The 56,205-nt window shown below is 61.1% G+C and carries 55 protein-coding genes and 2 pseudogenes (1 of these 57 only partly in view); 28 read left to right on the forward strand and 29 right to left on the reverse strand.

What is annotated here, in order from left to right:
* Positions 1–91: 91 nt before the first annotated feature.
* The 6 genes and pseudogenes from QYE47_RS00005 to prlC all read right to left on the reverse strand — a co-directional run bounded on the left by QYE47_RS00005 (position 92) and on the right by prlC (position 8,417).
* A complete protein-coding gene (locus QYE47_RS00005; RefSeq protein WP_014589240.1) occupies positions 92–1,624 on the reverse strand; it encodes a SulP family inorganic anion transporter in 1,533 nt (510 codons plus the stop codon).
* A 192-nt stretch (positions 1,625–1,816) separates the two neighbouring features.
* Positions 1,817–2,536, reverse strand: coding sequence for a carbonic anhydrase (locus tag QYE47_RS00010; RefSeq protein ID WP_003253046.1), 720 nt, complete (start codon positions 2,534–2,536; stop codon positions 1,817–1,819).
* 303 nt (positions 2,537–2,839) lie between these two features.
* Positions 2,840–3,898 carry a PA0069 family radical SAM protein gene (locus QYE47_RS00015; RefSeq protein WP_019436841.1) on the reverse strand — a complete coding sequence of 353 codons (1,059 nt, stop codon included), beginning with the start codon at positions 3,896–3,898 and terminating at the stop codon, positions 2,840–2,842.
* 70 nt (positions 3,899–3,968) lie between these two features.
* A pseudogene (locus QYE47_RS00020) lies at positions 3,969–5,964 on the reverse strand (M3 family metallopeptidase).
* 123 nt (positions 5,965–6,087) lie between these two features.
* Positions 6,088–6,369: a YheV family putative zinc ribbon protein gene (locus tag QYE47_RS00030; RefSeq protein ID WP_010951500.1), complete on the reverse strand. Its 282-nt coding sequence runs from the start codon at positions 6,367–6,369 to the stop codon at positions 6,088–6,090.
* On the reverse strand, positions 6,366–8,417 hold the full coding sequence (gene prlC / locus QYE47_RS00035) for an oligopeptidase A (RefSeq protein WP_014589237.1): 2,052 nt from the start codon (positions 8,415–8,417) through the stop codon (positions 6,366–6,368). Before prlC ends, QYE47_RS00030 begins: the two co-directional genes overlap by 4 nt.
* A 102-nt stretch (positions 8,418–8,519) precedes the next feature.
* Here prlC and QYE47_RS00040 point away from each other — a divergent pair, with 102 nt between their 5' ends.
* Both QYE47_RS00040 and QYE47_RS00045 read left to right on the forward strand, forming a co-directional pair.
* Positions 8,520–9,068 carry a gamma carbonic anhydrase family protein gene (locus tag QYE47_RS00040; RefSeq protein ID WP_014589236.1) on the forward strand — a complete coding sequence of 183 codons (549 nt, stop codon included), beginning with the start codon at positions 8,520–8,522 and terminating at the stop codon, positions 9,066–9,068.
* Between the two features lie 121 nt (positions 9,069–9,189).
* A complete protein-coding gene (locus tag QYE47_RS00045) occupies positions 9,190–9,840 on the forward strand; it encodes an HAD family hydrolase (protein WP_014589235.1) in 651 nt (216 codons plus the stop codon).
* A gap of 109 nt (positions 9,841–9,949) precedes the next feature.
* Here QYE47_RS00045 and QYE47_RS00050 read toward each other — a convergent pair whose 3' ends face one another.
* The gene (locus tag QYE47_RS00050; protein WP_070383332.1) at positions 9,950–11,023 is read right to left on the reverse strand and encodes an aminopeptidase; all 1,074 of its coding nucleotides are present in this window, start codon (positions 11,021–11,023) and stop codon (positions 9,950–9,952) included.
* A gap of 85 nt (positions 11,024–11,108) precedes the next feature.
* Between QYE47_RS00050 and QYE47_RS00055 the strand changes: the two genes are divergently transcribed.
* Both QYE47_RS00055 and QYE47_RS00060 read left to right on the forward strand, forming a co-directional pair.
* Positions 11,109–11,522, forward strand: coding sequence for a hypothetical protein (locus tag QYE47_RS00055; RefSeq protein ID WP_014589233.1), 414 nt, complete (start codon positions 11,109–11,111; stop codon positions 11,520–11,522).
* Between the two features lie 55 nt (positions 11,523–11,577).
* A complete protein-coding gene (locus QYE47_RS00060) occupies positions 11,578–11,991 on the forward strand; it encodes a lipoprotein (protein WP_010951495.1) in 414 nt (137 codons plus the stop codon).
* 35 nt (positions 11,992–12,026) lie between these two features.
* Here QYE47_RS00060 and QYE47_RS00065 read toward each other — a convergent pair whose 3' ends face one another.
* Positions 12,027–12,260: a DUF1161 domain-containing protein gene (locus tag QYE47_RS00065; RefSeq protein ID WP_003253067.1), complete on the reverse strand. Its 234-nt coding sequence runs from the start codon at positions 12,258–12,260 to the stop codon at positions 12,027–12,029.
* A 75-nt stretch (positions 12,261–12,335) separates the two neighbouring features.
* A complete protein-coding gene (locus tag QYE47_RS00070; RefSeq protein ID WP_003253070.1) occupies positions 12,336–12,761 on the reverse strand; it encodes an OsmC family protein in 426 nt (141 codons plus the stop codon).
* Between the two features lie 152 nt (positions 12,762–12,913).
* On the opposite strand from QYE47_RS00070, the gene QYE47_RS00075 reads away from it, so the two are divergent.
* Positions 12,914–13,918 carry an LLM class flavin-dependent oxidoreductase gene (locus tag QYE47_RS00075; protein WP_014589232.1) on the forward strand — a complete coding sequence of 335 codons (1,005 nt, stop codon included), beginning with the start codon at positions 12,914–12,916 and terminating at the stop codon, positions 13,916–13,918.
* A gap of 72 nt (positions 13,919–13,990) precedes the next feature.
* On the opposite strand, the gene QYE47_RS00080 is transcribed toward QYE47_RS00075, so the two are convergent.
* Positions 13,991–14,212, reverse strand: coding sequence for a DUF1161 domain-containing protein (locus tag QYE47_RS00080; RefSeq protein ID WP_003253075.1), 222 nt, complete (start codon positions 14,210–14,212; stop codon positions 13,991–13,993).
* Between the two features lie 100 nt (positions 14,213–14,312).
* On the reverse strand, positions 14,313–14,528 hold the full coding sequence (locus QYE47_RS00085; protein WP_003253076.1) for a dodecin: 216 nt from the start codon (positions 14,526–14,528) through the stop codon (positions 14,313–14,315).
* Between the two features lie 150 nt (positions 14,529–14,678).
* Here QYE47_RS00085 and QYE47_RS00090 point away from each other — a divergent pair, with 150 nt between their 5' ends.
* Positions 14,679–15,002 (forward strand): YqjD family protein, encoded by a 324-nt coding sequence (locus QYE47_RS00090; protein ID WP_014589231.1) that lies wholly within the window; start codon positions 14,679–14,681, stop codon positions 15,000–15,002.
* Here QYE47_RS00090 and QYE47_RS00095 read toward each other — a convergent pair.
* Positions 14,999–15,895, reverse strand: coding sequence for a LysR family transcriptional regulator (locus QYE47_RS00095; RefSeq protein WP_014589230.1), 897 nt, complete (start codon positions 15,893–15,895; stop codon positions 14,999–15,001). The genes QYE47_RS00090 and QYE47_RS00095 overlap by 4 nt on opposite strands.
* Positions 15,896–16,005: 110 nt before the next feature.
* Between QYE47_RS00095 and trpB the strand changes: the two genes are divergently transcribed.
* Together trpB and trpA are read left to right on the forward strand one after the other, a co-directional pair.
* The gene (gene trpB / locus QYE47_RS00100; RefSeq protein WP_004575268.1) at positions 16,006–17,223 is read left to right on the forward strand and encodes a tryptophan synthase subunit beta; all 1,218 of its coding nucleotides are present in this window, start codon (positions 16,006–16,008) and stop codon (positions 17,221–17,223) included.
* Positions 17,220–18,029 (forward strand): tryptophan synthase subunit alpha, encoded by an 810-nt coding sequence (gene trpA, locus QYE47_RS00105; RefSeq protein ID WP_014589229.1) that lies wholly within the window; start codon positions 17,220–17,222, stop codon positions 18,027–18,029. The genes trpB and trpA overlap by 4 nt, the downstream gene beginning before the upstream one ends.
* Positions 18,030–18,146: 117 nt before the next feature.
* Here trpA and QYE47_RS00110 read toward each other — a convergent pair whose 3' ends face one another.
* Positions 18,147–18,479 (reverse strand): DOPA 4,5-dioxygenase family protein, encoded by a 333-nt coding sequence (locus QYE47_RS00110; protein WP_014589228.1) that lies wholly within the window; start codon positions 18,477–18,479, stop codon positions 18,147–18,149.
* Positions 18,480–18,531: 52 nt separating this feature from the next.
* Between QYE47_RS00110 and QYE47_RS00115 the strand changes: the two genes are divergently transcribed.
* The gene (locus QYE47_RS00115; protein ID WP_070383331.1) at positions 18,532–19,149 is read left to right on the forward strand and encodes an NAD(P)-dependent oxidoreductase; all 618 of its coding nucleotides are present in this window, start codon (positions 18,532–18,534) and stop codon (positions 19,147–19,149) included.
* Between the two features lie 111 nt (positions 19,150–19,260).
* On the opposite strand, the gene QYE47_RS00120 is transcribed toward QYE47_RS00115, so the two are convergent.
* Positions 19,261–20,160, reverse strand: a complete 900-nt coding sequence (locus tag QYE47_RS00120; RefSeq protein WP_070383330.1) for a LysR family transcriptional regulator — start codon at positions 20,158–20,160, stop codon at positions 19,261–19,263.
* Positions 20,161–20,268: 108 nt separating this feature from the next.
* Between QYE47_RS00120 and betC the strand changes: the two genes are divergently transcribed.
* From betC to QYE47_RS00135, 3 genes are all read left to right on the forward strand, one after another.
* The gene (gene betC / locus QYE47_RS00125; RefSeq protein ID WP_301158825.1) at positions 20,269–21,786 is read left to right on the forward strand and encodes a choline-sulfatase; all 1,518 of its coding nucleotides are present in this window, start codon (positions 20,269–20,271) and stop codon (positions 21,784–21,786) included.
* 14 nt (positions 21,787–21,800) lie between these two features.
* The gene (gene choX, locus QYE47_RS00130; protein WP_070383328.1) at positions 21,801–22,724 is read left to right on the forward strand and encodes a choline ABC transporter substrate-binding protein; all 924 of its coding nucleotides are present in this window, start codon (positions 21,801–21,803) and stop codon (positions 22,722–22,724) included.
* 144 nt (positions 22,725–22,868) lie between these two features.
* Entirely contained in the window at positions 22,869–24,434 is a 1,566-nt protein-coding gene (locus tag QYE47_RS00135; protein WP_070383327.1) for a SulP family inorganic anion transporter, read from the forward strand.
* Positions 24,435–24,472: 38 nt separating this feature from the next.
* Here QYE47_RS00135 and aroE read toward each other — a convergent pair whose 3' ends face one another.
* Both aroE and hemF read right to left on the reverse strand, forming a co-directional pair.
* A complete protein-coding gene (gene aroE, locus QYE47_RS00140) occupies positions 24,473–25,297 on the reverse strand; it encodes a shikimate dehydrogenase (RefSeq protein WP_070383326.1) in 825 nt (274 codons plus the stop codon).
* A 24-nt stretch (positions 25,298–25,321) separates the two neighbouring features.
* The gene (hemF, locus tag QYE47_RS00145) at positions 25,322–26,233 is read right to left on the reverse strand and encodes an oxygen-dependent coproporphyrinogen oxidase (RefSeq protein WP_014589221.1); all 912 of its coding nucleotides are present in this window, start codon (positions 26,231–26,233) and stop codon (positions 25,322–25,324) included.
* Positions 26,234–26,367: 134 nt separating this feature from the next.
* On the opposite strand from hemF, the gene QYE47_RS00150 reads away from it, so the two are divergent.
* Positions 26,368–27,345, forward strand: a complete 978-nt coding sequence (locus tag QYE47_RS00150; RefSeq protein WP_070383325.1) for an NADPH:quinone reductase — start codon at positions 26,368–26,370, stop codon at positions 27,343–27,345.
* A 127-nt stretch (positions 27,346–27,472) separates the two neighbouring features.
* On the opposite strand, the pseudogene QYE47_RS00155 reads toward QYE47_RS00150, so the two are convergent.
* From QYE47_RS00155 to dprA, 3 genes and pseudogenes are all read right to left on the reverse strand, one after another.
* Positions 27,473–27,790, reverse strand: a pseudogene (locus QYE47_RS00155) (hypothetical protein).
* A gap of 447 nt (positions 27,791–28,237) precedes the next feature.
* Positions 28,238–28,795: an L-threonylcarbamoyladenylate synthase gene (locus tag QYE47_RS00160; protein ID WP_014589218.1), complete on the reverse strand. Its 558-nt coding sequence runs from the start codon at positions 28,793–28,795 to the stop codon at positions 28,238–28,240.
* 42 nt (positions 28,796–28,837) lie between these two features.
* Positions 28,838–29,935, reverse strand: a complete 1,098-nt coding sequence (dprA, locus tag QYE47_RS00165; RefSeq protein ID WP_070383324.1) for a DNA-processing protein DprA — start codon at positions 29,933–29,935, stop codon at positions 28,838–28,840.
* Positions 29,936–30,141: 206 nt separating this feature from the next.
* On the opposite strand from dprA, the gene def reads away from it, so the two are divergent.
* Genes def through QYE47_RS00190 form a run of 5 tightly spaced genes read left to right on the forward strand, consistent with a single transcriptional unit; the run spans position 30,142 to position 34,671 of the window.
* Positions 30,142–30,648: a peptide deformylase gene (gene def, locus QYE47_RS00170; protein ID WP_003253111.1), complete on the forward strand. Its 507-nt coding sequence runs from the start codon at positions 30,142–30,144 to the stop codon at positions 30,646–30,648.
* 60 nt (positions 30,649–30,708) lie between these two features.
* A complete protein-coding gene (gene fmt, locus QYE47_RS00175) occupies positions 30,709–31,641 on the forward strand; it encodes a methionyl-tRNA formyltransferase (RefSeq protein WP_070383323.1) in 933 nt (310 codons plus the stop codon).
* Complete coding sequence (gene rsmB, locus QYE47_RS00180; protein WP_003253115.1) at positions 31,638–32,948, forward strand: 16S rRNA (cytosine(967)-C(5))-methyltransferase RsmB; 1,311 nt, start codon at positions 31,638–31,640, stop codon at positions 32,946–32,948. The genes fmt and rsmB overlap by 4 nt, the downstream gene beginning before the upstream one ends.
* A gap of 23 nt (positions 32,949–32,971) precedes the next feature.
* Positions 32,972–34,345, forward strand: a complete 1,374-nt coding sequence (trkA, locus tag QYE47_RS00185) for a Trk system potassium transporter TrkA (protein WP_003253117.1) — start codon at positions 32,972–32,974, stop codon at positions 34,343–34,345.
* Between the two features lie 11 nt (positions 34,346–34,356).
* Complete coding sequence (locus QYE47_RS00190) at positions 34,357–34,671, forward strand: tetratricopeptide repeat protein (RefSeq protein ID WP_014589214.1); 315 nt, start codon at positions 34,357–34,359, stop codon at positions 34,669–34,671.
* 98 nt (positions 34,672–34,769) lie between these two features.
* Here the strand turns inward: QYE47_RS00190 and QYE47_RS00195 are convergent, their stop codons facing one another.
* Both QYE47_RS00195 and QYE47_RS00200 read right to left on the reverse strand, forming a co-directional pair.
* Positions 34,770–35,657, reverse strand: a complete 888-nt coding sequence (locus QYE47_RS00195) for a lysophospholipid acyltransferase (RefSeq protein WP_003253121.1) — start codon at positions 35,655–35,657, stop codon at positions 34,770–34,772.
* 41 nt (positions 35,658–35,698) lie between these two features.
* Positions 35,699–36,250: a DNA-3-methyladenine glycosylase I gene (locus QYE47_RS00200; protein WP_019438059.1), complete on the reverse strand. Its 552-nt coding sequence runs from the start codon at positions 36,248–36,250 to the stop codon at positions 35,699–35,701.
* Between the two features lie 83 nt (positions 36,251–36,333).
* Here QYE47_RS00200 and glyQ point away from each other — a divergent pair, with 83 nt between their 5' ends.
* Genes glyQ through QYE47_RS00220 form a run of 4 tightly spaced genes read left to right on the forward strand, consistent with a single transcriptional unit; the run spans position 36,334 to position 40,695 of the window.
* Positions 36,334–37,281 (forward strand): glycine--tRNA ligase subunit alpha, encoded by a 948-nt coding sequence (gene glyQ / locus QYE47_RS00205; RefSeq protein WP_003253126.1) that lies wholly within the window; start codon positions 36,334–36,336, stop codon positions 37,279–37,281.
* Entirely contained in the window at positions 37,278–39,332 is a 2,055-nt protein-coding gene (glyS, locus tag QYE47_RS00210) for a glycine--tRNA ligase subunit beta (RefSeq protein WP_014589212.1), read from the forward strand. The genes glyQ and glyS overlap by 4 nt, the downstream gene beginning before the upstream one ends.
* A 3-nt stretch (positions 39,333–39,335) precedes the next feature.
* Entirely contained in the window at positions 39,336–39,863 is a 528-nt protein-coding gene (gmhB, locus tag QYE47_RS00215) for a D-glycero-beta-D-manno-heptose 1,7-bisphosphate 7-phosphatase (RefSeq protein ID WP_003253129.1), read from the forward strand.
* Between the two features lie 46 nt (positions 39,864–39,909).
* Positions 39,910–40,695, forward strand: a complete 786-nt coding sequence (locus tag QYE47_RS00220) for a 1-acyl-sn-glycerol-3-phosphate acyltransferase (RefSeq protein WP_019438060.1) — start codon at positions 39,910–39,912, stop codon at positions 40,693–40,695.
* Positions 40,696–40,869: 174 nt separating this feature from the next.
* Here QYE47_RS00220 and QYE47_RS00225 read toward each other — a convergent pair whose 3' ends face one another.
* Positions 40,870–42,489: an MFS transporter gene (locus tag QYE47_RS00225; protein WP_014589209.1), complete on the reverse strand. Its 1,620-nt coding sequence runs from the start codon at positions 42,487–42,489 to the stop codon at positions 40,870–40,872.
* A 97-nt stretch (positions 42,490–42,586) separates the two neighbouring features.
* Positions 42,587–44,233, reverse strand: coding sequence for a GMC family oxidoreductase (locus tag QYE47_RS00230; RefSeq protein ID WP_070383322.1), 1,647 nt, complete (start codon positions 44,231–44,233; stop codon positions 42,587–42,589).
* Positions 44,234–44,467: 234 nt separating this feature from the next.
* Here QYE47_RS00230 and QYE47_RS00235 point away from each other — a divergent pair, with 234 nt between their 5' ends.
* On the forward strand, positions 44,468–45,355 hold the full coding sequence (locus QYE47_RS00235) for a LysR family transcriptional regulator (protein ID WP_014589207.1): 888 nt from the start codon (positions 44,468–44,470) through the stop codon (positions 45,353–45,355).
* On the opposite strand, the gene QYE47_RS00240 is transcribed toward QYE47_RS00235, so the two are convergent.
* From QYE47_RS00240 to QYE47_RS00250, 3 genes are read right to left on the reverse strand one after another with little or no spacing between them, the layout of a single operon-like run.
* Positions 45,344–46,162 (reverse strand): sulfite exporter TauE/SafE family protein, encoded by an 819-nt coding sequence (locus QYE47_RS00240; RefSeq protein WP_014589206.1) that lies wholly within the window; start codon positions 46,160–46,162, stop codon positions 45,344–45,346. The genes QYE47_RS00235 and QYE47_RS00240 overlap by 12 nt on opposite strands.
* On the reverse strand, positions 46,159–47,427 hold the full coding sequence (locus QYE47_RS00245; protein ID WP_014589205.1) for an FAD/NAD(P)-binding oxidoreductase: 1,269 nt from the start codon (positions 47,425–47,427) through the stop codon (positions 46,159–46,161). Before QYE47_RS00245 ends, QYE47_RS00240 begins: the two co-directional genes overlap by 4 nt.
* A gap of 40 nt (positions 47,428–47,467) precedes the next feature.
* The gene (locus QYE47_RS00250) at positions 47,468–48,352 is read right to left on the reverse strand and encodes an MBL fold metallo-hydrolase (protein WP_019438063.1); all 885 of its coding nucleotides are present in this window, start codon (positions 48,350–48,352) and stop codon (positions 47,468–47,470) included.
* Positions 48,353–48,574: 222 nt separating this feature from the next.
* On the opposite strand from QYE47_RS00250, the gene QYE47_RS00255 reads away from it, so the two are divergent.
* From QYE47_RS00255 to QYE47_RS00275, 5 genes are all read left to right on the forward strand, one after another.
* Positions 48,575–49,867, forward strand: coding sequence for a sigma-54-dependent Fis family transcriptional regulator (locus QYE47_RS00255; protein ID WP_014589203.1), 1,293 nt, complete (start codon positions 48,575–48,577; stop codon positions 49,865–49,867).
* A gap of 130 nt (positions 49,868–49,997) precedes the next feature.
* Entirely contained in the window at positions 49,998–50,405 is a 408-nt protein-coding gene (locus QYE47_RS00260; RefSeq protein WP_019438064.1) for an RcnB family protein, read from the forward strand.
* 738 nt (positions 50,406–51,143) lie between these two features.
* Positions 51,144–51,545, forward strand: coding sequence for a hypothetical protein (locus QYE47_RS00265; RefSeq protein ID WP_012269857.1), 402 nt, complete (start codon positions 51,144–51,146; stop codon positions 51,543–51,545).
* Between the two features lie 81 nt (positions 51,546–51,626).
* The gene (locus QYE47_RS00270) at positions 51,627–53,024 is read left to right on the forward strand and encodes a hypothetical protein (RefSeq protein ID WP_223296393.1); all 1,398 of its coding nucleotides are present in this window, start codon (positions 51,627–51,629) and stop codon (positions 53,022–53,024) included.
* Between the two features lie 189 nt (positions 53,025–53,213).
* On the forward strand, positions 53,214–53,741 hold the full coding sequence (locus QYE47_RS00275; protein ID WP_012269855.1) for a hypothetical protein: 528 nt from the start codon (positions 53,214–53,216) through the stop codon (positions 53,739–53,741).
* Between the two features lie 101 nt (positions 53,742–53,842).
* On the opposite strand, the gene QYE47_RS00280 is transcribed toward QYE47_RS00275, so the two are convergent.
* The 3 genes from QYE47_RS00280 to QYE47_RS00290 all read right to left on the reverse strand — a co-directional run.
* The gene (locus QYE47_RS00280) at positions 53,843–54,166 is read right to left on the reverse strand and encodes a hypothetical protein (RefSeq protein WP_010951457.1); all 324 of its coding nucleotides are present in this window, start codon (positions 54,164–54,166) and stop codon (positions 53,843–53,845) included.
* Positions 54,167–54,283: 117 nt separating this feature from the next.
* Entirely contained in the window at positions 54,284–54,958 is a 675-nt protein-coding gene (locus tag QYE47_RS00285) for a heavy metal response regulator transcription factor (protein ID WP_003253420.1), read from the reverse strand.
* Between the two features lie 489 nt (positions 54,959–55,447).
* A protein-coding gene (locus QYE47_RS00290; RefSeq protein WP_003253422.1) for an OprD family porin crosses the window boundary here: on the reverse strand, positions 55,448–56,205 show its 3' portion. The gene runs 586 nt beyond the window's last position; 758 of the gene's 1,344 nt are visible here — the last part of the coding sequence; its start codon lies beyond the right edge, outside the window; it ends in the stop codon at positions 55,448–55,450.

Consider the following 56,205-nt stretch of genomic DNA (forward strand, 5'->3'; position numbering starts at 1 on the left):
GGTTCACCCGCGAAAGGGCCGGCCCAGCTGGCCAATCTCCACCCGCCGATCACCGTTGCCGCCACTACCGTATTCGCGGGTAAACCCGCTCCTACGCCCCAACCCCCGCTGTAGTCCGCAACCGCCCCTCGATCCGACGCTTCAGGCGCCGCTGCTCTATCAGCAACCGTGACCCATTGGCAGAATTGCTGCGGCTCCAGTCCTCCAGCAATTCAAGGCACGAGTGGTCGATATAACTCAGGTTCCCCAGCGGCACATGCAGCGTGGTGCCCGGCGGTACGGTATCCAGCACCTGGGTCAGCGCCGGCACCTTCAGGAAGGTCGCCGCGCCACTGAGGCGCAGTTCCATGTGCCCATCCTTGTCCAGGCTCACCAGGTTGATCTTCAACCGCGCCGCCTTGAACGCCAGCTTCAGCAAGGTCAGGGCAAAGCCCAGCAGCACACCGGTCAGCAGGTCGGTAAAGATGATCGCCAGCGCAGTCGCCGCATAGGTGAACATCGGCATGCGCCCATAACGGCCCAGCCCGCGAAACGCCTTGAAGTCGACCAGTTTGACCCCGGTAAACACCAGCACCCCCGCCAGGCTCGCCACCGGGATCTGCTGCAGCACGCTGCTCAGCGCCACCACGAAGGCCAGCAACCACAAGCCATGGAAGATTGCCGAGGCCCGGGTTTGCGCCCCCGCCTGGACGTTGGCCGAGCTGCGCACAATTACTCCGGTCATCGGCAGGGCACCCAGCACCCCGCACAGCATGTTGCCAATGCCCTGGGCCGACAGTTCGCGGTCGAAGTCCGAACGCTGGCCGCTGTGCATACGGTCTACTGCTGCAGCCGACAGCAAGGTTTCGGCGCTGGCAATGAACGCCAGGGCAAAGGCGGCGACCAGCAGGGCAGGGTCGGCCAGCTGCATCAGGTCCGCCGGACTAAGCCAGTCGATGGCCTCGGACAGGTCGGCCGGGACTTGCACGCGGTTCACCGGCAAGGCCAGCCACAGGCTGATGGCAGTCATGCTGGCCACGCCGAGTAATGCACCCGGCACGAAACGCAGCCGCTGCGGCCGCAAGCGCTCCCAGCCCCACATGATGGCGATGGTCCCCAGGCCCAGCGCACCGGCCATCCAGCCGGCGCCGGTGCTCTCCTGGGGCAGGGCAGCCGACAACGTTGCCGGGAACTCCAGCAGGTTCTGCAGGCCCGACGGTTGCGGCGCGGTGTCGAACATCACATGCACCTGCGAAAGCACGATCAACACGCCAATCCCGGCGAGCATGCCGTAAACCACCGCCGGCGCGGTCACGCGGAACCAGCAGCCCAGGCGCAGGCGACCGGCCAGCAACTGCAACAGGCCAGCCAGCAACAGGATTGGCCCGAGCATGGCCATGCCGTGCTGGCGTACCAGCTCGAACACCAGTACCGCCAGACCGGCAGCGGGGCCGCTGACCTGTAGCGGCGACCCAGCAAGGAAACCGACGACAATGCCGCCGATAATCCCAGTAATCAGGCCTTTTGCCGGCGGCATGCCAGAAGCGATCGCAATGCCCATGCACAACGGCAGGGCCACCAGGAAGACCACCACCGACGCCAGCAACTCACGCGGCAGGGCCGCTTTCAACTGTGTAATGTTCACCGTGTTTCTCCTTTCTCTAGTCGCACGGCCATTCCCCTGGCCGTGGGCACGTTTGCCCCTGACAATCGCGCAGGCGCGGGCCGCCAGCGAGCACGCCGGCAGGGCAGTCAGGGAATTCAAGGCAGCCGAATGCCGTGCCACACCCCTGCAGGGTGCAGCCGGCTATCAAGGTTCTAGCAGCGGACGGGTCGCTTAGTAGCGGCCTCTCGGAGTGGCGCAGGGAACGGGTTCACCCGCGGCCAAGGGCAGGAAGCTGTCGCTGGCGGCGTCGTAGGCTTCGATCTTGCTGGTCTCGATGTCGTACACCCAACCATGAATGAACAGCTCACCGGCCGCCAGGCGCGAGGCCACCGAAGGATGGGTGCGCAAGTGATGCAACTGGGCGATGACGTTCTCTTTGGTCAGCACTTGCATCGTCTCGTGTTCGCTGCCGCAGGAGCAGTTGTTCTCGACCACGGTGCGGGCCACTTCAGCGTGGCGCAACCAGGCGCCAACGGTAGGCATCTTGGTCAGCGACTGCGGATTGAGTACCGCACGCATGGCGCCACAGTCGGAGTGGCCACAGATGATGATGTGGTGAACTTTAAGCGCCATTACGGCGTACTCGATGGCGCTGGAAACACCGCCGTTCATCTGGCCATAAGGCGGTACCACGTTACCCACGTTACGGGTCACGAACAGGTCGCCTGGCGAGCTCTGGGTGATCAGCTCGGGAACGATGCGCGAATCGGCACAGGTGATGAACATGGCGCGTGGTGTTTGCGCGGTGGCGAGCTTCTTGAACAGCTCTTGCTGATCGGGGAAAACATCATGGTGAAAGCGCAGGAAGCCGTCGACGATGTGCTTGAGGGCAGCATCGGCGCTTTCCGCGGGGACCTGCGGTACGACCTTGGATGGGTCCTTGACGGGCATGATTCATCCTCTTGACGGTGTGTAGGTAAATCCATTTTACCGGTGAAAGATTCAGGCTATGCAGGGTTTTAGATGACACGCACGGGCCATAGATCACAGTCGGTGTGGACTTGTTACCTACGCTAGCGGGGAAAACTTAACTGAAACTTAATTCGAAGGCTCTAGAACGGGCGTTCCAGATGAAAAAGGCGGGAACTGGATAATAGCAAAAAAACATCAGCTGCCAATATGTATTAGCGCAATTATTGGTTGTTATTAGTTGTGTTGTGAGCAATGCGCAGCCCTTGGTGGGGCGGGTGCATGTCAGAACAGCGCCATCTGCCCACCCGGCGGGCAGAACGCCGAGCAATCCAGCGCCTGCGCATCTCGCCCTTCGAAGTCCAGCCGTTTCATTGCCCTGGCAAAGCGCTGCGCCAGCAACTCGGCAAACACCCCTTCACCACGCATGCGCACACCGAACCGGCTGTCATACAGCTCGCCACCACGGCTCTGGCGGATCAGGCTCAACACATGCGCTGCCCGCTGCGGGTAATGATCCTGCAACCACTGCTCAAACAACGGCGCCACCTCCAGCGGCAGCCGCAGCATCATGTACGCCGCACTTTGCGCACCGGCCTCCTTGGCAGCCTCCAACAGGCGTTCCAGCTCACTGTCGTTGATCATCGGAATCATCGGCGAACACAAAACACCCACCGGTACGCCCGCTTCACGCAATACCCGGATGGCCCTCAACCTCGCACCGGGTGAGGCCGCTCGGGGTTCGAGCACCCGTTTGAGGTCATCGTCCAGCGTGGTCAGGCTGATCATCACCCGTGCCAGGCGCTGGCGGGCCATCTCGGCCAGCAGGTCGAGGTCGCGCAGCACCAGCGAACCCTTGGTGACGATGGTCACCGGGTGACGAAAACGCAGTAACACTTCAAGCAAGCGCCGGGTCAGTAGCTGTTCCCGCTCGATAGGCTGGTACGGGTCAGTGTTGGAGCCCAGATTGATTGGCGCGCACACGTAGCCCGGTTTGCTCAACTGCTGTGCCAGCACCTCGGCGGCGTTGGTCTTGGCGATCAGCTTGGTCTCGAAATCCAGGCCAGGAGAAAGGTCCCAGTAGGCATGTGAGGGGCGGGCATAGCAGTAGATGCAACCATGCTCGCAGCCACGGTAAGGGTTGATGGAGCGATCGAAGGGCAGGTCGGGGGAGGTGTTGCGGCTAATCACCGACTTGGCTGTCTCGATCCGCACCTCGGTGCCCTGGGTTTGCGGCACTTCCTGGTACCAGCCATCATCTTCCGCCACCGAACGACCAGGGGCAAAGCGGTTGTGTGGGTTGTGCGCCGTGCCACGGCCCTTTTGCGGTGCTGGAGGAATCATGGCTCACCCGGATACTGTATTCATATACAGTATCGTGCATACCGGGATCTTACCAGCACCTCTGGTCTGACTACTTCAGGCCATGCCAGCGGAGATACGCTGCCTGGTTCGATTGCCGACCAAGGAACGCCTCGATGCCTTCGCGCAACGGACGCGATGCCCCTGGGGCGAACAGCGCTTCCTGCAGTGCCCGTCCCGTGGCCCGGTTCAACAGGCCCTCGGCCTCGAAGCGGGTGAACAGATCGAAGGCATGCACATCCGACCACAAGTAGGCGTAGTAACCAGCATCGTAGCCGTCCACAAGATGGTCGAAGGCGTGCGCCGGATGTTCGAAATCAGCGAGCGGCCAGTAGCCACAACGCTCGCGGGCATTACCCAACCGCTGTTCAAAGGACCTGCCATCGTTTGGAGTGGCATGCAGGTCCATGTCGAACAGCGCCAGGCTCAGATGACGCGCGATTTCCTCTACGCCCTGCTGCCGCAGCTGCTGCAGGCACTTATCGGCCTGCTTGCGGGTTAATTGGCTGCCATCGCGCGCGTGCGCCGAGATCGCCACCAGGTAGTCCGCATCCCAGACCCAACGCTCGAACAGCTTGCCGAACAACTCCACACCATCGGTGCCCAGCTCGGTCACGTTGGACATGACGTGGTTCGTCGTACGCACCAGCAAGTGGTGCAGGGCATGGCCGAATTCATGGAAAAGCTTGCGCAATGACAGGTGGTCGAGCAACGGCTGGAAACCGGGCGGCGCTTGCGGCACATCACTGAAAACTACCACCGAGGCTGCGTGGTAGATACCCTCTGCATCGACCCGGCGATTCCTTACGTAGGTGGTGAACACCGCGTCTGGCTGCTTGCCTGCGTGCTGCACGGCATCCAGATACAAAAAACCAATGAAAGCACTGTCCTGCCACACCTCGAACGGCTGCACGCTGTCATCCCAGGCAGCCAGCGCTTTGGGCTGCAGCACTACACCAAACAGCTTCTGCGCCAATTGCTGCAACGCACTGACAACGGTATTCAGCGGGAAGTAATCGCGCAGCGCTGCGGTAGGAAACTCACTGCGCGAAGCACGCTGCAGGTACTCGAAATCCCAGGGTTGGGGTTTCCCCAAGCCCTGCTCGGCAGCACGGCCCTCCACCTGCGAACGCCACTGCAACATGGCGGGTCGCACATGATCGGCCAGATCGTGGAGAAAGCCGCACACATGCGCTACCGAACCCGCACTCTTTACCTGCAAGCTCTGCTCCAGATGGCTGGGAAAACCGAGCAGCAGGGCCTTCTCCTCAAGCAATTGCGCCAGTCGCTGCAGATGCGAGCGGTTGTCCTGTTGCGGATCATGGCTGACGCCACGGGCGTGAAAAGCCCGGTACACACGCTCACGGAGCTGTCGGCTGTCAGCATGCTTGAGCACCTCACTAGTAGTCACCGTGTCACAGGCAATCAACCACCCCTGCTTACCTGCTTCTTTTGCTCGTGCAGCCAGTTCGTCGCGTACCCGCTGTGGGATGCCGCTCAGCTCGGCTTCATCGGTGATACTCAGGCCTGGCCGGTAGATGTTGCTGCGAAACGCCTTGCGTGCAGTGCCAATCTGCGCCTGAAGGTCTGCCAGACGCGCTTTGCCTGCGGTGTCGAGTAACGCCCCGCTAGCGACGAACTTGTCCAGGTGCCAACGCAAGGTGGCGCGCTTCCCGGCGTCCAGTTGCTTGCCGATGTCACTCTTGGCCAAGCGCTCATACAAATCATGCAGCCCACTGTTGGCGAATTTCTGTTCGAAGCGTGCCGTCGCTCTACCGTAGACATCGGTGATGGCGTTGGGCCCAGTCCATGTTCCGGCCGACCAGTGGTGAGGCGCCATACAGCACTGCCAGCAGCCGGCTATCCAGCCCATCTACGGCCAGCACCATGTCATCCCAGGTGGGCATGGCCCGCTGATCAATGATGATGCGTTCGACCCCTTTCTCGTGTGCCAGCAGCACGTGATCGAACGCCGCCTGCATGTTCTCAAGGGTGATTGAAGAGTAATCAACGGGGATATGGCTATTTTGCAGAAGTGGGTTGTCCATGGCGCGTCACCTTGCTCGTAGTAGGAGCAGGAGAGCTTGCAGGGCCAACGTGCGCCAGGTGGCCTGACTATCTAACACCTGTACAGGCCTGCCCGGGCATTGCACCCGGGCGGCACGACAGCTTTATTCAGCCGGTTTTTTCAGCTTCGGATTCGGGAAGAACTGCACGGTTTGCACCTTGGCCGGCGCGGCTTTCGGCGCCAGGTGGTTGACCCGGGTGCCCAGTTCCTTCGGCACCGACAAGCCCTGCTCGTTGAGGGTGTCGGTAAAGCCGCAAGCCACACACTCGCGGTGCGGTACGCCGTCTTCGTTCCACATCATCAGCTTGTCCGGCTCGCTGCACGCCGGGCACACGGCACCGGCAATGAAGCGCTTCTTGGTCTTGTTCACAGCTACCTCACTCATGCTGCAGCGTCCTCGGTGAGACCACTGTGGCGCAGCAATGCATCGATGGAAGGCTCACGGCCACGGAAGTCGACGAACAGCTCCATCGGCTCGCGCGAACCACCACGGGCCAGGATCGCCTCGCGGAAGGCGCGGCCGGTCTCGGCGTTCAGCACGCCTTCTTCCTCGAAGCGCGAGAAGGCGTCAGCCGACAGCACTTCGGCCCACTTGTAGCTGTAGTAGCCCGCCGCGTAACCGCCCGCGAAAATGTGCGCAAAGCTGTTGGGGAAGCGGTTGTAAGCCGGCGGGCGCATGACCGACACCTCGTCACGCACACCTTCGAGCACCTGCAATACGCTGCGGCCGTCGCCATGGCTCGCATGCAGCTCGAAATCGAACAGCGAGAACTCCAGCTGGCGCACCATCATCATGCCCGACTGGAAGTTTTTCGCGGCCAGCATCTTGTCCAGCAGGTCCTGGGGCAGGGCGGCGCCGGTTTCGTAGTGACCAGAAATCAATGCCAGGCCTTCCGGCTCCCAGCACCAGTTTTCCATGAACTGGCTTGGCAGCTCGACCGCATCCCAGGCCACGCCGTTGATGCCGGACACGCCGGCATGCTCGATGCGGGTCAGCATGTGGTGCAGGCCGTGACCGAACTCGTGGAACAGGGTGGTGACTTCATCATGGGTCAGCAATGCGGGCTTGCCGGGCGCGGCCGGGGTGAAGTTGCACACCAGGTTGGCCACCGGGCTCTGCAGCTGGCCGCCGGCAGTGCGGCGACGGTCACGGGCGCCGTCCATCCAGGCGCCACCACGCTTGTTGGCGCGGGCGTACAGGTCGAAGAAGAAACGGCCAACGTGCTGACCATTTTCCTTGATCTCGAACAGGCGTACGTCCGGGTGCCAGCTGTCGAAGCCCTTGAGCTCGGCGATTTCGATGCCGTACAGGCGCTGCACGATGCTGAACAGGCCGCCCAGCACCTTGTCGATCGGGAAGTAGGCGCGCAGGGCTTCCTGCGACACGCTGTAGCGCTGCTCGCGCAGCTTCTCGCCAAAGTAGCCGGCGTCCCAGCTGGCCAGCTCGGGGCAGCCTTGTTCGGCAGCGTAGGCCTTGAGCTGTTGCAGGTCCTGGGCGGCGAACGGCTTGGAACGCTTGGCCAGGTCACGCAGGAAGCTCAGCACCTGGTCGCTGGACTCGGCCATCTTGGTGGCCAGGCTCAGCTCTGCGTAGTTCTTGTAGCCCAGCAGTTCGGCCAGCTCCTGGCGCAGGTCGAGGATTTCGCGCATCACCGGGCCATTGTCGAACTGGCCGGCATTCGGGCCCTGGTCGGAGGCGCGGGTGCAGTAGGCGGCGTATAGCTCTTCGCGCAGGGCGCGGTCGCTGGCGTAGGTCATCACCGCGTAGTAGCTGGGGAACTCGAGGGTGATCAGCCAGCCGTCCAGGCCCTTGGCCTGGGCGGCAGCGGCCATCTGCGCCTTGGCCGAATCGGTCAGGCCGGCCAGCGCAGCTTCGTCGGTAACATGCTTGGTCCAGGCCTGGGTGGCGTCAAGCAGCTGATTGGAGAAACGGCTGCCCAGCTCGCTGAGCTTGCTCTGCACTTCGGCGTAACGCTGCTGCTTGTCCGCCGGAAGGTCGATACCCGACAGGCGGAAGTCACGCAGGGCGTGCTCGAGGATAGTCTTTTGCGCCACGTCGAAGCCGGCAGCCTCAGGGCTGTCGATCAGCGCCTGGTAGGCTTCGAACAGCGCGCGGTTCTGGCCCAGTTCGGTAGAGTAGGCACTCAGGGCTGGCAGGCAAGACTCGTAAGCCTCGCGCAGCTCGGCGCTGTTGCACACCGCATTGAGGTGGCTGACCGGGCTCCAGGCGGCGCCCAGGCGGTCGTTCAGTTCGTCCATGGCCAGCACCAGGCCGGCCCATGTAGGGTTCTTGCCCTGCTTTTCAAGGATCTCGGCAATGGCTTTACGGTTGTCGGCCAGGATCGCTTCGATCGCCGGCAACACGTGTTCGGCACGAATTTGCGAGAAGGGCGGCAGATCGTGGGATTGCAGAAGCGGGTTGTTCGCAGTCACGGTTTGGATACCTTGGCAGAAGAAACACTGCCCCATCTTAATTACAATCGACGCCGACCGCAGCAGGCAGCCTGCCTATCGGCACAGATGAGAGACGCTATCATGGCCATTCGCAGCTTCCAGCAACACACTCCGAAAGTTGGGCCCAGGGCCTTCGTCGACCGTTCGGCGGTGGTGCTGGGCGACGTGGAGATCGGTGAAGACAGTTCGGTCTGGCCGTTGACCGTGGTGCGCGGCGACATGCACCGCATCCGTATTGGCGCGCGCACCAGCGTGCAAGACGGCAGCGTGCTGCACATTACCCACGCCGGGCCTTTCAACACGGACGGTTTCCCGCTGATCATCGGCGACGAAGTGACCATCGGGCACAAGGTGATGCTGCATGGCTGCACCCTGGGCAACCGTATCCTGGTGGGTATGGGCAGCACCATCATGGATGGTGCCATCGTCGAGGACGAAGTAATCATTGGCGCCGGCAGCCTGGTGCCGCCGGGCAAACGCCTGGTCAGTGGCTACCTGTACATGGGCAGCCCGGTGAAACAGGCCCGGCTGCTGAACGACAAGGAGCGCGCATTTTTCTCCTACAGCGCCGGCAACTACGTGAAGCTCAAGGACCAGCACCTGGCCGAAGGCTACGATCAACCTGAATGACCGCATTCGCGGGCATGCACGCCCCCGCAGGTTGAGTGGCCCCTTCAAGGCCTGCGCTGTACCTGTGGGAGCGGGCATGCCCGCGAATAAGGCCACGCAGCACTCAAGTGGAACCCTGTACATGCACCAGCAAAACATCCTCTTCGACCTCGACGGCACCCTGACCGACCCACGCCTGGGCATCACTCGCTCGATCCAGTACGCCCTGGCCAAGCTGGGCATCGACGAACCGGACCTGGCCCGCCTCGAACACTTCATCGGCCCACCCCTGCTGCAGGCTTTCATGCAGTTCTACAGCTTCGACGAAGCCAAGGCCTGGGATGCGGTGAACTTCTACCGGGAGCGCTTCCGCGTGACCGGTCTATACGAGAACCTCGTGTTCGAAGGTGTGCCAGAGTTGCTTGAGGCCCTGAACGGTCAGGGCCGCACGCTGTACATTGCCACCTCAAAACCGTGGGAGTTCGCCCGCGAAATCGCCCGGCATTTCGCCTTCGATCATCACTTCAAGGTGATCTACGGCAGTGAACTGGACGGCACGCGCACCAACAAGGTCGAGCTGATTCGCCATTTGCTGGATGAAGAAGGGCTGGACCCGGCGCAAACCCTGATGATCGGGGACCGCAAGCATGACCTGATCGGCGCACGCAGCAACGGGCTGCAGGCTGTCGCGGTGGGATACGGGTTTGGCAGCCGGGAAGAGCTGATGGCAGAAGAACCCGCTTTCCACTTCGCCACGGTAGCCGATTTGCATCAGGCTTTTAGCAAGGCTTGAGCGCCAGCAGAGCTGCTTTGCAGCCGGCCCTCCCACCTCGAGCGGCGTGCGCAGGGCCTTTGTGGGAGCGGCCTTGTGTCGCGATGGGCCGCAAAGCGGCCCCAAAATCTCAAAGGCTAACCATCAGACGCTGCAGCGCCGCTTTCCTTTCTTCAATCGGCAACCGCCCCAAATGCGCGACCCGCTCGTAGAACCGAACCCAATCTCCCCCCACCTCACGAAACAGCGCCGCAAACGCCGGCACCCACTGGTCATATAGCCCGAACGGCAACAACTTGGCATTATTCATCGGCCCATACATCCAGGCGTCATAGCGCTTGTCACCACCCCACTGGCCATCACGCACCTGCCGGTATTCACGCCTCAAACGCTCAAACTCGGCCTGCTTGGCCCGACGCTTGTGTGCATCATCCAACGGCCCCGCATAAATCGCCTGCAATCGCTCACGGCTGGCCAACACCAGGCGGATAAATTGGTCGCGCTGCTTTCCCTGATCCCCGCCAACCGCCGCCAGCCCGCGCGCCGCACGCCATTGCCGCGTGCCTTCCTGCTCGACGAACGAGGCAAACGACTCATTGAACTCGGTATCGTCCTGCACATAGAAGCGCTGGTGGGCCAATTCATGAAAGATCAACGTAGCCAGGCGCTCATCGCCCCAGCCCACCATCGACGACAAAATCGGGTCATCGAACCAACCCAGGGTCGAATAAGCTTCCACGCCGCCCACGTACACATCCAGGCCATCCTGACGCATCAACGCCGCAGCGCCTCGCGCCGCGCCTTGCTGGTAGTAGCCGCGGTACGCCACGCACCCGGCAATCGGAAAGCAGTGCGTTACCGGTTGCAACGACAACTCGGGCGTGGCGAACACATTCCACACCACGTAGCGGCGGCCAAGGTCGGCGTATACCCGGTAGCTGCGGTTGTCTGGCAGTTTCAATTGCTGGCTGGCAAACGCCCGCGCCTGTTCGGCCTGTTGCAGGTGCGCGCGCAAGGGGGCAGGGGTAGCAGGGTCGGCCAATACCTGCTCTACAGGCTGCCGTGCCCGCAGCAACTGCCACTGGCCCTGGGCCAGCTGCCCGTAGTAGGCGACATTGCTGCAACCGTTCAGCAGGAGCGCCGCAACCAGCGGAACCAAACGGGTGAAAATGCGGTCGAGTGCCCCAAGGCCTGAGCGCTGCATAAGAAAAAGTCGAAGCATCCGGGACTGTCTGACTCGCTCAAGACCATTTCGCTCCAAGACTATCTCGCCAAGGGGGAGTTTCGCCATGCGCGCATTATTGGTCGCCGGATCACTGTTGTTGATCTCTGCCTGTTCAACATTGCCAGACCCAGACCCGAACCAGGCCTGGATCGACCTCACCCGCTACGACAATACGTCGCTGGACGCCGTGCAGGTAGATGAGCGTGACTGGGGTGACAGCCGCTATTTCGAGGTTCAACCCGGCAGCCACGAACTGACCGTGCGCTATCAGTTTCCGGTTAACCCCAGCAATATCGGCCCCGTCGAGGAGCCATTGTGGCGCGATTGCCAGGTCAAGCTGACCTTCAAGGACTTCAGCGCCGGGCAGCGTTATCAGCTGCAAGCCGGCAGCATTGGCTTTCGCCCTTGGATAAAACTCTACGACCACCAGCAAAAACTGCTGGGTCAAGGGCTGCCGGCGGGTTGTCAGCGCACCTGAACCGCACAAACGGCGCTATGCTTGTTACTTGTAAATCGCAAGTGGGAGTTTTGCCATGCGCCAGCCCATGATGCTGATCGCCCTCAGTACACTGGGGGCTTGCGCCAGCCCCTTGCCGCCCGTCGACCCCAAGCAGGCCTGGGTCGATCTATACACCATGACCCCCGGTCGGGTGATCATGGCCGACCGCCTCGACGGCAAGCGCCTGGACGATGGCCGTTACTTTCAGGTGACACCGGGCAAGCATGAACTGGTGGTGCGCTTCGATTATGAAATCTACTCGGGCGGCCTCATGTCACAACCCAGGGACCGAACCTGCTACCTGACCGTCCGCTTTGACAACTTCAAGGCCGGCGAGCGCTATCGCCTGGAAGCGCGGGCGCCGGTGATGGAGCCGCAGGTGCTGCTGTATGACGCCAACCGCAAGGTGGTGGTGAACGAGCCTAGCGAAGTGTTCTGCATCCCGTGAATGTGGGGCTGCTTCGCAGCCCCGGGCCCTGATGCTTATCGATCGTTCTTCTGATAAATGATCTTCTTCGTCCCGCCATCGCAGGTCCCGACGACCATGTTCTGGTCCTTGACCTCGCTGTTGGGCACGATCTCCAGCGTATAGGACGAAACCCCTTGGGCCTGGATCTTGGCCTCGATCTCGGTTTTCAGCTCTTCGCATGGCTTGACGGCCGCCAGCGCAGACGTGGCGACAAGGGAAGCCAACACAGCGATAGCTACGCGAATCATGGAACGGCTCCTGGAAAGGGCAGTGGCGCTGCCGACGTTCTTTAGACTACAGCAAACCACCACCGTTGCACCGTTTCAGCCCACCAACGCCGCATCCAGGCTGATCTTCGCATTCAAAACCTTGGACACCGGGCAGCCTTCCTTCGCTTTGTTGGCAATCTCCAGGAATTGAGCCTCGCTGGCCCCCGGTACCTTGGCCCTGAGCACCAGGTGCACAGCAGTAATGGCAAACCCGTCAGCTTGCTTGTCGAGCGTCACCTCTGCAGCCGTGTCGATCCGCTCTGCGGTAAGCCCCGCCTCGCCGAGCATCATGGATAGCGCCATCGAGAAGCAACCGGCATGGGCCGCGCCAATCAGCTCCTCCGGGTTGGTGCCGGGCGTGCCCTCGAAACGTGTGTTGAAGCCATAAGGGTTCTGCTTGAGTGCGCCGCTTTCGGTAGAAAGCAGACCTTTTCCATCCTTCAGGCCACCTTGCCAGATCGCCGATGCTGTCTTTTTCATGATGCCTCCTGGTCACTGGGTTGCTTACCTAGGGTTCAGAGGCCTGCCGCCTGCCGCAAGTTCAGCGCAATATGCTTGCAGGCATTGAATCCAACGAACGCGCCCATACAGAGTAAAAAAGGCCTCTGGCCAATCACTTTTGCGGAGGCTCCATGACGCAGCTGCGTGACCTGAAGATTTCCACCCTGGACCTGGTGCCCGTACGCGCCGACGCTGGCCCCGCGCAATCGCTGCGCAACTCGCTGGACCTGGCGCAACATGTCGAGCGCTTTGGCTATAACCGCTTCTGGGTGGCCGAGCACCACAACATGGACGGCATCGCCAGTTCGGCGACATCGGTGCTGATCGGCTACCTGGCCGGTGGCACCTCACGTATTCGCGTGGGCTCTGGCGGAGTGATGCTGCCCAACCATGCGCCACTGGTGATCGCCGAGCAGTTCGGCACCTTGGCCAGCCTGTATCCGGGGCGTATCGACCTTGGCCTGGGCCGTGCACCGGGTTCGGACCAGATGACGGCCTATGCCCTGCGACGCGACCGCGCTGGCGGCCCGGACGACTTCCCGGACGATGTCGAGGAGCTTTCGCGCTACCTCGGGCCACGCACTGATGATCAAAAAGTGATCGCCGTACCGGGGTACGACACCGACGTGCCGATGTGGTTGCTGGGATCCAGCCTGTTCAGTGCCCAGCTGGCTGGCATGCGCGGCATGCCCTACGCCTTCGCCTCGCATTTCGCGCCACGCTACATGCACGAAGCCATTCGCGTGTATCGCAACCATTTCAAGCCCTCGACCACGCTGGACAAGCCGTATGTGATGCTGGGCATTCCCATGGTGGTGGCGCAGACCGACGAGAAGGCCGAATACCTGGCCACCTCGGTCTACCAGCGCATCCTGGCGCTGATTCGTGGACAGAGCCTGATGCAGAAGCCACCCGTGGAAAGCATGGAGGGGCTGTGGTTGCCCCATGAGCGAGAGACGGTGGGCAGCTTCCTGGGGCTGGCCATGATCGGCAGCCCGCAGAAGGTAAAGGCCAAGGTAGAAGTGCTGCTGGAACAGACGGGTGCAGATGAGCTGATCTTTACCTGTGATCTGTATGAGCATGCGGACCGCATTCGGTCATATGAGCTGATGGCGCAGGCCCTCAAGACCGAGTGACCCTCGTCGCGGGCTCGCCCGCTCCCATAGGTTGACTGTGGAAGCGGGCAAGTCCGCGAAAGGGCAAACGCATCAGCCGCGGCGGTAAACAATCTCCTTGGTCCCGGCCTCACAGCTACCAATGACCTTGCCCGCCGGGTCGCCTTTCTTGACGATCTCCAGCTTGTAGCCAGTGACGCCCTTGGCATCCAGCTTGGCCGCAATTTCCGCCTTCAGCTCCTCGCACGGTTTGCCCGCTGCCAGCGCACCACCGGCCAGGGTCATCAGGCCCAGCGCCAGAATCAGTTTGTTCATCACTCGCGTTCCTTGTGCAGATGAAATCAGAAGGGGCCCCACCAAGGCGCCCCTTTTCTGAATACCTCATCACGCCGGGATCATACAACCCGACGTTGTTTCAGCTATTGGCGATACGAAAGCCGACCTTCAGCGTGACCTGGAAGTGCGCCGCTTTGTTGTCGCGGATATGGCCGCGGGTATCGACCACTTCGAACCATTCCAGGTGCTTGATGCTTTTACCGGCTTCGGCCAAAGCATTGTTGATCGCCTCTTCGATACTGGTGGGCGAAGACCCGACCAGTTCGATTTTCTTGTAGGTGTGATGATCGGTCATGAGTGCTCTCCATGGGTGACAGTGAGATTCAGCCTAGCAGCGCAGGCCTGGTTTACCTGCGAGCGGTCACTGTCTGCGAAAGTTCGATCGCACTTTCACGCAGCCCAAGGGTCGCAATCCTTACAGCCCATACTGCAAAGGAGAGTCAACATGCACCGCAACTCGCTGCGTAAAACGTCCCTGGAAAGCATGGAAGCGGAGATCGAGAGCCTTCTGAAAAGCTTGGAAAACCTCAAGCATGATGCGTCGGAAGAGTCCCAGAAGTCGGTGAAGGCAATCCGCAGCAACGCTGAAAGCGCACTGCGTCATTCGCGCAGCCTACTGAGCGATGCGTACGAGGAAGTGAAGCAGCGTACCCGCCAGACCGGCAAAGCCACCCGGGACTACGCTCAGGAACACCCATACACCACCGCCGGTGTGGCCATTGGTGCGCTGGGCCTGCTGGCGGCCTACCTGATATGCAAGCGAAACTAAGCGCTCTGCCGCGCAAGTTCCGCCCGTAACCACTGCGCCAACTGCTCGGCGCGCCCGTCTGCGGCGCGCCGTGGCACCCACAATGCCAGCGCCGCCTGGGTAGGTGAAAAGCCCCAAGGCGCACTCAAACGGCCCGCCCGCAGGTCATCGGCGACCAGCGGCTGCGGAGCTATCGCCACGCCCAATCCGGCCACGGCAGCCTCCAACAGGTAATACAAGTGCTCGAAGGCCTGGCCATAGTGAATGGCCGCCGGGTCCAGGCCCTGTTGCACCGCCCAGGTCGGCCAGGCTTGTGGGCGTGAAGTGGTGTGCAGCAAGGCTTCGCCCAGCAGTGCCTTGGCGGGCGCGCCCTGCAAGCGCTGGAAGCCTGCGAAATGCGGGCTGAGCACCGGCCCGATGCATTCCTCGGCCAGCACATGCACCTGCATGTCCGCTGGCCACGGTGGCTCGGCATACACCAGCAACGCATCCAGCCCAGGCCGCCGCGGGTCAAGGTCGCCCTCACCCGCCGACAGGTGCAAGCGCAGCTCAGGCAAATCCGCCTGCAACCGCCCCAGCCGCGGGATAAACCATCGCGCCAGCAGGCTGCCCGAGCAGCCCAGCACGAATGGCGCCTCGCTCACATCACGGCTGAGCTCGGAACACACGCTGCGCAGCCGGTCGAAGGCCTCACCGCTGGCATCGCGCAGACGCATACCGGCATCTGTGAGTTTGATGCCACGCCCGTCCTTGACGAACAGGGCTACGCCCAGATGCTCCTCAAGCACCTTGATCTGCCGGCTGACAGCGCCGTGAGTGACGTGCAGCGCTTCCGCCGCCTGGCTGACACTGTTCAGCCTGGCTGCAGCCTCGAAGGCGCGCAGGGCATTGAGGGGAGGGAGGTCGTGGGCCATTTTACCTGTGAGTTTTTCTGACAAGTTTACGCAATCTTATCGGTTTTCAGCCGAGCTCGCCGTGGTTAGAGTAAAGCCCATCACTCATTCACTACGCCTTGGAGCGCCCCATGACCCAGTCCCAATACCGCCCCGGCCCCGACGCCAATGGCCTGTTCGGCTCGTTCGGCGGCCGCTACGTGGCCGAAACCCTGATGCCACTGGTGCTGGACCTGGCCCGCGAATACGAAGCGGCCAAGGCAGACCCCAAGTTCCTTGAAGAGCTGGCTTATTTTCAGCGCGACTACATCGGCCGCCCCAACCCGCTGTACTTCGCCGAGCGCCTGACCGAGCATTGCGGCGGAGCGAAGATTTTCTTCAAGCGTGAAGAGCTCAACCATACCGGCGCGCACAAGGTGAACAACTGCATCGGCCAGGTGCTGCTGGCCAAGCGCATGGGCAAAAAGCGCCTGATCGCCGAAACAGGCGCCGGCATGCACGGTGTCGCCACCGCCACTGTCGCCGCGCGCTTCGGGCTGCCTTGCGTGATCTACATGGGCGCCACCGACATCGAGCGCCAGCAGGCCAACGTGTTCCGCATGAAGCTGCTGGGCGCCGAGATCGTGCCGGTTACCGCCGGCACCGGCACCCTGAAAGACGCCATGAACGAAGCCCTGCGTGACTGGGTTACCAACGTCGAAGACACCTTCTACCTGATCGGCACCGTGGCTGGCCCACACCCGTACCCAGCCATGGTCCGCGACTTCCAGTCGATCATCGGCAAAGAAACCCGTGCCCAGTTGCAGGAGAAGGAAGGCCGTCTGCCAGACAGCCTGGTTGCCTGCGTCGGCGGCGGCTCCAATGCCATGGGCCTGTTCCATGAATTCCTCGAAGAGCCGAGCGTGCAAATCATCGGCGTTGAAGCCGGTGGCCACGGCGTACACACCGACAAACATGCCGCCAGCCTGAACGGTGGCGTACCGGGCGTGTTGCACGGCAACCGCACATACCTGTTGCAGGACCAAGACGGCCAGATCACCGATGCCCACTCGATTTCCGCAGGCCTGGACTACCCGGGCATCGGCCCGGAGCACGCCTATCTGCATGAGGTGAAGCGCGTCGAGTACGTCAGCATCACCGACGACGAAGCATTGGATGCGTTCCACGCAACGTGCCGACTGGAAGGCATCATCCCAGCCCTGGAAAGCTCCCACGCCTTGGCCGAAGCGATCAAGCGCGCACCGAAGCTGCCCAAGGACCACCTGATGGTCGTGTGCCTGTCGGGCCGCGGCGACAAAGACATGCAAACCGTCATGAACCACATGGCCGCCCAGGAGAAACACGCATGAGCCGTCTTGAACAACGCTTCGCCGAGCTGAAGGCCGAAGGCCGCTCGGCACTGGTCACCTTCGTAACAGCTGGCGACCCGGGCTACGACGCCTCGTTGCAGATCCTCAAGGGCCTGCCGGCTGCTGGCGCCGACGTGATCGAGCTGGGCATGCCGTTCACCGACCCGATGGCCGATGGCGTGGCCATCCAGCTGGCCACCCTGCGCGCTCTTGAAGCTGGCCAGACCTTGGCCAAGACCCTGCAGATGGTTCGCGAATTCCGTGTGGATAACCAGACCACACCGATCGTGCTGATGGGTTACTACAACCCTATCCACCGCTTTGGCGTGGACACGTTCGTGGCTCAAGCCAAGGAAGCGGGCGTCGATGGCCTGATCATCGTCGACCTTCCGCCAGAGCACGATGCCGAACTGGCTACCCCGGCCCAGGCCGCAGGCATCGACTTCATCCGCCTGACCACCCCGACCACCGACGACGCGCGCCTGCCACGCGTGCTGGAGCGCAGCTCCGGGTTCGTCTACTACGTGTCGGTGGCTGGTGTGACCGGTGCCGGTTCGGCGACCACCGAGCATGTGACCGAAGCCATTGCCCGCCTGCGCCGGCATACCGATCTGCCGATCAGCGTTGGCTTCGGCATTCGCACGCCGGAACAGGCTGCGAACATTGCCCGCTTGGCCGATGGCGTGGTGGTGGGCTCGGCACTGGTCGACAAGATCGCCCAAGCCAAAAGCGCCGATCAGGCGGTGAGCGATGTATTGAGCCTGTGCTCGGCATTGGCTGAAGGGGTGCGTGGCGCACGCCGTTAAACCGCGTCGTCTGCTTCGCGGGTAAACCCGCTCCTACGGGGCCAGCGCCACCCTCTGGCTCTGCGATATCGTTGTAGGAGCGGGTTCACCCGCGAATAGGCTGGCACAGGCTACCGCCTAGCCCCCAAAAACCGCCAGATTCAATGGCCGCACGGCCCCCATCCAGATCGCATGATCCCGGTGATCCGCCAGTTCATCCCCGGTTTCCGGATGCATGAATACCACCAGGCCCTTGCGGTACAGCGCCAACCAAGGCAAAACCACCCCCACCACCTCGGGCCCGAACGCGAGCTGGCAACTCCAGTCCGGATGCGGCCCAACCGGTTTCTGATGCATGCGCCCCATGGTCACGGGGAACAGCCGCGCGGCCTCCTCGCACAGTTCGCGGGCCTGCTCCATGGTGGCTGCGTCGTAATAAACGTGGGCGTGGTAACCCTTGATCCTCTGCACGATAACTCCTGATTGCGGTCCAACCATCACAACCTGCAACGGGAGTGATGCAGTGAAAAACGCCGAAACCCCAGTGTTCAAACTGGTCCTGTTCGGGCCTGAAAGCAGCCTGGGCAATGCCCTGATGGTCGAGCTGCTGTCGCGCCAGCACGAAGTCACCGCCGTGGTCGACGACCTCAACCGCCACACCGCCCGCCCCGGCCTGCACTTCAAGATAGGCGGGCTGGGTGATGCCCACCAGGCGGAGCAGGGCGCAGCGGGCGGCTCCGCGGTGATCGCCCTGTTACCAGCGCTGGCGCCGGGTGACCTGCCGGGGCAGGCACGCTTGAGCGAGGCGCTGGTGGCGGGGCTTGCGCGTACGACTATACGCCGGCTGCTGCTTGTGGGCGATTTCGATGTGCTGGATGAGCCGGGCAAGTACAGCGAGGTGGAACGGGAATGCGTGGCCCAGGTGGTTGATGGGTTGCAGCGCAGTGCCTTGCACTGGACGCTGATCAATGCACCGCAGGAACTGGCCGGGTTGAGCATGGAGCATTTTCGCAGTACCGAAGGCACGCTGGAGCCTGGGCTGGCTGAGCCGTTGCGGCGCTTGGCCAGGATAGCAGCGGGGATGGTGGACATGCTGGAGCTGGACTTGCACCGGGGCGAGCACCTGAACTTCGTGGTCTAGATTGCCGGGAGCTGCTGCGCAGCCCATCGCGACGCAAGGCCGCTCCCACATGGGCCGGCGTGTGCAGTGTCTTTCTGGGAGCGGCCTTGTGTCGCGATGGGCCCCAAAATCTCAAAGGCTGCGCGCCTGCTCCAACCAATCCACGAACCGCTCGATCAACGCTCCCCGCCGCTTGCGCGGTGGCAAAACTGCGTAATAGCCGCGTTCCGAGCGCAAACTCCCCTCCAGCGGCCGACACAGCAACCCTTGCTCCACCAATCCATCCACCAGGTGCGCCCAACCAATCGCCACCCCTTGCCCGGCAATCGCTGCTTGAATCAGCAAGGTATAGTTATCAAACCTCAGCTGCCCCGCCGGCGGTGGGCTGTCCACACCAAACCCACGAAATACCCCCGCCCAGTCAAACCAGCGGCTGGCCTGCTCGCCCTTCAAATGCAGCAGCGGCAATCGTTGCAAAGCCACAGCTGACAAGGCTTTGCCATGAATCAGATGCGGGCTGCACACCGGGAACACTTCCTCATCGAATAGCCAGCGGCTTTCTCCCTGGTGAAAGCGTCCATCGCCAAACAGCACCGCCACATCGATGTCCGGGCGCAACATGCCCTGGCTGCGCTCACCCGTCACCAGGCTCACATCCACCTGTGGATAAGCCTCATGAAAGCGCTGCAGCCTTGGCATCAGCCAGAACGCCGCAAAGGCAAAGTCGGTGGCGACCTGCAGCACTTCTCGCTGGCCGCGCCCGCCGGACTGGGCAATACCGTCATCCATGGCCTGCAGCCCCTGATGCACCTGTTCGAACAGCACCTGGCCAGCCTCGGTCAGCTCGATGCCCCGGTAAATGCGGTCAAACAGGCGCGTGCCCAACTGTGCCTCCAGGCGCTTCACCTGCTGGCTCACTGCCGGCTGCGTGGTACCCAACTCCAGCGCCGCAGCGGTAAAGCCACGCAGGCGCGCAGCAGCCTCGAATACGCGCAAGGTATCCAGCGACAACCCGGCAAGGTGCTCAAACATAAGCTTGGCTAATCCCAGTCATTGCCCGCCATGGGCTTTACCCATGTTATCCACAGTCGCATCTTGGTAGGCAAGCAGTTCGCATAACCCTCAACGATGGGAGCCACCATGACGCGTCCGAATATCCTGTTCATCATGGCCGACCAGATGGCCGCGCCCTTGCTGCCGATCTACGGCCCTTCGCCCATCAAGATGCCGCACCTCGGCCGCCTGGCCGAGCAAGCCGTGGTGTTCGACTCGGCCTACTGCAACAGCCCACTGTGCGCGCCATCACGCTTCACCCTGGTCAGCGGTCAGTTGCCCAGCCGCATTGGCGCCTACGACAACGCGGCCGACTTCCCTGCCGATGTGCCGACCTACGCCCATTACCTGCGTCGCCTGGGCTACCGCACCGCGCTGTCGGGCAAGATGCACTTCTGCGGCCCGGACCAGTTGCACGGCTATGAAGAACGCCTGACCAGCGACATCTACCCGGCCGACTACGGTTGGGCGGTGAACTGGGACGAACCCGATGTGCGTCCAAGCTGGTACCACAACATGTCCTCGGTGCTGCAGACCGGTCCGTGCGTGCGCACCAATCAGCTGGATTTCGACGAGGAGGTGGTGTTCAAGGCGCGCCAGTACCTGTACGACCATGTGCGCGAAAACGATGGCCGGCCATTTTGCCTGACCGTTTCGATGACGCACCCGCACGACCCCTACACCATTCCCAAACGCTACTGGGACCGCTACGAAGGTGTGGATATCCCCATGCCCCGTGCCGAGTTCGGCCAGGCAGCACTCGACCCGCATTCACAGCGCCTGCTGAAGGTCTACGACCTGTGGAACAAGCCACTGCCTGTGGATAAGGTCCGCGACGCCCGCCGCGCCTACTTCGGCGCGTGCAGCTATATCGATGACAACATCGGCCAATTGCTGCAGACCCTGGAGGAATGCAACCTGGCCGATGACACACTGATCGTGTTTTCCGGCGACCACGGCGACATGCTTGGCGAGCGTGGCCTCTGGTACAAAATGCACTGGTTCGAAATGTCGGCGCGGGTGCCGCTGCTGATCCATGCGCCGAAGCGCTTCGCAGCGGGCCGGGTCACTGCCTCGGTGTCGACCTGCGACCTGTTGCCAACCTTGGTCGAACTGGCTGGCGGCGCTGTGGATAAAGACCTGCAGCTGGACGGCCGCTCACTGCTGGGCCACCTGCAAGGGCAGGGCGGTCACGACGAGGTGATCGGCGAGTATATGGCCGAAGGCACCGTCGGCCCGCTGATGATGATCCGTCGCGGGCCCTACAAGTTCGTGTACAGCGAAGACGACCCATGCCTACTCTATGACCTGAGCCGCGACCCGCACGAGCGGGAGAACCTCACCGGCAGCCCGGACCACCAGGTGCTGCTGCAGGCATTTGTCGATGAAGCGCAACAGCGCTGGGACATCCCCAGCCTGCGCCAGCAGGTGCTGGCCAGCCAGCGCCGCCGCCGGCTGGTGGCCGAAGCGCTGGCCATCGGCAAGCTGAAAAGCTGGGATCACCAACCACTGGTGGACGCCAGCCAACAGTACATGCGCAACCACATCGATCTCGATGACCTCGAGCGCAAGGCACGTTATCCACAGCCCGCCCCCCTGGATTGAGAAGAGAGGCCGCCATGCACAAGTTCTCCGCCGCCGTGTTCGTCCTGGCCCTGAGCACCACCACGGCCCACGCCGCAGACAGCGATGCGCAATGCAGTACCGTGAAAATGGCCGACCCCGGCTGGAGTGATATTGCTTCGACCAACGCCGTGGCACGTCTGTTACTGGAAAGCCTGGGTTACCAGGTGAAGATCGACAGCCTGGCCGTACCGATCATCTACGGTGGCCTCAAGGACGGCCAGGTCGACGCCTTCCTCGGCAACTGGATGCCCGCACATCAAGGCTTCCATGACAAGTTCATCGCCAACGGCGATGTGCAGCAGCTGTCGCGCAACCTGGAGGGAACCGAATTCACCCTCGCAGTGCCCGACTATGTGTGGAATGCCGGGGTGAAGGACTTCGCTGACCTTCAGAAACACGCCGGGCAGTTCGACAAAAAACTGTACGGAATCGGCTCCGGCGCCCCGGCCAACCTGTCGCTCAAGGCAATCATCGACAAGAATGAATTCAACCTCGGCCAGTGGAAGCTGGTTGAGTCCAGCGAGCAGGCGATGCTGGCCCAGGTCGACCGGGCGGTGAAGAAGCAGCAATTCATCACCTTCCTTGGCTGGACCCCGCACCCGATGAACGTGAAACTGAAAATGCATTACCTGACCGGTGGGGAAAAATGGTTCGGCAGCAAGGGCGAGGTATACACGCTGACCCGCAAGGGTTATCCACAAGCCTGCCCGAATGCGGCGAAGCTGCTGGGTAACCTCAAGTTCACACTGGACATGGAAAACAGCATCATGGCAGAGGTGGTAGACAAGAAGATCAGCTTCGATGAAGCGGCCAAGGCCTGGGTGAAAGCGCATCCTGAACGGTTGGACGAGTGGTTGGCCGGGGTTACCACCAAGGCCGATGAGGATGCCCTGGAGGCCGTCAAAGCCAAACTGTAATCTCACAAAGCAACACACCAACCCTGTGGGAGCGGGCGCGCCCGCGAACACCGGCAAAGCCGGTGCCAAGCAACGCGTTGGCTTTTTCGCGGGCATGCCCGCTCCCACAGGGCTTGGCGACCCCTTAAGGATTGTGGATAACCCATGCATCGCCTCTCTTTACTGCTGCCCTTCCTCACCTGGCTTCCCCGCCAATCGGGCCGCAGCCTGCGCCAGGACCTGCTGGTAGGCCTGAGCGGCGCCATCCTCGCCCTGCCGCAATCCATCGCCTACGCCCTGATCGCCGGCCTGCCCGCCGAATACGGGCTTTACGCCGCCATCGTGCCGGTACTGATCGCCTGCCTGTGGGGTTCTTCCTGGTACCTGATCTGCGGCCCGACCGCTGCCATTTCCATCGTGCTCTACGCCAGCATCAGCCCGCTGGCCGTGGCCGGCAGCGCTGACTACATCACGCTGGTGTTGCTGCTGACCTTCCTCGGCGGCATTTTCCAGCTGCTGCTCGGGCTTTTGCGCTTCGGCGCGCTGGTCAACTTCGTCTCCCATTCCGTGGTGCTCGGCTTCACGCTGGGTGCCGCCATCGTCATTGCCTTGGGCCAGCTACCCAACCTGCTGGGCATGGCCCTGCCCAGCCAGTCCACAGCGCTGAAAACCGTGCAGGACCTGGCCAGCCATGCAGGCGAGGTCGACCTGCCTTCCCTGCTGCTGGGCCTGGCCACCGTAGTGATCGGCGTGGCCTTCAAACTCTGGCGCCCACGCTGGCCGAGCCTGTTGATAAGCCTGATCCTGGTCAGCTTGCTGGCCTGGCTGTTGCCGGGCTTCTTTGGCCATGTGCCGCGGGTGGCAGCGTTCACCGGGCAACTCCCGCCTTTCAGCCCGCTGCCTTTGCTGGACGTGGAGCTGATGCTGCATCTGCTGCCCAGCGCCGTGGCGGTAGGCATGCTGGGGTTGGTCACCAGCCTGTCGATTGCTCGCTCGTTATCGGCACGTTCAGAACAACTGATCGACCCGGACCAGGAAATACGCGCACAGGGCCTGTCGAACATTGCTGGTGCATTTTTCTCGGGTTACCTGTCTGCCGGCTCCTTCACCCGCTCGGGCCTGAGCTACGAGGCGGGCGCCCGTTCACCCATGGCCGGGGTGTTTTCAGCGCTGTGGGTGGCGTTGTTCGCGGTGACCGGCGCCCGCCTGATCGCGCACCTGCCGATACCGGCCATGGCCGGCAGCATTCTGCTGATCTGCTGGGGGTTGGTGGACCACCGAGGGATCCGTGCATTGTTCCGGGTCAGCCGCTCGGAGTTTCTGGTGATGGCGCTGACGACTGCAGCAACATTGCTACTGGAGCTGCAGACGGCCATTTATGCCGGAGTGCTGGCTTCGCTGTTCTTCTATCTGAAGCGCACCTCACGACCACGGGTACAACAAAGCCGTGAAGGGGACGCGGATGTATTGCGGGTAGGTGGGTCGATTTTCTTTGGTGCGGCGCATTACCTGCAGGTGCGCTTGCAGCGCTGCCAGGGGCCGCATGTGGTGATCGATGCCCGGCAGGTGAATTTCATCGATTATTCGGGTGTGGACATGTTGCACCGTGAGGCACGAAGGTTGCGGCGATTGGGGGGGAGTTTGACCTTGCACCGGGCCAGGCCCCAAGTGATCGAGGAGCTGCAGAAGCTGGAAGGGGTGGAGTTGTGCCCGATCCGGTTTGAGGAATGAGGTTGGGATTCTGGGGCTGCTTTGCAGCCCCGGCAATCTCAGCCCCGAGCAAGCTGCCGGCGTAGTTCAGCCAACACCGGCGCCGTATCCGGCCTCACGCCACGCCAGATAAAGAAGGCCTCAGCCGCCTGCTCAGCCAGCATCCCCAACCCATCCAGCACCTTGGCAGCCCCCAGCTTGGTAGCCCACTGGCAAAACGGCGTCGGCTCTTTGCCATACATCATGTCGTAGCAAACCGTACGACCCGCCTCGACCAGGCTGTCGGCAATCGGCGGCAATTCCCCTGCCAGGCTCGCCGAGGTGGCGTTGATGATTACATCCACAGGTTCCTGCAACCAGGCAAACCCGCTGGCCACCACCGGCCCCAGTTCATCGAACTCGCGCGCCAGTTGCTCGGCCTTTTCCACGGTACGGTTGGCAACCACCAGCGACTGCGGCTTGTGCGCCAGGATAGGCTCCAGCACGCCGCGCACGGCGCCACCGGCACCGAGGATGAGAATGCGCTTGCCAGCCAGCTCGACCCCGGCATTCACCGTCAGGTCGCGCACCAGGCCAGCGCCGTCGGTGTTGTCGCCCTGCAGGGTGCCATCAGCCAGCTTGCTCAGCGTGTTCACTGCGCCAGCGCGCTGGGCACGCGGGGTCAGGCTGTCGCACAGGCGATAGGCCTCTTCCTTGAACGGCACGGTGACATTACCGCCACTGCCCTGCTTGAAGAAGCCGCGCGCGCAGTCGCTGAACTCGTCCAACGGCGCCAGCAGCGTGGCATATTCCAGGTCCTGATCGGTCTGTTCGGCGAACAGGCGGTGGATCAGCGGCGACTTGCTGTGGCCGATGGGGTTACCAAAAACGACGTACTGGTCCATGACGGCTCCTTGTTTATCCACAGGCTACTGGCCGAGCCAGTCGCGGTCTTGCAGGAAGTACTCTGTCAGGCGCGCTTCTTCACTGCCGGGCTCGGCCTTCCAGTCATAACCCCAACGCACCTGCGGTGGCAGCGACATGAGGATGGATTCGGTGCGGCCACCGGACTGCAGGCCAAACAGGGTGCCGCGGTCATAGACCAGGTTGAACTCCACGTACCGGCCACGGCGGTATTCCTGGAACTCGCGCTGCTGCGGGGTGTAGGGCGTGTTCTTGCGGCGCTGGACGATTGGCAGGTAGGCGTCGACGAAGGCATCGCCAATGGCGCGGATGAAGGCGAAGCAAGTGTCGAAGTCCCACTCGTTCAGGTCATCGAAGAACAAGCCGCCGATACCACGTGGCTCACCACGGTGCTTGAGGTGGAAGTAGCGGTCGCACCAGGCCTTGTAGCGTGGGTACACATCGGCGCCAAACGGCGCGCAAGCCTGCTCGGCCACTCGGTGCCAGTGAATGCAGTCTTCTTCGTTGCCATAGTATGGCGTCAGGTCAAAGCCGCCGCCAAACCACCATACGGCCTCTTCACCTTCCTTCTCGGCGATGAAGAAGCGAACGTTGGCGTGGGAAGTGGGCACATGCGGGTTGTGCGGGTGTATCACCAGCGACACGCCCAAGGCTTCGAAGCCACGGCCTGCCAGTTCGGGACGGTGGGCACTGGCCGACGGCGGCAGGCCGCTACCAAACACATGGGAGAAGTTGACCCCGCCTTTTTCGATCACTTTGCCCTCACCGATAACCCGCGTGCGGCCCCCGCCACCGGCTTCGCGCACCCAGGCGTCCTCGACGAAGCGGGCACCGCCGTCTTCTGTTTCGAGGGCAGAGCAGATGCGGTCTTGCAGGTCGAGCAGGTAGGCTTTCACGGCCTCGGTGCGGCTAGTCATCGGGTCACCAGGAACGGGCAGGGAAGAATTCGCCGCGTAGCATACCACCGCCAGCGCGCGCGCCGCAGTTGACGACGACCAAGCAAAGGCGTCCGATAGAAGGCCTTTCCCGATCCCGACTACAGGAGTGCGAGATGGCCAAGCGTATCCAGTTCAGCCAGCATGGCGGCCCGGAAGTGCTGCAGTTTGTGGAATTCGAACCCACCCCGCCTGGGCCACAGCAGGTGCGTGTGCGTAACCATGCGATCGGCCTGAACTTCATCGATACCTACTTCCGAAGCGGGCTGTATGCGCCGCCGTCCCTGCCTTCTGGCCTGGGTACCGAAGCGGCAGGTGTGGTAGAGGCCGTGGGCGAAGGCGTGTCCCGGCTGAAGGTAGGAGACCGTGTGGCACATGCCGGCGGCCCGCTGGGCGCCTACAGCGAGGTGCATACGCTACCGGAAGCCAACCTGGTCAAGCTGCCGGACAACATCAGCTTCGAGCAGGCGGCGGCGGTGATGCTCAAGGGTTTGACCGTGCAGTACCTGCTGAAGCAGACCTATGAGGTGAAGGCGGGTGATGTGATCCTGTTCCATGCCGCAGCCGGTGGTGTAGGGTCGCTGGCCTGCCAATGGGCCAAGGCCATGGGCGCCAAGCTGATCGGCACCGTGAGCTCTGCCGAGAAGGCAGAGCGGGCCAAGGCGCTGGGGGCTTGGGCGACCATCGACTACAGCCATGAAGATGTGGCCAAGCGCGTACTGGAGCTGACCGACGGCAAGAAATGCCCGGTGGTGTATGACGGCGTGGGTGCCGACACCTGGCTGACCTCGCTGGACTGCCTGCGCCCGCGTGGGTTGATGGTGAGCTTTGGCAACGCTTCCGGTGCGGTGAGCGGGGTGAACCTGGGGATCCTGGCGCAAAAGGGCTCGCTGTATGTTACCCGGCCGACCTTGGCCACCTATGCCAACAATGCCGAGAACACCCAGGCCATGGCCGATGACCTGTTTGCGATGATTGCGAGCGGGAAGCTGGTTGTGGATATCCAGCAGCGGTATCCACTGAGCGAGGCGGCCAAGGCGCAGGCAGAGCTGTCGGCGCGGCGGACTGTAGGATCGACTGTACTAATCCCCTGAGCCACGCACATTCCCTGTAGGAGCGGGTTTACCCGCGAAGAAGCCACCGCGATGGATGGCACCGGCTTTGCCGGTGTTCGCGGGCAAGCCCGCTCCCACAGGTACTGCGTCGGCTTCGATAGCTTCGCTATGCCTGTGAGGGTCGGTTTGTCGGCGGTGGAGTCGACTCGATGCCATCGAGTATCGCCTCGATCACACCCTCTGCCATTTCAATCGCATGCAGGTTCGACCAGAACATGCCACGGCCTTATTCACGCATGTAGTCCAAAGCTTTGTAGCCGGTTTCGTAAGCGCTGCGCAGGTACAGGGCTACGTGGACCAGAGCGTCCTCGGCAGAAATGTTTGGGTTGACGGTGAAGAGTGGATCGTGGCCGGCATCGCAGCGGCCGAAGGGGCGGGTGGAGGTGCATGGGAGAGGTGGATCGGGGACTATTTTCTTCATCATTGGAAAATGCTCCTCAAGGCCGCCAACCTTCACTACCACGTGAATGGGTGGCGACTGTACGCGAGGTGGTAGACCCGGGCATTTTCCAATCCAGGCAGGCTCGAAAGCCTCCCACGCACAGCCACCATAGACTGTCATGGAAAAAATGCATCCGGGCTACCACACCCGATCGCCAAGTTATTCGGCGACGGATAGAGCCTAGAGGCAGAGGTTCCCACTTAGAAGGTGATGGAAGGAGACGCGGGTCGTAGGATATTTCCCAATCCTCAAACCGGACAACCATTCGAGACAAAATCAGAAAAATCTCCGGTGGCTAGGCCCGAACCTGTGGGAGCGGGCATGCCCGCGAACACGGGCGAAGCCCGTGCCAGGCACCGGGTTGTATTCTTCGCGGGCGCGCCCGCTTCCACAGGGGCCCGAGTCCCGAGCCGGGCCTGTGGATAGGTATCAACCCGGGCGAACGACTTCGCCGGTTGCCAGGTCGCGAATCACACTCGGGTTTTTCCGCCCCCCCAGCGCGCCGCCAAGCACCAGGTCCAACTGGCCGTGGAAGTATTGCTCCACCCGCAACCGGGTCTTCGCCGCCGGGCGCCCGCCGGGGTTGCACGAGGTGGAAATCAGCGGCCCCACCAGCGCGCACAGTTCACGCACCACCGGGTGATCACTGACCCGCAGCGCCACCGTGTCATGCTGCCCAGTCACCCACTCGGGCAACAGGTCCTGGTGCGGCACCAGCCAGGTGTTCGGCCCCGGCCAGGTGCTGCCCATACGGTCGATCCAGTCCTCGGGGAAGTCCTCGAACAGGAAGTCGAACTGACGGATATTGTCAGCGACCAGAATCAGCCCTTTATCCACAGGGCGCGACTTCAGCGCCAGCAGGCGATACACCGCGTCCTCGTTCCATGGGTCGCAGCCCAGGCCCCAGACCGCTTCCGTCGGGTAGGCGATCACCGCGCCCGCCCGGATCTCACGTGCGGCTTGTTGCACACGAAAACTGCTCACCATTGCTGTTTCTCCGCCTGAATACCTTGCTTGTGCGCAGTGTACTTAGCCCGCGCGGGCAAACCAACGCCCGGCTTCATTGCTGACCCGGCCTTCCAGCTCCAGCTCGGTCAACTGCGCCAGCACGTCGGCCAGCGGCTGCTCGCTGCAGTGGGCCAGGCTTTCACTGGTCTGGGGTGCGGCATGCAGAAGGGCGAGCAGGGGGTGGTCGAATCTGTCCATAACCGCAGGCGGCAGGTTCTGCCAACCCTGCAAGCTTTCCAGGATCTGCTCCACCGTTTCCACCAGCAGCGCCCCATCACGAATCAGCTGGTGACAGCCCTTGGCCCCCGGGTGATGAATGGAGCCCGGAATGGCGTACACCTCGCGGCCTTGCTCCGCCGCCAGGCGTGCCGTGATCAGCGAGCCGCTGGCGAGGCTCGCCTCGACCACCAGTACACCGAGCGACAGGCCACTGATGATGCGGTTGCGCCGTGGAAAGTTGCCGGGCAGCGGCCCGGCATCCAGGGGATACTCGGAAACCAGCGCGCTGCCGTTGTCGATCATCGCCTGCGCAAGGTCCCGATGGCGCTGTGGATAAAGTTTTTGCAACCCCGTACCGAGCACGGCAATCGTGCCGCCGCCAGCCTGCAACGCGGCCCGATGAGCGGCACCGTCGACACCTACCGCCAGCCCGCTGGTAATGGTGAAACCGGCCTGCGCGAGGTAACGGGAAAATGCCCGGGCGGTGTCGAGTGCCGGGGGTGTGGCACGTCTGCTGCCCACGATGGCCAGCTGAGGACGATCGAGCAAGGCAGGTTCGCCAGCGACAAAAAGCAGCGGCGGGGCATCGTCGATTTCTGCCAGCAAGGCTGGGTAGTCTGGGCCGTCCCACATCAGCAAATGCTGGCCAGGGCGCTCCAGCCAAGCCATTGCGGCCAGTGCGCCATCGCGTACCTCGGCACTGCGCCGGGCATCGATGGTGGCTTGGGGAATGCCCAACGCTCGCCAGGCCGAAGCGGGAGCACTGAGCGCGGAGGAGGCACTGCCGAAGGCTTCGAGCAACGTTCGAAAGCGTCGCAGTCCAGCCTCGGGGAGGCGATGCAGGCGTAAGCGTGCCTCCAGTTCGGCAGGCGGGCAGGGCGACGAATGGTGACTGGGCATTGAGATCATCCTTGATCGAAACAGGGCCATTTACGTGGTACAAACTGTGGATAACTCTGTGAGTAACACTTTGAAAAGCTGTCCATTGATTGGGGGCTATCAAGCCCATAGTCACCCTAGACGAGCTTGCCAGGTGCCGAAATCCCCGTTTCCCTTTATTATGTGTGCTCAGTTTTCAACCGAACGCACAGTGACTGCCTGACCTTATGGCCATCTTGAACATTCTCGAATTCCCGGACCCGCGCCTGCGCACCCTCGCCAAACCGGTGACGGAGTTCGACGACGCCCTGCGTCAGCTGATCGACGACATGTTTGAAACCATGTACGAAGCCCCTGGCATCGGCCTGGCCGCTACCCAGGTGAACGTGCACAAGCAGGTTGTGGTCATGGACCTCAGCGAAGACCGCAGCGAACCGCGCGTCTTCATCAACCCGTCGGTCGAAGAGCTGACCCATGACATGGGCCAGTACCAGGAAGGCTGCCTGTCGGTACCGGGCTTCTACGAGAACGTCGACCGCCCGCTGCGTGTCCGGGTCAAGGCCCAGGACCGCGACGGCAAGCCGTTCGAACTGGAATGCGAAGGCCTGCTGGCGGTGTGCGTCCAGCACGAATTCGATCACCTCAACGGCAAGCTGTTCGTCGACTACCTGTCGCAGCTCAAGCGCGACCGGATCAAGAAGAAGCTGGAAAAGCAGCACCGCCAGCAAGCCTGATCCCCACCTTCCTGAAGGCTTGCTCCGGCAAGCCTTTTTCTTTTTTGAAGCGAGAACTCCATGCGCATCGTCTTTGCAGGCACTCCAGAGTTTGCCGCCGAACACCTCAAGGCCCTGCTCGACAGCCCCTACGAGATCGTGGCCGTCTACACCCAGCCCGACCGCCCTGCCGGCCGTGGCCAGAAGCTGATGCCAAGTGCGGTCAAGGCACTGGCCGTGGCCCATGACATCCCGGTGTTCCAGCCGCAGACCCTGCGCAACGCCGATGCCCAGGCCGAACTGGCCGCACTGAAACCAGACCTGATGGTAGTGGTCGCCTACGGCCTGATCCTGCCGCAAGTGGTGCTGGATATCCCGAGCCTGGGCTGCATCAACAGCCACGCCTCCCTGCTGCCACGCTGGCGCGGTGCCGCGCCGATCCAGCGCGCCGTGGAAGCTGGCGACGCCGAAAGCGGCGTGACCGTGATGCGCATGGAAGCAGGTCTGGACACCGGCCCGATGCTGCTCAAGGTAGTCACCCCGATCAGCGCCGACGACACCGGCGGCACCTTGCACGATCGCCTGGCCAAAATGGGCCCGCCCGCAGTCGTTCGGGCCATCGCCGGCCTGGCTGACGGTTCGCTGCAAGGCGAAATACAGGACGATGCCCTGGCCACCTACGCGCACAAACTGAACAAGGACGAAGCGCGTATCGACTGGACCCGCCCGGCTGTCGAGCTGGAACGCCTGATCCGCGCCTTCAACCCATGGCCGGTGTGTCACAGCACTCTGGATGGTGAAAGCGTCAAGGTGCTGGCCGCCAACCTGTCCACAGGCCAAGGCGCCCCAGGCGAGATACTTTCCGCCAGCAAGGACGGCCTCGTAGTTGCGTGCGGTGACCAAGCCCTGAGCCTGACCCGCCTGCAACTGCCTGGCGGCAAGGCATTGAGCTTCAGTGACCTGTTCAACAGCCGCCGCGAGAAGTTCGCCGCCAGCAAGGTGCTGGGCCAATGAACCCACGCCTCGCCGCCGCCCGTGCGCTGGCCGCTGTGCTCAGCGGCAAGGCTTCGCTGAACAGCTCGCTGCCGGCGCAACTGGACAAGGTAGATGAACGCGACCGCGGCCTGACCCAGGACCTGGCGTTCGGCACCGCACGTTGGCAGCCACGCCTCGACCTGCTGGCCGCACAGCTGCTGCAAAAGCCCTTCAAGGCAGCCGATGCCGATGTTCAGGCGCTGCTGCTGGTCGGCCTGTACCAGCTGTTCTACACCCGCATTCCGGCACATGCCGCCATCGGCGAGACCGTGGGCTGTGCCGACAAACTGAAGAAGCCGTGGGCCAAGGGCCTGCTCAATGCCGTACTGCGCCGTGCCCAGCGCGAAGGCGAGGAACTGCTCGCCGGCATGGAGCGCGACCCGGTGGTGCGTACCGCCCACCCGCGCTGGCTGCAGAAGGCGCTGAAAGCCTTCTGGCCAGAGCAGTGGGAAGCCATCTGCGCCGCCAACAATGCCCACCCTCCGATGATTCTGCGGGTCAACCGCCGTCACCATAGCCGCGATGCCTACCTGGCACTGCTGGCCGAAGCCGGCATTGGCGCCAGCGCATGCCAGTACAGCCGGGATGGCATCGTGCTGGCCGAAGCCTGCGACGTGCGCGGCCTGCCAGGCTTCGCCGAAGGCTGGGTGAGCGTGCAGGACGAAGCTGCGCAGCTATCTGCCGACCTGCTGGAACTGGCCCCCGGCCAACGCGTGCTCGATGCTTGCTGCGCACCGGGCGGCAAAACCTGCCACCTGCTGGAGGCCGAGGCTGGCCTGGCCCACATGGTGGCCATCGACCTCGAAGCCAAGCGCCTGACCCGCGTGCGAGAAAACCTCGACCGCCTGCAGCTGGACGCCGAGCTGATCGCCTGCGATGCCCGCGACACTGCCAGCTGGTGGGACGGCAAGCCATTCCAGCGCATTCTGCTCGACGCGCCGTGCTCGGCCACCGGCGTGATTCGCCGCCACCCGGACATCAAGCTGACCCGCCAAGCCGATGACATCCCGGCTTTGGCCACGCTGCAAGGCGAGTTGCTCGATGCCCTGTGGCCGACCTTGGAAGTGGGCGGCATGCTGCTATACGCCACCTGCTCCAGCTTGCCAACCGAAAACACTGAAGTGATCAAAGCCTTCCTCGCCCGCACCCCGGGCGCCCGTGAGCTGGACCTGGCGACCGAAGCCGGCCTGCGCCAGCCCCACGGCCGTCAGTTGCTGGCCCAGGAAGGCGGCCACGACGGTTTCTACTATGCCAAGCTGATCAAGATCGCCGCCTCGCGCGGATAAGAACAAAGGATAGGGAGTAGCGCATGAAGATCATCATCCTCGGCGCAGGGCAGGTAGGCGGTACGCTGGCTGAACACCTGGCCAGCGAAGCCAACGACATTACCGTGGTCGACACCGACGGCGACCGCCTGCGCGACCTCGGCGACCGCCTGGACATCCGCACCGTCCAGGGCCGTGGCTCACTGCCGACGGTACTGCGTCAGGCCGGTGCCGACGACGCCGACATGCTGGTGGCGGTAACCAACAGTGACGAGACCAACATGGTTGCCTGCCAGGTGGCCTATTCGCTGTTCCATACCCCGACCAAGATTGCACGGGTGCGCGAATCGTCCTACCTGACCCGCGAAGAGCTGTTCGACAACGACCATATCCCGGTCGACGTTCTGATCAGCCCCGAGCAGGTGGTGACCAATTACATCAAGCGCCTGATCGAACACCCAGGCTCGCTGCAGGTGATCGATTTCGCCGAGGGCAAGGCCCAGCTCGTGGCAGTGAAGGCCTACTATGGCGGCCCGCTGGTCGGCCAGCAATTGCGCCAGATCCGCGCGCACATGCCCAACGTCGACACCCGCGTGGCGGCCATCTTCCGCCGTGACCGGCCGATCACCCCGCGTGGCGACACGGTGATCGAAGCCGACGACGAGGTGTTCTTCATTGCCGCGAAGAAGGATATCCGTGCGGTGATGGGCGAACTGCGCCGCATCGACGAAACCAATAAACGCATTGTCATCGCCGGCGGCGGGCAGATCGGCGAGCGCCTGGCGGAGGCCATCGAAAGCCGATATCAGGTGAAGATCATCGAGATGAGCCCGGCGCGTTGCCGGCACCTCTCCGATACCCTCGAAAGCACTGTGGTGCTGCAGGGCAGCGCCTCGGACAAAGACCTGATGCTCGAAGAGAACATCGCCGACGCCGATATTTTCCTGGCCCTGACCAACGATGACGAAGCCAACATCATGTCGTCCTTGCTGGCCAAGCGCCTGGGCGCAGGCAAGGTGATGACCATCATCAACAACCCGGCTTATGTCGACCTGGTGCAGGGCGGCGATATCGACATTGCCATCAGCCCGCAGCTCGCCACCATCGGCACCCTGCTGGCGCACGTGCGCCGGGGCGACATTGTCAGCGTGCACTCGCTGCGCCGCGGTGCGGCCGAAGCGATCGAGGCGGTGGCACATGGCGATTCGAAGTCGAGCAAGGTGGTCGGCAAGGCGATCGAGAACATTGCCCTGCCACCGGGAACCACCATCGGCGCGATCATCCGTGACGAAGAGGTGATGATTGCCCACGACGACACCGTGATCGAATCGGGTGACCATGTAATCCTGTTCGTTGTGGATAAAAAGCACATTCGTGATGTGGAGAAGCTGTTCCACGTCGGCTTGAGTTTCTTCTAGGAGAAGAGGGCATGCGCGAATCGCTGGAGAAGATGCTGGCCAAGGGTGTGGATAACCCACTGCTGAGGTTTGGTCTGGGCAAGGCTTGGCTGGATGAAGGCAACGGCGCTGAAGCGGCGGTACACCTGGCGCGCTGTGTAGAGCAGGATCCGAAATACTCGGCAGCGTGGAAGCTTCTGGGCAAGGCCTATCAGTTGCAGGGTGACCTGGCGGCGGCGCGCAAGGCGTGGGAAGACGGGATCGTGGCGGCGCAGGCCCATGGCGACAAGCAAGCCGAGAAAGAGATGACCGTATTCCTGAAGAAGCTCAACAAAGCAGCGGGTTGACGCGGCCCCTGTAGGAGCGGGTTTACCCGCGAATGCGTCGGTGAATCCAACATCGCATTCGCGGGTAAACCCGCTCCTACCAGAGGGCGATGAATGGCTTAATACCAGCGCGGCTCACCAGCCGGGCGCTTCTTGAAGCGCTTCATGCTCCACATGTACTGGCTCGGGTACTCGCGTACATAACGCTCGACCACTTTGCTCATCGCCGCCGCCGACACATTCACATCGGTGCTGTACATCTCTTCCGGCGCAGCTTCGAGGAACACCTTGAAGCCCGAGCCATCCGGCAACCGCAGCGCATGCAGGAACACACCCACCGCCTTGCCACCGGCCAGCATGTTCGGCACGAACTTGCTGGTCAGCGCCTGGGTGCCGAGGAACGGCACGAACACGCCCGCCGATTCCGCCGGCTCCGGATCGGCAGGAATACCCACCTGGCCACCACGGCGCACTTCCTTGATCACGCTGAGGATGCCTTCCTTGGTCGACGGTGCCACGCGATTGCCCATCTGCACGCGCTGCTCGCGCAGCAGGTCATCCACCGCCTTCAGCTTCGGCGGGCGGTAGAAGATGATCGGTTTGCACTGGTTGCAGTAGAAGTGGTTCAGCACTTCCCAGTTGCCCAGGTGGCTGGTGATGCCGACCACGCCTTTACCCGAGGCCAGGGCCTGCTCCAGCACTTCCAGGCCATGCACTTCCTTGACCAGCTCCAGCGAGCGTTGCGGCGGCCAGATCCAGGCACAGGCACTTTCGACAAAGGATTTACCGATATCCCGCAGCGCCTGGCCCACCAGTTGCTCACGGGCAACCGGGTCCATCTCCGGGAAGCATTTGGCCAGGTTGATCCGTACCACGTTGCGCGAACTGTTGGGGATTTTCCACATCAGCCAGCCAATACCGGCGCCGACACGCTGCACAGCGCCCCAGGGCAGCTTGGCAAACAGGCGCAGCACCCCGACCATCAGGGCGCCCTTGAACTTTTCCACAGGCGAATTCCTTATTTCAGCAAGGCGCGCATTGTAACCCCTCAGCGCAACAAGGCGGCGTAGCGATCGCAGTCGGTGGTGTGGTCCATGACCATGCCGGTGGCCTGCATGAAGGCGTAGCAGATGGTCGGACCGACGAACGTGAAGCCAGCTTTCTGCAGGGCCTTGCTCATTGCCTTGGCTTCATCGGTGACCGCCGGCACATCGCTGCGCTGCTTGAAGTGGTTGATCTTCGGCGAGCCGCCGATGAACGACCACAGCCATTCGGCAGGGTTATCCACAGCCAGCCAGGCCTGGGCATTGCGCCGTGCAGCCTTGAGCTTGAGGCGATTGCGGATGATGCCTGCATCCTGCATCAATTCTTCGATGCGTTCGTCGCTCATGGCCGCCAGCTTTACCGGGTCGAAGCCGTACATCACCTGACGATAACGCTCGCGTTTGCGCAAAACGGTAATCCACGAAAGCCCCGCCTGGAACCCTTCGAGCAAAAGCATCTCGAAGAGCAACGCCGGGTCGCGCTGTGGCATTCCCCATTCCTGGTCGTGGTAGGCCTGGTACAACGGATCGTCGGTACACCAAAAGCAGCGTGGCATAAGGCTCCAATGAGTAGAGGGCGAGGCGAATCAGGTTATACTCCCGCTCTTTACATCCGCATCCCCAGATACAGGTGAATTTCGTGAGCCAGCCTACGCCAGCCGTGCGTACCTTCCAAGACCTGATCCTCGCCCTGCAGAACTACTGGGCAGCTCAAGGTTGTGTGGTACTTCAGCCCTACGATATGGAAGTAGGCGCCGGCACTTTCCACACCGCTACATTCCTGCGCGCCGTGGGTCCAGAAACCTGGAACGCCGCCTATGTGCAGCCTAGCCGTCGTCCTGCCGACGGGCGGTATGGCGAAAACCCCAACCGCCTGCAGCACTACTACCAGTTCCAGGTGGTGCTCAAACCGAACCCGGCCAACTTCCAGGAGCTGTACCTCGGCTCGCTGAAAGCCATCGGTCTGGATCCGCTGGTGCACGACATTCGTTTCGTCGAAGACAACTGGGAATCGCCGACCCTCGGCGCCTGGGGTCTGGGCTGGGAAATCTGGCTCAACGGCATGGAAGTCACCCAGTTCACCTACTTCCAACAAGTCGGCGGCATCGAGTGCTACCCGGTCACCGGTGAAATCACCTACGGCCTGGAGCGCCTGGCCATGTACATCCAGGGCGTCGATTCGGTGTACGACCTGGTGTGGGCCGACGGCCCGTTCGGCAAGGTCACCTATGGCGACGTGTTCCACCAGAACGAGGTGGAGCAGTCGACCTACAACTTTGAACATGCCAACGTCGACAAACTGTTCGAACTGTTCGATTTCTACGAAAGCGAAGCCAACCGCCTGATCAAGCTGGAGCTGCCGCTGCCGACCTATGAAATGGTCCTGAAGGCCTCGCACACCTTCAACCTGCTGGACGCCCGCCGCGCCATCTCGGTAACCGAGCGCCAGCGTTACATCCTGCGTGTACGTACCCTGGCCCGGGACGTGGCGCAAAGCTATCTGCAAGCCCGCGCACGCCTGGGCTTCCCGATGGCCACCCCTGAACTGCGTGACGAAGTGTTGGCTAAGCTGGAGGCTGCACAATGAGTGCTCAAGATTTCCTGGTAGAACTGGGCACCGAAGAGCTGCCACCCAAGGCCCTCGCCAGCCTTGGCGACGCCTTCCTGGCCGGTATCGAAAAAGGCCTGCAGGCTGCTGGCCTGAATTACACCGGCAAGCAGGTGTACGCCGCGCCGCGTCGTCTGGCCGTGCTGATTCGCCAGCTGGACGTGCAGCAGCCTGACCGCAGCATCAACATCGACGGCCCGCCCCTGCAGGCTGCCTTCAACGCCGAAGGCGAGCCGACCCAGGCTGCGCTGGGCTTCGCCAAGAAGTGCGGTGTGGAACTGGCCGAGATCGACCAGAGCGGCCCCAAGCTGCGCTTCTCCCAGCACATCCCGGGCAAGGCTACCGTTGGGCTGCTGCCGACCATCGTCGAAGATTCGCTGAACGACCTGCCGATTCCCAAGCGCATGCGCTGGGCGGCCAGCCGTGAAGAGTTCGTACGCCCGACCCAATGGCTGGTGATGCTGCTGGGCGATCAGGTGGTCGACTGCACCATCCTGTCGCAGAAGGCCGGGCGTGAATCCCGTGGCCACCGCTTCCACCATCCGGAAAACGTGCTCATCACCACCCCGGCCAACTACGTCGAAGACCTGCGCAAGGCCTACGTCCTGGCCGACTTCGCCGAGCGCCGCGAGCTGATCAGCAAGCGTACCGCAGAGCTGGCCATGCAGCAGGAAGGCACGGCCATCGTGCCACCGGCGCTGCTGGACGAAGTGACCGCACTGGTCGAGTGGCCGGTGCCGCTGGTGTGCTCGTTCGAGGAGCGTTTCCTCGAGGTACCGCAAGAAGCCCTGATCACCACCATGCAGGACAACCAGAAGTACTTCTGCCTGCTGGACAACGAAGGCAAGCTGCTGCCGCGCTTCATTACCGTGGCCAACGTCGAAAGCCGCGACCCGAAGCAGATCGTGCAAGGCAACGAAAAAGTCGTGCGCCCGCGCCTGACCGACGCCGAGTTCTTCTTCAAGCAGGACAAGAAGCAGCCACTGGAAACCTTCAACGAACGTCTCAAGAACGTGGTGTTCCAGGCTCAGCTCGGCACCGTGTACGACAAGGCTGAACGTGTTTCCAGGCTGGCCGCCTTCATTGCTCCGCTGATCGGCGGCGACGCCCAGCGCGCTGGCCGTGCCGGCCTGCTGTCGAAGTGCGACCTGGCCACCGAGATGGTCGGCGAATTCCCTGAAATGCAGGGTGTTGCCGGTTACTACTACGCGCTCAACGACGGTGAGCCGGAAGACGTAGCCCTGGCCCTGAACGAGCAGTACATGCCGCGCGGTGCAGGCGCCGAGCTGCCGCAGACCCTGACCGGTGCTGCCGTGGCCATCGCCGACAAGCTCGACACCCTGGTGGGCATCTTTGGCATCGGCATGCTGCCTACCGGCAGCAAGGACCCGTACGCCCTGCGCCGTGCTGCTCTGGGCGTGCTGCGTATCCTGATCGAGAAGCAACTGGACCTGGACCTGACCGGTGCGGTCGAGTTTGCGGTCAAGCAGTTCGGCGCCAAGGTCAAGGCCCCCGGCCTGGCCGAACAAGTACTGGAGTTCATTTTCGACCGCCTGCGCGCGCGTTACGAAGACGAAGGCATCGACGTCGCCACGTACCTGTCGGTACGCGCACTGCAGCCAGGCTCCGCCCTGGACTTCGACCAGCGCGTACAAGCCGTGCAGGCGTTCCGCAAACTGCCGGAAGCCGAGGCCCTGGCCGCGGTGAACAAGCGCGTGTCGAACCTGCTGAGCAAGGCCGAAGGTGCCATCGCCGAGCAGGTCGAGCCGAAGTACTTCGACAATGCCAACGAGTTCTCCCTGTACTCGGCCATCCAGCAGGCCGACCAGGCCGTGCAACCGATGGCTGCGGCACGTCAGTACAGCGAATCGCTGGCCCGCCTGGCGGCCCTGCGTGACCCGGTCGATGCCTTCTTCGAGGCGGTCATGGTCAACGCCGAAGACGCCAAGGTACGTGCCAACCGTTATGCCCTGCTCAGCCGCCTGCGCGGCCTGTTCCTGGGCGTGGCTGACATTTCGCTGCTGGGGTAAGCCTTGAAACTGCTGATTCTCGACCGTGACGGGGTGATCAACTACGACTCCGATGCGTACATCAAGACGCTGGAAGAATGGGTGCCGATCCCAGGTTCGGTCGATGCGATCGCGCAGTTGAGCAAGGCGGGCTGGACGGTGGCCGTGGCCACCAACCAGTCCGGCATTGCCCGTGGCTACTACCCGCTGGCAACCCTTGAGGCCATGCACGCGCGCCTGCGCGCGCTGGTGGCCGAGCAGGGCGGCGAGGTGGGCCACATCGTGTATTGCCCGCATGGGCCGGACGAGGGGTGCGATTGCCGCAAGCCCAAGCCCGGCATGCTGCGGGCGATCGCCGAGCATTACCAGATCGGCCTTGAAGGCGTCTGGTTCGTCGGCGACAGCAAAGGTGACCTGGAGGCCGCCCTGGCCGTCGGTGCACAACCCGTGCTGGTGAAGACCGGCAAGGGCGAGCGGACCCTGGAAAAAGGCGTCCCGGAAACTACACTGATTTTCGACGATCTGGCAGCTATCGCCAGAGAACTAATTTAAACAGTGCGCCTTCTGGCGCATTTTTCTCAGGCGGGCATGCCCCGCAATGGTACAAGCCACTATGTCGATCCTGCAGGCGATCAGAATCTTTCTTTTTTACCTGCTGCTGGGCACCAGTTCGCTGCTGTGGTGCTCGCTGAGCTTCTTCGTCGCGCCGTTCCTGTCGTTCCCCAAGCGCTACAAGTTCATCAATGTGTACTGGTGCCGCTGCGCGCTGTTTCTGGTGCGCACCATCTTGGGCATCGACTACAAGATCACTGGCGCCGAGAACGTGCCAGCTGAGCCTTGCGTGATTTTGTCCAATCACCAGAGCACCTGGGAAACCTTCTTCCTGTCCCAGTACTTCTCGCCGCTTAGCCAGGTGCTCAAGCGCGAGCTGCTGTATGTACCGTTCTTCGGCTGGGCCATGGCCATGCTGCGGCCCATCGCGATCAACCGCGACAACCCCAAGGAAGCGTTGCGCCAGGTGGCGAGCAAGGGTGACGAACTGCTCAAGCAGAAGACGTGGGTGCTGATTTTCCCAGAAGGCACCCGTGTACCGTTCGGCACCCTCGGCAAGTTCTCCCGCGGCGGTACCGCCCTGGCCGTGAATGCCGGGCTGCCGGTGCTGCCGATTGCCCACAACGCTGGCAAGTTCTGGCCCAAGACGGGTTGGGGCAAGCGCGCCGGTACAATCGAAGTGGTAATTGGTGAGCCGATGTACGCCAACGGCACTGGGCCACGTGCCATCGCCGAACTCAACGACCGCGCTGCAGCTTGGAACGAAGCGACCCAGCGGGCCATGGGATCGCTGCCGCCAGCTGCGGAAAAACCTCAGGAGCAGATGGCTTGACCTTCTGTGGATAACTTGTGTGCAGTTTTTGGATTAAATGCTTGAATTGATAGCTAAGTGTATGAATTTTCTAGTTATTTATTTGTATGAATTTTTTCTGAAAATCGTGCATAAGTTTTTTTGAGGTATAAAAAAACCGGCTTTTACAGCCGGTTTTTTTATGGCATGTGGACATCAGACTTTGTCGATATCTACATCCTTGGTTTCTCTCAGACAGAAGATCCCAACCACCAGACTGATCCCGGTCACCAGCACCGGGTACCACAGCCCGTAGAAGATATCCCCGGTATAGACCACCAGCGCAAACGATACGGTAGGCAGGAAACCACCAAACCAGCCATTGCCAATGTGGTAGGGCAGCGACATCGAGGTGTAGCGGATGCGGGTCGGGAACAGCTCGACCATCACCGCCGCCAACGGACCATAGGTCATGGTCGCGATCAGGATCATCGCCACGATCAGTACCACCACCATTACCTGGTTGACCTGCGCAGGCTCCGCCTTGGCCGGGTAACCAGCCTGCTCGATTGCAGCACGCATGGCGGTTTCGTCAAAGCCGTTGATGGTCTTGTCACCGATGTTCACCACCACTTCACTGCCGGCCACGCTTACCGAGCTGTACGGCAGGCCCTGCTTGACCAGGAAGGTCTTGACCTTGTCGCACGGGCTGTCAAAACGAGCCTTGCCCACTGGGTCGAACTGGAATGTGCAGCCTTGCGGGTCGGCGGTGACCACAATCGGCGCCTGACGGCTGGCAGCGTCGATCTGCGGGTTGGCGTAGTAGCTCAGCGCCTTGAACAGTGGGAAGTACAGTACCGTGGCCAGCAACAGGCCGAGCATCAGGATCGGCTTGCGGCCGATACGGTCGGACAACCAGCCGAAGAACACGAAGAACGGCGCGCCAATCACAACGCTGATGATGAGCAGGGTGTTGGCCTGAGCCGAGTCCATTTTCAGCATCTGGGTCATGAAGAACAGAACGTAGAACTGCGCCGTGTAGAAGGTCACAGCCTGCCCCGCGTTGATGCTGAACAGGGCGGTAAGCACCACTTTCAGGTTTGGCCAGGAGGTGAATGACTCACGGATGGGCGACTTGCTGACCTTGCCCTGAGCCTTCATTTTCACAAAGGCCGGCGACTCGTGCATGCTCATGCGAATCCAGGTGGAGATCGCCAGCAGCACGATCGACAGCAGGAACGGCAAGCGCCAGCCCCAGGTTTCGAACTGGTCGCCACTGACATACCGGCTACCCAGCACCACCAAGAGCGACAACAACAGGCCCAGCGTTGCGGTGGACTGGATGAAACCAGTGTGTAAGCCACGCTTGCCGGGCGGCGCATGCTCGGCCACGTAAGTGGCTGCACCGCCATACTCACCGCCCAGCGCCAGCCCCTGAAGCATGCGCAGGATCACCAGGATGATCGGTGCGGCGATGCCGATGCTGGCGTAGGTGGGCAACAACCCCACAGCGAAAGTGGACAGGCCCATCAACACGATGGTGACCAGGAAGGTGTACTTGCGCCCGATCATGTCACCCAGGCGGCCGAACACCAGCGCGCCAAACGGCCGCACCAGAAAGCCCGCAGCAAAGGCCATCAGGGCGAAGATGAAAGCGGTGGTATCGTTCACGCCAGCGAAGAACTGCTTGCTGATGACCGCTGCCAGCGCACCATAGAGAAAAAAGTCATACCACTCGAAAACCGTCCCGAGGGATGACGCGAAAATGATCTTGCGTTCTTCACGGCGGCTGGAGCTGCTGGCCGCCGCACCCTGCTCTTGGATGTAATCCGACATCGTTGCTGTCCTCGGCCCTTAGGCCACAGTGATTATTCTTGTTGTTCCACTGTCGGCGACTTCTGACCGCAAGCCGCCGGTACTGCACGCACCCGGGTCAGGGCGTCGGTAACGCGTCTTCGTTCAGGTAGGTCTGGGTAGCAGCTCCTTTGAGGATCAGTTGCGCCGCCTTTTCGGCGATCATCAGGGTGGGGGAACACGTATTGCCGGAAGTTATCTGCGGCATGATCGAAGCATCAGCCACGCGAAGTCCGGGGATGCCATGCACGCGCAGCTGGTTATCCACAACGTCCATGGCACCGTTGCCCATGCGACAGGTACCGACCGGGTGGAAGATGGTGGTGCCGATCTTGCCAGCGGCCTCGAACAGTTCTTCCTCGCTTTGCAGCGCCGGGCCCGGCAAATATTCCTTGGGCTCGAAAGCGGCGAGGGCAGGGGCCTGGACGATGCGCCGGGTGAGGCGAATGGCATCGGCAGCAACCCGCAAGTCCTGCGGAGCACTGAGGTAATTGGGGTCGATCAGCGGCGTGCTATTCATGTCGGTGCTGCAGATGTCGATGCGCCCACGGCTGGCCGGGCGCAGGTTGCACACCGAGGCCGTAAAGGCCGGGAACTGATGCAACGGCTCACCGAAGCGTTCCAGTGACAGCGGCTGCACGTGATACTGAAGGTTGGCGGTGGCCTGTTCGGGGCTTGAACGCACGAACGCGCCTAACTGGCTCGGCGCCATGGCCAGCGGCCCGCTACGGTCGTAGAGGTAACGCAGGCCCATGCCCATCTTGCCCCACAGGCTGTTGGCCATCTGGTTCAAGGTACGGGTGTTGCGGATCTGGTAGATCAGGCGCAGTTGCAGGTGGTCCTGCAAGTTGCCACCAACGCCAGGCATATCGTGGCGAACACCAATGCCCAAGCTTTCCAGCAACTGACGCGGGCCGATGCCGGAGCGCTGGAGGATGCCCGGTGAACCAACTGCCCCAGCACAGAGAATGATCTCGCGGCGCGCCGCAAACTCATGCCAGGCCCCTTGCCAGAGCGCCTTCACTGCCCTTGCGCGGGTGTTGTCGAGCAGTACCTGGTCAACCTGCACGCCGGTCAGCACAGTGAGGTTGGCGCGATCCTTGATCGGCCGCAGGAAAGCTTTGGAAGCGTTCCAGCGCACACCACTGCGCTGGTTGACCTGAAAATATCCACAACCCTGGTTGTCGCCGGTGTTGAAATCGTCGACCCTGCCAATACCGCTCTGCTCGGCGGCATCACGGAAAGCATCAAGGATCGGCCAGCTGTAGCGTTGGCGCTCGACTCGCCATTCGCCCTCCGCGCCGTGGTACTCGCTGGCGCCGGCAAAGTGGTTTTCGCTGGCCTTGAACAGCGGTAACACATCTTTCCACGCCCAGCCGTCGTTGCCTTGCGCGGCCCAATGGTCATAGTCGGCGGCTTGGCCCCGCATGTAGATCATGCCGTTGATCGACGAACAGCCACCTAGCACCTTGCCCCTTGGATAACCCAAAGCGCGACCGCCGAGCCCAGGCTGTGCCTCGGTCTTGAAGCACCAGTCTGTGCGCGGATTGCCGATGCAGTAGAGGTAACCGACGGGGATATGGATCCAGGGATAATTGTCACGGCCACCCGCCTCCAGCAGCAGCACGCGGCAGGAAGGGTCGGCGGACAAACGATTGGCCAGCAGGCATCCGGCAGGACCGGCCCCTACGACCACGTAGTCGAAGACAGAATCGGCTGATGGCATGTGCAACCTCGCGCCTGTTTTTTATTCTTGTCCCGATCCATCTTAGTGAGTAATTTCGTGGATGAAACACGAGATTTCGCGCAGCCGCTGTGCGTTTTAGCACAGTGGCAAGCCTGTACCGACCTCTTCGCGGGCTCGCCCGCACCTCAGGGATCACGTTAACTTCAGGGTGTTGACCACACCTGTGGGGCATGCCCGTGAAGAGGCCGGAACGAACTGCCATAAGGGACAAGCATGTTCGACTGGAATGATCTGCGTTTTTTCCTCGAGTTGCAGCGCAGCGGCCGCCTGCTGACCGCCGCCAAGCGCCTGAACACTACCCACAGCACCGTGGCCCGGCATATCGAGAGCATCGAGCAGAGCCTGGGGACCGCGCTGTTCGTGCAACATGCCCAGGGGTACGAGCTGACCCCCTCGGGCCAAGCCCTGCTCAAGCATGCCGAAGCCATGGAGAACGTCGCCCTGCTGGCACAGGAGGAAATCACCCAGGCCATCACCCCGCTGGGCAAGATTCGCCTGGGGGTAACCGAAGGCATCGGCATCATGTTCTTCACCCCACGCATGAACGCGTTGTTCGAGCGCTACCCCGGCCTGGAGGTGGAACTGGTTGCGGTCCCGCGTTTCGTCAGCATCCTCAACCGCGAGGCAGAAATCAGCATCCATCTGGAGCGACCCAACGCCGATCTGCTGATCACCCGCAAACTCACCGACTACCGCCTGGCGCTGTACGCCAGCCAGGACTATCTGGACCGTGCGCCGCCATTGCGTCACCGAGAAGACCTGGCCCGGCACAGCTGGATCGGCTACGTTGACGATTTGCTGTTCAGCCAGGAACTGCTGTTTCTCAACAGTTTCTGCCGAGCACCCAACGTGGTCTTTCGCAGCACCAGCGTGATCGCCCAGCAAGCCGCCGCCCGCGCCGGGCTGGGCATCGCCGTGCTGCCCAACTACATGGCCCGCCACGACCCGACACTGGTGCGTGTGCTGCCGGGAGAAACCATCCAGCGCAGCTACTGGATCTGCACCCGCCGCGAGCTGCACAAGTCTGTGCGCCTGCGGGTGGTATGGGACTACCTGCTGGCGTTATGCGCGGCCGAACAAAGCGAGTTGCTAGCCGAGTAGTGCCTTGCCGGCCAACAACAGGGCTGCGGCCCAACCTGCCACGGCAAACATTTGCTGCAGACGCGGCCCGGCCAACCTGGCTGCCAAGGGCCGCGCCAGCAGCAGACCGAGCACCGCGCCGACGGCAAACGGGGCGCCAACCTGCCAGTGCATGACGCCCGCAAGGCTGGCGCTGACCACACTGCCGGTAGAGACCAGGGCAATCACTGCCAGCGAGGTGGAGACGATACTGGCCATGCGCAGGTTGGTGTAGCGGTTCAGGGCCGGGATGATAACGAACCCCCCACCCACGCCCAGCAAGCCGGACAACAACCCGGACAAGGCACCCGTGAATGCCAGTGCGCGCGCGCAGGGCAGGGTCCAGCGCAAACGCCCCTGCAACGGGTTCAGCACGCACGGCTCGATAAAGCGATGAGCGTCATTGGCTTCGCCACGCAGTTCTTTGGCCGCCTTGCGCCAGATGCGCAGGCAGGCATAAACCAGCACGCCGGCGAATACCACCTGCAACGGTGCATTCGGCAGGCGGTGCGCCAGCATCAGCCCGAACGGCGCTGCTGCCACACCAACCAACGCAATGAACAGCGCAGCCCTATAACGCACCAGACCTTGGCGCAAGCCCAGCACCGCACCAACCGCTGCAGCCAAACCTACAGCCAACAGGCCCACCGGTGCCGCTTCGACCATCGATAGCCCCAGGCCGAACACCAGCAACGGTACTGCGAGAATGCCACCGCCTGCGCCGGTCAGCGCCAGCACCGCGCCGATGATTGCGCCCAGGCCCGCCCCTAACAGTTGATGCTCGATCACTGCCCACCCTCAGCTACCAGCTGCGGGCGTGCCAACCACTCGCGCCCCTTGAGCATGCCTTGCCAGTACAACGGTGGCAGCGCCTGTGCCTTGAGCAACCAGGCCAGGCGTGTCGGCTTGCGGCCATCCAGTAACCAGTTAGGGAAGCTCGGTGCCAGCTTGCCGCCATAGGTGAACTCGGCCAGGACAATCTTGCCGCGCTCGACGGTAAGCGGGCACGAGCCATAGCCGTCGTACTGAGCCAGGGTCGCCAGCCTGCCCAGCGCCACCAGCACATTGTTGGCGACCACCGGTGCCTGCTTGCGCGCCGCAGCGGCGGTCTTGGCATTGCTGGTGTTAGCCACGTCACCCAGGGCATGAACATTAGTGTATTTGCGATGGCGCAGGGTATGCGGATCGACGTCAACCCAGCCGGAGCTATCAGCCAAGGGGCTTTCGCGAATGAAGTCTGGCGCCACCTGTGGCGGTACCACGTGCAGCATGTCGAAGGCCTCGATGCGCGTTTCGCTGCTGCCATCGGGCAGGGTACGCAAGAATGTAGCGCGCTTTCCCGGGCCGTCTACGGCAACCAACCTGTGGGAGAAGTTGAGGTCGACGGCGTATTTCTCGATGTACTTCATCAGCGCGGGCACGTAATCCGCGACACCGAACAGTACGGCACCCGCATTATAGAAGCTGGCTTTCACCGCCCCCAAATGGCCATGGCGCAGCCAGTGGTCGCAAGACAGATACAGCGCCTTCTGTGGTGCACCGGCGCACTTGATCGGCATGGGCGGCTGGCTGAACAACGCGCGTCCTTGCTTGAGCTTTTGCACCAGTTCCCAGGTATAGGGCGCCAAGTCGTAGCGATAGTTGGAGGTGACACCGTTGCGGCCGAGGGTCTCGCTGAGCCCATCGATGGCCGCCCAGTCCAGCTTGAGGCCGGGGCAGACGATCAGCTGTTCATAGCTGATGGCGCGACCATCATCGAGGATGACCAACTGGGCCAATGGGTCGAATCCCTTTACCCGCGCCTTGACCCAGCGCACACCGCGAGGAATGGTCGACGCCATGGTGCGGGCAGTGCTTGGTGCCTTGAACACACCGGCACCGACCATGGTCCAGCCGGGTTGGTAGTAGTGCACTTCGGCAGGGTCGATCAAGGCGACGTCCAACGATGGGTCGCGGCTGGTCAGGCTGGAAGCAGTGGCGATCCCGGCGGCACCGGCACCGACGATGACCACCTTGTGGTGGTCGGTATTGGCAGGGGACAACAAGGCAGGCATGGCGGCAAATCCTGGAAATCTGATTATGGGGGCAGGGCGGTTACAGCTTGTTCAGCGGGATCTTCAGATAGCTCACGCCGTTCGCCTCCGGAGGGGGTAGCTGGCCGCTACGCATGTTCACCTGCACCGAAGGCAGGATCAGCACAGGCATTTCGAGCGTCTTGTCGCGGGCTTCGCGCATGGCAACGAAGCTGTCCTCATCGATACCCTGGTGGATGTGAATGTTGTGGGCGCGCTGCTCGGCGACAGTTGTGACGTACTGCATGTCGCGGCCACCTGGCAGGTAGTCGTGGCACATGAACAACCGCGTCTGATCGGGGAAAGCCAGCAGGCGACGGATTGAGCGATACAAGGTGCGGGCATCGGCCCCGGGGAAGTCGCAGCGGGCGGTGCCATAGTCGGGCATGAACAAGGTGTCTCCAACGAACACCGCGATCTCGCCAGCATCTTCGATCATGAAACTCATGCACGCGGGTGTGTGCCCAGGCGTGTGCAACGCACGGGCCTGCAGGTTGCCAATACGGAAACCTTCCTCGTCTTCGAGCAGCACATCGAACTGGCTGCCATCACGGGCGAAGCCGGGCTCAGCGTTGAACAAGGCGCCAAACACTTTCTGCACCTGGGTAATGTGCGCGCCAATTGCGGTATGGCCGCCCAGCTTTTCCTTCAGGTAGGCAGCGGCTGAAAGGTGGTCGGCGTGTACATGGGTTTCCAGCACCCAGCGCACACTGGCATTCAGCTCGTTCACACGCTCGATCAGGCGATCAGCCGAAGCGCTGCAGGTGCGCCCGGACTTGGAGTCGTAATCCAGCACGCTGTCGATCAATGCGCATTGTCGGGTTTCACGGTCCATGACCAGGTAGCTGATGGTCGAGGTCGCCTCGTCGTAGAAGGCGTCCACGTGAAGGTTGTTGCCGATGATCATCACGTTCTCCAATTTATCCGCACCGCCTTGTACAGGCGTAGGCAGTGACAGGAGCTTTATCAAGATGCATGCCAGGCTTTTTGACACTCACTGGCCAGTAAAACCGGCCAGTTGCAGACTGCTGCCGTCAAAACTGGCAGCCCAGATGGCAGTCGACTGACAGCCAATGGCAGTGTTTGGCAGTCCTTGTTACCCTGCGTCGGTCATCCATACGGTGCCCTCATGCCTGAAGCCCATCCCCTCATCCTAGCTCTGGTTTCCTACCTCGAGCACGATGCCCTCCCGACCATCGTGTTGGACACCGACTACAACATCCTCGCCGCCAATGCGGCCTATCGCCGTCAGTTTGGGCGGCATGATCAGGCCCCACTGGGCGAGAAGTGCCACAGGGTTTCGCATCACTACGCTGTGCCGTGCGACCAGGCTGGCGAACATTGCCCGATGCGCAAGGCGTGGGACAGCAAGGTACCGGAACGGGTATTGCACATTCATCACACACCACGCGGCCCGGAGCATGTGGATGTCGAGTTGCGGCCGATCCTGGATGAACAGGGCAAGGTAGTGGCCTTTGTCGAACGCCTCACCACCATCACCCTCGCCTCGGCGCAGCCTCAGGAGCAAGGGTTGGTCGGCCGCGCGCCAACCTTCAAGGCCGCGCTGGCCAGCCTGCAGCGTGCGGCACCGGCGCAGATCCCGGTGTTGTTGCAGGGGGAGTCGGGGACCGGCAAGGAGCTGTTCGCCCGTGCAGTGCACATGGGCAGCCCCAGGGCCAACGGCCCACTGGTGGTGGTGGACTGCACCGGTCTGACCGAGTCGTTGTTCGAGAGTGAACTGTTCGGCTATGAGAAGGGTGCGTTCACCGGGGCGAATCAGCGCAAGATCGGCTTGGCCGAGGCAGCCCATGGCGGCACCCTGTTCCTCGACGAAATCGGTGAAGTGCCGCTGGCGATGCAGGTGAAGCTGCTGCGCCTGATAGAGTCCGGCAGTTTCCGTCCTGTGGGCAGCCTGCGCACTGTGCATTCGGATTTCCGCCTGATATCGGCCACCCATAAACCACTTAAACAAATGGTCGCGGATGGCTCCTTCCGTGAAGACCTGTATTACCGCATCAGTGGCTTCCCGATTCGTCTGCCTGCATTGCGCGAACGGGTGGAGGATCTGCCGCTGCTCGCACAAAGCCTGCTGCAGCGCATGGTGGGCCAGCCGACGCCCAGGCTGAGTGAAGACGCCTTGCAGCAACTTGCATTGCATCCGTTTCCGGGCAATATCCGCGAGCTGCGCAACATTCTGGAACGCGCGCGTTTGTTTGCCGATGACGGTGTGATCAGGCCGGAGCATTTACCGGAAGACACTGGGCTGACTGGCGCGCCTAAAGGAAGCGGCCGTCGCAATGACTTGGGTGAGCTGGCGCAGGCGCTGGAGCTGTTCAAAGGCTCGCGCAGTGAACTGGCCAGTCATCTTGGCATGAGTGAACGCACGCTGTATCGCCGCTTGAAAGCGCTCGGGCTGAACTGAAAGAACGCCAGACTTTACCGGACCTTTACCTGCGCCCTGACATTGAAAGGGAAAAATCGTGGTCTGATCAGTTAACCGAAACTGGCAATCAATACTTGCCAGGCGATTAACAGGCAGAGGACCGCATCAAATGAAGAAAGCCCTAACCGTGATCTGCGCCGCGCTCATGCTCAGCACACCGCTGGCAAGCTTCGCGCAACCGGGCCCGCCTGATCGGCATGATGGCGGCCCATCGCACCAAGGCAACCCGCCACATGGTCAACCACAGCACCAGGGCCGACATGACAATGGCCGCGGACCTGCTTACCGTGATCCAAACTTCCGCCCACAACAAGGCATGCCGATACCTCATAAGCAGTGGCAGCGTGGTCATGCCGTTGATCCACATTACCGTGGTGATCGTTACTGGGTAACTGACTGGCAAGCGCGCCACCTGTATGCGCCACCTCGTGATCATCGTTGGCTGTATGTGAATGGCGACTATGTGCTGGTGGCCATTGCCAGCGGTGTGATCGTGAACATTCTGGCCGGCTACTGATTGATTGCAGGCACTAAAAAGCCCGCATCAGCGGGCTTCTTAGTGTGTGGCGAATTACACCTGATGTAGGTTCACAAAATAGGTGATAGGCCAGACCCCGTGAAATTGGAATCTTCGCCATTTTTTTTGTGAAATGAAGGGGTGCTTTTCACAGAAAAGCCGAGAAATCCCTACTCACCAATCACAAAAGTTGATTGGCCTGGAAAGGGCCGTTTACGACCGACGCGTGACTTTTCGGTAAGGGATGAGGAGTAGTCGCAGCGATCCTTTAGCTCCTAGTCTGGCGACCTTGGGTTCAGAATCCGACTGGCAATGCCCGCCGTCACTACTTCAGAGGAACCAGCTTCCTCTGCTGCCAAAATTGCGGGGGGCTCATGCTGGTACCCAGGCCCGACAAATGCGCAGTTGCAGCCCTCAATTGCAAGGCTATCCAAAGCGGCACGCGTGTCAATCAAGATCTGATGCATGACGATGGCCGGCCTCACGGAGGTGAAACCGGAGATTCAGATTGACTAAACCGACCCCGTAGACACCAACCTCCACGAAGGCCGCTATCGACCCAAAGCTGTCCTTCAAGAAAGGCAGCTAACGGCGAGAAGCGGTCATTTTGTATCTACAGGTTTCGGGGCGATTCACTCGTCTGATGCTCAGGAGCACCAGGATGGGCGTCAAGGAGGTGGTCATCTTGAGGTGGACTATGCTGACCAGTTGCTCTCAAATCTAATCGTGAGGTCCTCCATGGCAAACCCCAATCTGCTGGCTCTATTCAGAGATGAAGTCCTTCTGACCGGGCCTGAAAGCTCCCTTCCAAGCAACCTATCTCAGTTCTGGCTTGAGGAGCTCCAGAGTCATCTGGAGAGGTATTTCGACGGTTTGAACTCGGATTCAGATGCAGAAGAGAAGGATCTCGACATCTCTCTCCCACTCGCAGCGATCATCCACATCTTGTTCGCGAAGAATGGTGGGGAGGAGATATCCGAGAGCTCTGAAAAGCTGTACGAGTATTTCCAAGACTACCGGCTCGAACTGGCCCTTGAAGAGATCACGCGAAAGACTCATGTGGCTGCCGAGGCTGCAACCATTGAGACCATCTTCACCAACCGAGATGTCCTGGTGGAACAAGGCCCCCTTCTTCAATAGGTACCTCCACCGATGCCATCGCCGGCGGGCACGCTCCGAGGCATTGATGGAATGCATTTTGACGGCTGCCGAGATCAGCGAATGAAAGAAATTGCTGCGCCGATGTTCGATCTAATCGCTTTGTCGCTTCCACGAGGGTTGGGGTTTGGGGACAGCCCGCCAGTAGGGGCATGGCTTAGTGAGGACGGAATTTCTTGTGCCGCTCTAACCCGAAATATCAATTCCGGCAGCTTCGGAATTGTCACCTTGCGGCGTCGTGTCGATAGCGTGTGGGTGCTCCTCAGCCATGGTGAGTGCACCACTGGCGAGTCCGAAGCCCGCGCCTCAATCAGCCATTTTCTCTATACCCAAGCCCATCCGCTTCCACTCCCTTCAGGTGAACGACGACGTGCTCCTCTAAGCAGAATGGGTAAGCGCACACCAAGCGTGGTGTTCAAATCACTATTTGATCCAAGCCGCCGTATTGGGGCGTGGGCGCTGAATCAACTGTATCTCGCACTGCCATCCCCAGACAGAAATTGGGTTCCCGATTGCCAGACTGAGAATTTTCACACCCGCCTCTGGGAAGCCCACCTATTAGCGATTTTTCGTGAACAGGGACTCTTGGTCACCCAGCCTAAAGAATCACCCGATTTTCACATCGAGAATAGGCTGGGAGATGAGGCCTGGGTTGAAGCAGTGACAGCCAACCCGGAAGAGCGGTATGAGCATTTTGGCGCCTCGCCGGTCCCCCCACCCGCTGACCGACATGAGCGTTTCTTAGGAGCGGCTGCAGAAAGGTTTGCGAGGACCATCCAAAACAAATTGGACAAGCGTTACGAATCCCTACCGCACGTGGAGGGTAAGCCGCTCATTCTGGCCTTAGCCGATTTCCATGCGCCCAGTTCAATGCTGTGGAGCAGGGAGTCGCTCATCAGCTATCTCTATGGCTTTGCAGTTCACTCATCTGCGCATCGTGGTACGCACCTGATAACTGTGGAGGAAGAGACATCTCTGCTATCAGGGCGCCCCAACGGCCTATTTACGCTAATGGAAAATGCCCATCTTTCAGCGGTCATTTTCACCAATGCCTGCACAGTGCCAAAGCTCAGCCGAGTGCCGATCTCAGGTGGAGCTCATCTAGACGGGTACCGATACTTGCGGTTTGGTGAGTTTTTCGACCGTTCTCCGGGAGCATCACGAGGTATCCCATTTCTGTTGGATGTAGCGTCCAGCGACTACGGTCAGCTCTGGCCGCAATATGGCTACGAGCCGTGGTCTGCTGAAGTGGAGGTATTCCATAACCCTATGGCACTATACCCGGTGCCTAATGAGTTGATACCAGAAGTCACCCACTGGAGAGAAGTAAACGGAAGAGTCGAGTGCGAATCTTTCTTTGATGTATCCATACTCCGATCCAGAACACTCGTCCTCAGTGCAAACGCTAAGGTTCCGTCACTCGATGAGTTGCTGACAGCAGCCAGTCCTCCAGAGCTCTGACGGCGGCGGGGTGGCCGCATCGTTGCCACGCAGGTAGATGAGAATTTCTCAGCAAGCTACCCAGCCAGGGGAAGGACATGAGATCCCCTGCGCAATTCAGGACCGTTGAAGCGTCACCTCTCTTCGGGTAAAAGCATGACCGTCATACAACGCTACAACAGCGTCATACCCGAGAGCATAGGAAGAAAAATGTCGATCCAAGGACTAAAACGATACTTTGGAAACAAGATTCACGCAGTGATAATGATGGCCCCGCTTAAGCGGGAAATGATACGCCTCGGCATATGCACCCTTATGGCGATTATTCTGAATATCATCTTGTATACCGGCGTTGAAGTAGACGGCACCATCAAGCCGTGGGCAGAAACCCCGATAAAACTGTTTGCATCGTCGATGTTATTCGCCTTCATGATCAAGGCTTTTCTGCCAGTTCTCGGCTGGACGATACTGAAAGCAATGCTGTTGAGTGCGAACAATGCCTTCAGCGGCATACTGAGTTTTTTGGGCAATCAGTTCACAGGCGTCATGTACTGTACCGGAATTATTATGGGTTCTATCACGATTAAATTGTATATGGTTTCCGGGGTTTTAGACTCTGAGTTTGCTTATCTGTCCGCAATCGTATTTGCTTCCGGGGTTTTATATTTCTATGTGCTGCAATGCGCCATTCAAAAAACAATGAGTCCGGCCCTGCGTACACCAGCAGTACCGCGTTAAACCACTAGGCTGTGACTATTCATCTCTGGTGCTCAGTAGGCGCTCGCTCTGCTGAACCCTCACCCATACACAACCATTAATGGACTGGCCCGCCTTCGACTTTATGAAGAAGGCGAGCGAGCACGTGACTGATTGCGCATGTATTCCGAGATGAGACTTTCGAAATTGATGTCCGCCTCCTCAACGAGAATATTGACGTGACAGTACAGCTCTTCAGGACCTCTGAGATAATTGAAAATCCTTGATCTAACGATGCCGCAAACCCCTTCTTTGACCGCCGTAGAGGGGAGGTTGATAACATCGCCAACGCACGGGATAAGAGCTAGGCCATGGTCGCTGTTGAAGACAATGTCAGCTGGACAGGCATCAATGCTGGCATCGGATTGTCCTTGCGAAACCTGCTGATAATCAATGCTATACCTCATGTACAGCCTACCTCATTTGTTGAGTGAGGAATCAGCGCCGCGGATCGTAAACAGAAACCTCAAGTTCGCAAGCGACGGGAGCATGTAGCGGATTTTCGGTACTAGAGAGCTTGGCAACTATCGTTTTTCAAGCACATACCCTACGCCCCGAAGCGTATGTATCAGTTTGGTCTCGAAAGGGTCATCTATCTTGGCTCTGAGTCTTCGAATCGACACCTCTACAACGTTTGTGTCGCAGTCAAAATTCATATCCCAAACCTGCGAAATAATTTGGGTGCGGCTCAGCACCACACCGGTATTACGCATCAGGTAATGCAGTAACGCGAATTCTTTCGTGGTCAGGTCAATGCGCTGACCGTCCCTGAATGCCCTGTGCCGGCTCTGATCAAGCTCCAGGTCAGCGACGCGAATGACCTCTACGGATGCAGGGTGATCTGACCTGCGCATCAAGGCGCGAACCCGGGCCAGCAGCTCAGGGAACTCAAATGGCTTGATCAGGTAGTCATCTGCTCCGTTCTCCAGCCCCCGGACCTTATCCGCCAGCCGGCTTCTCGCCGTCAGCATCATGATACGGGAAGGGCAGTTTTTACGACGCAACAACTCAAGGACCTGCCAACCGTCCATCTCTGGCAGATTTATATCCAGGATAATCAGCTCATATTCGTGCTGCTTAGCCAAGAATAATCCATCTGACCCGGTGTGGACGCAATCTACGACATAGCCACATTCCGTCAGACCTTGACGCACATACTCCGCAGTTTTTACTTCATCCTCAATTACCAGAATTCGCATGGGATTTTGTCTCGATATCACTGAGCAATTAACCGCGCACGCGCGCCGGCATTATTGAAAGGGATGGTAAATCAAAATGAGCGTGCCGGGGCTCAAATGACGGATTTGTAATTTCTAGGTAATACAGTTGATAGTCTGGCGGTATATCTTGTCGCGGTTTGGGTTTGACAGTTGCGGGCCCTCTCTCCAGCAGGTGATTTGACCTTATGAAGTATTGGGTTATTTTCTTCTTTGTGCTGGCTTCGTTCCGCTCAGATGACGGCGAGGTCGCTCACATTGAAGAGACTGGTCATTGGTGTAGTCATGAACTTCACCGGCATGCGATGCGTACAATCGAACGCCTACTTGAATTTTAGGCAAAAAAAAGGCGCCCAATGGGCGCCAAATATCCACCTTTTACCAAAGGAGCACTTAAGCCACTCAAGGTGAATGCGTAATGCTCGTTTTACTAACAGGACCCGCCAATGGATAACTGGCCCAGTTAGCGAATTACAGAATCGAAAGCGGGTACTCGATGATTACACGAGTTTCATCCAGATCCGATTCGAAAGCAGTGGCACGCGTGGTTGCCTGGCGCAACCGGAAGGACAGATCTTTTGCCGGACCGGTTTGGACAACGTATTTGACTTCGACGTCACGCTCCCAACGCTTCTGATTGTCGAGCGGGTTGCCGTTGTCGTCGGTGCGCATGTAGAACTGGTTAGCGTTCGAGTAATCCGCACCCGAGCCTCTGGCGTAGCGCGTCATGAACGTCAGGCCTGGAATGCCGTAGCTGGTGAAGTTCAGGTCATAGCGCAGCATCCAGGAACGCTCTTTCGGCGAGTTGAAGTCGCTGTACTGGATGGAGTTGTCGACGAAAATCGAGTCCGACTGACGCAGGTAGTCGAAATCGTCGTCGCCGTTGTTGCGCTGATGCGACAGGGCCAGGGTGTGGGCACCGTAACGCACACCGACCTTGGCACTCCAGATGTTGTTGTCGAATTCACCCAGGCGCTTCTTACCTTCATCTACGGCTTTGTAGTAGTTGAAGCCACCGATCAGCGCCAGATCGTCGCTCAGCGGGTAAACCACGCTTGTGCCGGCGTAGTACTGATTCCAGACGTCTTTCAGCTGGCTGGCGTAGACGCTCACAGTCCAGTTGTCGTTGATCGAGTAGTCACCGCCACCGTAACCGATCCATGGCGAGTTGACCGGGCCGCCGTAGAACGTCACGAAGTTGTCGTTCAGGTTGCTTGAGACCGGCTGGC

The organism is Pseudomonas sp. 2,4-D, from assembly GCF_030418155.1.
In the GTDB taxonomy this organism is placed as follows: Bacteria; Pseudomonadota; Gammaproteobacteria; order Pseudomonadales; family Pseudomonadaceae; genus Aquipseudomonas; species Aquipseudomonas alloputida.

Excerpts from the sequence above, each read along its gene's own strand:
- QYE47_RS00070 (WP_003253070.1), bottom strand. The coding sequence starts at position 12,761 with ATGAAAAAGACAGCATCGGCGATCTGGCAAGGTGGCCTGAAGGATGGA.
- QYE47_RS00010 (WP_003253046.1), bottom strand. The coding sequence starts at position 2,536 with ATGCCCGTCAAGGACCCATCCAAGGTCGTACCGCAGGTCCCCGCGGAA.
- QYE47_RS00030 (WP_010951500.1), bottom strand. The coding sequence starts at position 6,369 with ATGAGTGAGGTAGCTGTGAACAAGACCAAGAAGCGCTTCATTGCCGGT.
- QYE47_RS00065 (WP_003253067.1), bottom strand. The coding sequence starts at position 12,260 with ATGATTCGCGTAGCTATCGCTGTGTTGGCTTCCCTTGTCGCCACGTCT.
- dprA (WP_070383324.1), bottom strand. The coding sequence starts at position 29,935 with ATGCCCAGTCACCATTCGTCGCCCTGCCCGCCTGCCGAACTGGAGGCA.
- QYE47_RS00060 (WP_010951495.1), top strand. The coding sequence starts at position 11,578 with ATGCGCCAGCCCATGATGCTGATCGCCCTCAGTACACTGGGGGCTTGC.
- QYE47_RS00090 (WP_014589231.1), top strand. The coding sequence starts at position 14,679 with ATGCACCGCAACTCGCTGCGTAAAACGTCCCTGGAAAGCATGGAAGCG.
- QYE47_RS00245 (WP_014589205.1), bottom strand. The coding sequence starts at position 47,427 with ATGCCTGCCTTGTTGTCCCCTGCCAATACCGACCACCACAAGGTGGTC.
- QYE47_RS00095 (WP_014589230.1), bottom strand. The coding sequence starts at position 15,895 with ATGGCCCACGACCTCCCTCCCCTCAATGCCCTGCGCGCCTTCGAGGCT.
- QYE47_RS00275 (WP_012269855.1), top strand. The coding sequence starts at position 53,214 with ATGTCGATCCAAGGACTAAAACGATACTTTGGAAACAAGATTCACGCA.
- QYE47_RS00045 (WP_014589235.1), top strand. The coding sequence starts at position 9,190 with ATGCACCAGCAAAACATCCTCTTCGACCTCGACGGCACCCTGACCGAC.
- QYE47_RS00270 (WP_223296393.1), top strand. The coding sequence starts at position 51,627 with ATGAAAGAAATTGCTGCGCCGATGTTCGATCTAATCGCTTTGTCGCTT.
- QYE47_RS00190 (WP_014589214.1), top strand. The coding sequence starts at position 34,357 with ATGCGCGAATCGCTGGAGAAGATGCTGGCCAAGGGTGTGGATAACCCA.
- trpA (WP_014589229.1), top strand. The coding sequence starts at position 17,220 with ATGAGCCGTCTTGAACAACGCTTCGCCGAGCTGAAGGCCGAAGGCCGC.
- QYE47_RS00225 (WP_014589209.1), bottom strand. The coding sequence starts at position 42,489 with ATGTCGGATTACATCCAAGAGCAGGGTGCGGCGGCCAGCAGCTCCAGC.
- choX (WP_070383328.1), top strand. The coding sequence starts at position 21,801 with ATGCACAAGTTCTCCGCCGCCGTGTTCGTCCTGGCCCTGAGCACCACC.
- fmt (WP_070383323.1), top strand. The coding sequence starts at position 30,709 with ATGCGCATCGTCTTTGCAGGCACTCCAGAGTTTGCCGCCGAACACCTC.
- QYE47_RS00040 (WP_014589236.1), top strand. The coding sequence starts at position 8,520 with ATGGCCATTCGCAGCTTCCAGCAACACACTCCGAAAGTTGGGCCCAGG.
- QYE47_RS00050 (WP_070383332.1), bottom strand. The coding sequence starts at position 11,023 with ATGCAGCGCTCAGGCCTTGGGGCACTCGACCGCATTTTCACCCGTTTG.
- QYE47_RS00085 (WP_003253076.1), bottom strand. The coding sequence starts at position 14,528 with ATGACCGATCATCACACCTACAAGAAAATCGAACTGGTCGGGTCTTCG.
- QYE47_RS00055 (WP_014589233.1), top strand. The coding sequence starts at position 11,109 with ATGCGCGCATTATTGGTCGCCGGATCACTGTTGTTGATCTCTGCCTGT.
- QYE47_RS00285 (WP_003253420.1), bottom strand. The coding sequence starts at position 54,958 with ATGCGAATTCTGGTAATTGAGGATGAAGTAAAAACTGCGGAGTATGTG.
- QYE47_RS00280 (WP_010951457.1), bottom strand. The coding sequence starts at position 54,166 with ATGAGGTATAGCATTGATTATCAGCAGGTTTCGCAAGGACAATCCGAT.
- QYE47_RS00015 (WP_019436841.1), bottom strand. The coding sequence starts at position 3,898 with ATGATTCCTCCAGCACCGCAAAAGGGCCGTGGCACGGCGCACAACCCA.
- QYE47_RS00200 (WP_019438059.1), bottom strand. The coding sequence starts at position 36,250 with ATGCCACGCTGCTTTTGGTGTACCGACGATCCGTTGTACCAGGCCTAC.
- QYE47_RS00075 (WP_014589232.1), top strand. The coding sequence starts at position 12,914 with ATGACGCAGCTGCGTGACCTGAAGATTTCCACCCTGGACCTGGTGCCC.
- QYE47_RS00150 (WP_070383325.1), top strand. The coding sequence starts at position 26,368 with ATGGCCAAGCGTATCCAGTTCAGCCAGCATGGCGGCCCGGAAGTGCTG.
- QYE47_RS00080 (WP_003253075.1), bottom strand. The coding sequence starts at position 14,212 with ATGAACAAACTGATTCTGGCGCTGGGCCTGATGACCCTGGCCGGTGGT.
- betC (WP_301158825.1), top strand. The coding sequence starts at position 20,269 with ATGACGCGTCCGAATATCCTGTTCATCATGGCCGACCAGATGGCCGCG.
- QYE47_RS00250 (WP_019438063.1), bottom strand. The coding sequence starts at position 48,352 with ATGATCATCGGCAACAACCTTCACGTGGACGCCTTCTACGACGAGGCG.
- hemF (WP_014589221.1), bottom strand. The coding sequence starts at position 26,233 with ATGACTAGCCGCACCGAGGCCGTGAAAGCCTACCTGCTCGACCTGCAA.
- aroE (WP_070383326.1), bottom strand. The coding sequence starts at position 25,297 with ATGGACCAGTACGTCGTTTTTGGTAACCCCATCGGCCACAGCAAGTCG.
- QYE47_RS00230 (WP_070383322.1), bottom strand. The coding sequence starts at position 44,233 with ATGCCATCAGCCGATTCTGTCTTCGACTACGTGGTCGTAGGGGCCGGT.
- def (WP_003253111.1), top strand. The coding sequence starts at position 30,142 with ATGGCCATCTTGAACATTCTCGAATTCCCGGACCCGCGCCTGCGCACC.
- QYE47_RS00255 (WP_014589203.1), top strand. The coding sequence starts at position 48,575 with ATGCCTGAAGCCCATCCCCTCATCCTAGCTCTGGTTTCCTACCTCGAG.
- QYE47_RS00265 (WP_012269857.1), top strand. The coding sequence starts at position 51,144 with ATGGCAAACCCCAATCTGCTGGCTCTATTCAGAGATGAAGTCCTTCTG.
- QYE47_RS00120 (WP_070383330.1), bottom strand. The coding sequence starts at position 20,160 with ATGTTTGAGCACCTTGCCGGGTTGTCGCTGGATACCTTGCGCGTATTC.
- trkA (WP_003253117.1), top strand. The coding sequence starts at position 32,972 with ATGAAGATCATCATCCTCGGCGCAGGGCAGGTAGGCGGTACGCTGGCT.
- QYE47_RS00220 (WP_019438060.1), top strand. The coding sequence starts at position 39,910 with ATGGTACAAGCCACTATGTCGATCCTGCAGGCGATCAGAATCTTTCTT.
- QYE47_RS00235 (WP_014589207.1), top strand. The coding sequence starts at position 44,468 with ATGTTCGACTGGAATGATCTGCGTTTTTTCCTCGAGTTGCAGCGCAGC.
- QYE47_RS00135 (WP_070383327.1), top strand. The coding sequence starts at position 22,869 with ATGCATCGCCTCTCTTTACTGCTGCCCTTCCTCACCTGGCTTCCCCGC.
- glyS (WP_014589212.1), top strand. The coding sequence starts at position 37,278 with ATGAGTGCTCAAGATTTCCTGGTAGAACTGGGCACCGAAGAGCTGCCA.
- QYE47_RS00160 (WP_014589218.1), bottom strand. The coding sequence starts at position 28,795 with ATGGTGAGCAGTTTTCGTGTGCAACAAGCCGCACGTGAGATCCGGGCG.
- trpB (WP_004575268.1), top strand. The coding sequence starts at position 16,006 with ATGACCCAGTCCCAATACCGCCCCGGCCCCGACGCCAATGGCCTGTTC.
- QYE47_RS00260 (WP_019438064.1), top strand. The coding sequence starts at position 49,998 with ATGAAGAAAGCCCTAACCGTGATCTGCGCCGCGCTCATGCTCAGCACA.
- rsmB (WP_003253115.1), top strand. The coding sequence starts at position 31,638 with ATGAACCCACGCCTCGCCGCCGCCCGTGCGCTGGCCGCTGTGCTCAGC.